Genomic DNA, 56,071 nt, shown 5'->3' with positions numbered 1-56,071 from the left:
TGCGTGCCCGACCCCGCGACGATCCGCCTGATTCCGTGGGCCACCGATCCGACCGCGCAAGTTATCCACGATTGCGTGCATTTCGACGGCACGCCTGTGGCCATATCGCCGCGCCGCGTGCTGCGGGAAGTGCTGAGCAAATTCGCATCGAAGGGCTGGCGGCCTGTCGTCGCGCCCGAACTCGAATTCTTTCTCGTCGATATGAATCGCGATCCCGATCTGCCCTTGCAACCGCCCGTGGGCAGAACCGGGCGCGCGGAAACGGGACGTCAGGCGTATTCGATCGATGCTGTCAACGAGTTCGATCCACTCTTCGAAGACATCTACGAATACTGCGAGGTGCAGGAACTCGAAGTGGATACGCTGATTCATGAAGTCGGCGCGGCGCAGATGGAAATCAATTTCCTGCACGGCGATCCGCTCAATCTCGCGGACCGCGTGTTTCTTTTCAAACGCACCGTGCGAGAAGCGGCGCTGCGCCACAAGATGTATGCGACGTTCATGGCGAAGCCGATGGAAAACGAGCCGGGTTCGGCCATGCACGTGCATCAGAGTGTCGTCGATGAAGAAACCGGACGCAATCTTTTCACGAACCGCGAAGGCGAAGCGACAGAACTTTTTCATAGCTATATCGCCGGCCTGCAGAAGTACACGCCCGCGCTCATGCCGATCTTCGCGCCGTATATCAATTCTTATCGCAGGCTATCGCGCTTCATGGCCGCGCCGATCAATGTGCAATGGGGCTATGACAACCGCACCGTCGGGTTTCGCGTGCCGCATTCGTCGCCGCAGGCACGGCGTATCGAGAACCGCATACCGGGCGTCGACTGCAATCCCTATCTCGCGATCGCCGCCACGCTCGCAGCGGGTTATCTCGGCATGACGCAACATCTCGAACCGACCGCACCGCTCGCGAGCGATGGTTATCGACAGCCTTATCAGTTGCCGCGCAATCTCGACGAAGGCCTCACGCTAATGGGCGCTTGCGAGCCGCTTGCCGAGATGTTCGGCGAGAAGTTCGTGCGCGCCTATCTCGCGCTGAAGGAGACCGAATACGAAGCGTTCTTCCGCGTGATCAGTTCGTGGGAACGCAAGCATTTGCTTCTGCACGTTTGAAAGGAGACGACGACATGAACGATCGAATCGATTCGACGGCGCATTACCGCGCGCTCGACGCCGCGCATCATATGCATCCTTTCTCCGACATGGGCGCGCTCAATCGTACGGGCAGCCGCGTGATCGTGAAAGCCGAAGGCGTGTATCTGTGGGACTCGGAAGGCAATCGCATCATCGACGGCATGGCGGGGTTATGGTGCGTGAACGTCGGATATGGACGCCGCGAACTCGCCGATGCCGCGCTGAAACAGATGCAGGAACTGCCCTACTACAACACCTTCTTCAAGACGACTCATCCGCCGGTAGTGGAATTGTCCGCGCTGCTCGCGGAGTTGGCGCCTTCTAAGTTCAACCGCTTTCTCTATTGCAACAGCGGCTCGGAAGCCAACGATACGGCGCTGCGCGCGGTGCATCGCTATTGGGCCGTGCAAGGTCAGCCGAAGAAACGTCATGTCATCGCGCGCACGAACGCCTATCACGGTTCGACCATCGCGGGCGCCACGCTCGGCGGCATGAGCTACATGCACGAGCAGATGCCTTCGAAGATGGAACACGTCGCGCATATCGATCAGCCTTACTGGTTCGGCGAAGGCGGCGCGATGAATGCCGAAGCCTTCGGCCTCGCGCGTGCGCGTCAGCTAGAAGCCAAGATCCTCGAACTCGGTGCGGATAACGTCGCCGCGTTCATCGGCGAGCCTTTTCAGGGCGCGGGCGGCGTGATCTTTCCGCCATCGGGATATTGGCCTGAAGTCGAACGCATCTGCCGCAAGCATGATGTGCTTTTGATTGCCGACGAAGTTATCGGCGGATTCGGGCGCACGGGCGAATGGTTCGCGCACGAGCACTTCGGTTTCGAGCCGGATGTCATCACGATGGCAAAAGGTCTGACGAGCGGCTACGTGCCGATGGGCGCCGTTGCACTCTCGGATCGCATCGCGGACCCAATCGTGCAGAACGGCGAGTTCAATCACGGCTTCACCTATTCGGGACATCCGGTCGCGGCCGCGGCGGCGGTGGCGAATCTGAAGTTATTGCGCGACGAAGGCATTGTCGCGCGCGTGAAGCACGATGCGGGGCCGTACTTCCAGAAGCGATTGCGAGAAGCGCTGGGCGATCATCCGATCGTCGGTGAAATTGCGGGCGTGGGACTCGTCGCGGGCATTCAGCTTGCCGAAGATCGTGCGACGAGAAAGCGCTTCGCCAATGGCGACGATATCGGCGCGATGTGTCGCGACTTCTGCTTCGCGAGCAACCTCGTGATGCGCGCGAGCCACGACCGCATGTTGCTGTCGCCGCCGCTCGTCGTCACGCATGACGAGATAGACGAGATCGTCGACCGCGCCAGCGCGGCGATCGACGCCACCGCGCGCGCGATTACGCGCGCCGCGTAGCAAAGTATTCCGCCGCCATGTGCCTGAAGGCCGTGACGGCGGGATTGTCCTGATCGGTGCGCCACGCCATGCTCATTTCGGCCTGAACGGTATTGCCGGCAATTTCCCTGAACTCGACATTGTCGTAGTGAAATCGTTGCGACGACGCCGGCAGAATCGAAACGCCCAGCCCCGCGCGCACGAGCGAAAGAATGGTCGGCGTCTGATCGATGTATTGCGTGAAGTGCGGCTTCACTTCATCGGCGATGAGCATGCCCAGGATGCGGTCGTGGAAATATTTTCCGTGCGTGGGCGAATGCATGATGAACGCCTGCTCATGCAACTGACTGAGTTCGAGTCGTTCGAAGCGGCACAGCGCGTGTCCCGCGGGCAGCGCGACGATCATCGGCTCACGGTCGACGAGAAGGAACTCGACTTTCTGCCGCGAAGGCAACGGCCGCATGAAGCCGAGATCGATCGCGTTCGCCTCGAAAGCTTCGATCTGCGCGACGGAGATCATTTCGAGCAGCACGACATCGATATCGGGCAAATCGCGCTTCGCCGCGACGAGCAATTCCGGTATCAGTTCATAGCCCGCCGCGCCCGTGAAGCCGATGCGCACGCGCCCGGTCTTGCCCTTGCTCGCGCGCCTCACGGTGCTCTCGGCTTGCTCGGAAAGATTGAGCAGGCGCGTCGCATCGGCGAGAAACACGCGCCCTTCGGGCGTCAGCCTGACCGTGCGGCCGACGCGCTCGAATAGCTTCACACCGAGATTTTCTTCGAGCAGATGAATCTGTCTGGAAAGCGGCGGCTGCGTCATGTTGAGCAGCGAAGCCGCGCGCCTGAAGTTCAGTTCCGTCGCGGCCGCGACGAAGCAACGCACTTGTCCGAGATCGAGCATTCGTAATCGACGTTGATGTGATAGCCGACCATTATATGTTCGTCCCGAGCGAGTTCATGCGCGTGCGTCAGGTCGTGAGGCTGCCTTCGGGGCGTTGCCCCGCGAGAGCCTGAGCGAGACTTGCGAGCACCATCTCGCCCATCGCCGTGCGCGATTCGACCGTTGCGCTCGCGCGATGCGCCTGCAGCACGACGCGATCCATGCCGAACAATTCGGCGGGCACATTCGGTTCGTCGACGAACACGTCGAGGCCCGCGCCCGCGATCACGCCGCGCGACAGCGCTTCGACGAGATCGCTTTCCACCACGAGCTTGCCGCGTGCGATGTTGATGAGATAGCCGTCCTTGCCCAATGCATCGAACACGGCGGCGTCCACGATGCCCTGCGCTTTATCGGCTGCGGCGGCGAGCACGAGAATGTCGCTTTCACGCGCGAGCGACAACAGGTCCGGCACGAAGCGATAGTCGATATCGTGCATCTCGCGCACGTCCGTATAAGAGATCGGGCAACCGAACGCGACCGCGCGCTGCGCAATCGCACGGCCCACCTTGCCGAGCCCGACGATACCCACGCGCTTGCCGCTGAAACGGCGCGACAACGGAATCGCGCTCGGGCTCGGATTCTTCAGCCACTTTCCGGTCTTCACGAAATCGTTCCCGGGACAGATCTCGCGCAGTGTCGTCAGGATCAGACCGATGGCGAGATCGGCGACATCCTCGGTCAACGCGCCGAATGTGCCCGTTACCGGAAGGCCGCGCGAACGAGCGAATTGCAGGTCGACCGCATCGGTGCCAACGCCGTTCACCGCGATAACCTGCAATGCGGGCAAGCGCCCGATAAGATCGTTAGAGATGCCCGTATGCCCGCCCGTGATCACGCCGCGAATCGATGCGCCGTGCTCGCGGATATACGCGTCCTTATCTTCCTGCTCGAACAGGCGATGCATCGTATAGAGCGCATTCAGCTTTTCGTTGATGGCGGGTACGAGGATAGGGTTCAGTTGCAGAATGCTCGGCTTCAATTCGCGTGCTCCGTGGTGTTCGTTTCCCATGTGGAGCGGATGATGTCGGGTTTCGCCGATAACGTCCAATCCCAAAAGGCTATCAATTGATCCACGAATGGAAGCATCGCGGGCGGCGTTCCGATCGATTCAATCCGGGAATCAAGTAATAGCAATAAAAGATTGGACGCTCTTGCTCACCCTCCCCACAATTCGAAGCATTGGAAGGCATATCGATAATAAAGCCTCGAAAATTACATCGGAGACAACAGCGCAATGAACAACGCTGACGGCATCGTCGCTTCCTCGAAAGCGGAACCTGTGGCGGAGATACGCACGAAACACCGCTGGGTCGTGATGGGATTGATGTTCTGCATCTGGGCGATCGCGTGTGCGGATCGCGCCAACTTCGGCATCGCGCTGCCGTATCTGAAGAAGGAATATCACATCACCAATACCGAGGCCGGCTTGATCGTGAGTCTGTTCTCGTTCGCCTACGGCTTCGTGCAAATTCCCGTTGGGCTGCTCTATAAGCGGCTCAGCGAAAAGACCACCGGCTTGCTGTTCTCCGTCTTCATGATCCTCACGTCGGTGTTCACGGGATTGATGGGCACGACGTCATCGGTACTTTTGCTGATGACATATCGCGTGGGTCTCGGCCTGTCCGAAGGGCCGCTCGGCATCGGCTGCACGAACGTCATCAACCGATGGTTTCCAGCAAAAGAAAAAGGCACGGCCGCGGGCTTGTGGATCGCCGCGTCGAAGCTCGGGCCGTTGATCGTGCCATCGGTGTGCCTCATCGTGATCAACCTGTGGGGATGGCGCGAGATCTTTTATGTGTTCGCGATTCCAGGCATTCTGCTCGCCGTCGTATGGATGTTCTTCGTGACGAACTCGCCGGGCGAGAACCGCTTCTGCTCGCCCGCCGAGCGCCGCTACATCGCCGATGAAACGACGGTCGGCGGCCATAGCGGCAAGTCGCTCTCCCGCGCGCGGATGACGCCGATGCCCCGGCTCGACGCAATCAATCGCACGAAGCGCGTGCCGCAACTCGAAACGATTCGCCAAGTCTTCGGCTCGTGGAATATCTTCGGCATCGCGCTGGGATATGGCTGCATGATCGGCATCAGCAACATCTTCATCTCGTGGATTCCCACTTATCTCGTCACGGTGAAGGGTTTCGCTTCGGTGAAGATGGGCTTTCTCGCATCGGCGCCTTTCATCGGCGCGGTGGCGGGCAACATGCTCGGCGGCATCATCTCGGATCGCCTGCTCGGCGGCCGCCGCAAGCCGATGATGATGCTCGGCGCGCTCGGCACGATGATCATGACGTTCCTGCTGATCGATGCACCCGACAGCGTCGCTTACCTCGGCGCCGCGCTGATGCTCGCGGGTCTGATGCTCGGCATCGGATTCGCGGGCTACTCCGCTTATCCGATGGGTCTCGCAACCAAAGCCACGTACCCGACGGCGTTCGGCATCGTCAACTCGGTCGGACAGATCGGCGGCGCATGCGCACCGCTCGCGGTCGGCTTTCTGCTCGACAGCTATAGCTGGACCGCGGTCTTTCTCTACATGGTCGGCACGGCGACACTGTGCCTGCTATTTCTTCTCAGCGTGGTCGAGCCGGTAGCCGACGAAACCCGCCCGGCCAAATAACCGCCAATGAACCGATGAATCGCGCCGCTCAATGCGGCGCTTTTTTTTCGTGAGCGGAGATCAAAGCCCGTTCTGGACCATATCGAGCAGGCGCCCGGCAAGCGGCTCGATCTGCGTGCGTTTCAATTCCTGCAACGGGCCTTCGATCAGCAATAGCGCGAAACCGTGCACCGCGCTCCATGCGAGATATTCCGCCTCGGGCCGGCGTTTCGCTTCGAGCGCGCCCGCCTCGACCATGTCGTCGAGCGCGCGGCTCAGCAACTCGAACGGATCGAGCCCGCTCGGTCCGGCGCCATACGTTCCTTCGTGTTCGCCCCACTCCGCTTGCGGCGCTGCGAACGCAGTTCGGAACAGTCCCGCTTCCGTTTGCGCAAACCTTAGATAACCCGTGCCGATGGCGCGCAATCCCGCGCGCGCCGCATCGGCGCGACGGCGTTTTTTCGGGCGCGACGCCAATTCCTCTTCCATCGCCTGGGCGACGAGCGAAAGCGCCGCGGAGCGCACCGCCGATAGCAATTCCTGGCGGCTCTCGAAGTGACGATAGGCCGCATTCGGCACGACGCCCGCGCGCCGCGTGGCTTCGCGCAAGACGATCGCATCCGGGCCGCCTTCGCGCGCGAGTTCTATGCCCGCATCGATCAGCGCGCGTCGCAAATCGCCATGTCGATAAGTGTTGCGCGGCTTGCCATTTGTCATCTCGATTCGTCGGGTTTTGAATATGTGGACACTGTCCATTATCTCTGCTACTTTTTGTGGACGGTGTACACAACATAAAAAATAATTCGGCATCGATGCTTGGCCGTTGCTTTGTCACGACGCGGCGGCATGGTGTGCGATACGGGCCGTCATATGCAAGGAGGCAGGCATGACGAAGGAAAATGATCGGAAGAATACGCGTGACGATATCGCTCGCATCCGCGAACTGATCGAAGCGTGGCGGCAAGCAGTGCTCGCGAAAGACGTCGACACGCTCGTCAGCCACTACGCGCCGGATGTCGTCGTGTTCGATGTCGTGCCGCCCGCGTCGATCAGGGGCGTCGCGCACTATCGCGAGAACTGGCAGCGCTGGTTCGACAGCATGAAAGGCCCGCTCACGTTCGAAATGCGGGAAGTGGAAGTCGCCGCGAGCGGCGATCTGGCTTATGCGCACTCCGTCAATCGTGTCGCCGTGGGCGAACAGGAAGACATCGTGCGCGCCACCGTGTGCTTCAGGAAGATCGACGGCGACTGGCGTGTCGTGCACGAGCACGCATCGGTGCCGCTCATGATGGATATGGACCCTGACGAAACGTCATAACTCAAGGAGCAGACATGCAAGTGCAACCCTATCTGTTTTTCGAAGGCCGCTGCGAAGAAGCGATCACGTTTTATCGCGAGAATCTGGGCGCGCAAGTCGTCATGATGATGCGTTACAGCGAAAACCCGGAAGCGAACAAGGCCGAAACCGCGAGCGGTTGCGGCATTCCTCCGGGATCGGAAAACAAGATCATGCATTCGGCCTTCACCATCGGCGATTCCCTGTTGATGGGCTCCGACGGCATGTGCAGCGGCAAGACCGAATTCAAGGGCGTATCGCTTTCTCTCACGGCCAATGACGAACAGCAGGCCGAAAAGCATTTCAACGCGCTCTCCAATGGCGGTCAGGTGCAGATGCCGATGACGCAAACCTTCTTCGCCAAGCGCTTCGGCATGGTGACGGACAAGTTCGGCGTTACGTGGATGGTGCTCGGCGGCGTCGAAGGCAAGCCTCAGTAAGCATGCAGCAACACGTCCGGCTGGAACGCGGCTTGCGCGCCTTTCATCGCATCAATTCGAAAGGAGCGCAACATGAGCAACTACGCCGGACGGTCTCAGGAAGAGCGCATCGCGCAACGCAAGGGCAAGAAGCAAACCGCGCAGGAACAGCCGGGCGGGGCCATGGCCGAGCCCGGCACGGAACCCGACAAAGACCACAGCAGCGGCGTGCTGACGGAAGAAGGCAAACAGGTGTGGCGCACGGGTTCGGGCATCGACGGCGGAGGAAAAACCTGACGTCCGTATCGGCCTTTTAAAACGTGAAACAATGGCGGGGTGCCAAAGCACTGGATGTATTATTTGCACCTTGACTCACAGGAGCTTTCGATGAGCGCCCCGCGCCAAAACCATCTTTCAGGTTCGGACATGCCTGCTGATACAGCCGATCGTCCGTCCCGCGAGGAAGCCGAAGCCGCTGTCCGTGTTCTCTTGCGCTGGGCCGGCGACGACCCGCGCCGCGAGGGTCTGCTCGACACGCCGGGCCGCGTCGTGCGCGCGTATGAAGAGTTTTTCGCAGGCTATACGCAGAATCCGCATGACATCCTCGCCCGCACGTTTTCCGAAGTGCAAGGTTATGACGAGATGATCGTCCTGAAGGACATTCGTTTCGAAAGCTATTGCGAGCATCACATGGTGCCGATCATCGGCCGGGCGCATGTCGCTTATCTGCCGAACAAACGCGTGGTCGGCATTTCGAAGCTCGCGCGCCTCGTCGATGCCTTCGCAAAACGCCTGCAGATTCAGGAGAAGATGACCGCGCAGATCGCCGATACGCTGAACGAAGTGCTGCAACCGCTCGGCGTAGGCGTGATTCTCGAAGCCGCGCATCAATGCATGTCCACGCGCGGCGTGCACAAGGCGGGCGTCTCGATGGTCACGTCGCGCATGCTCGGTTCGTTCCGCGACGATCCATCGACGCGTCGCGAGTTTCTTTCCATCGTCGGCAATCAGAATGCGTTCAGCGTGTCGAACACGTAAGCTCGCCAGCGAAAAAAACGCGCACGCAAAGAAAAAGGGCCTCGCGGCCCTTTCGTCTTTTCATGCGCCGAATCCGTTGCCCGGCACGTCCGGACCGCTGCCTTCGCGAATCTTTCCTTGCGACACGTTGCTGCCCGGCGGCACGCTGTGCGTGAGCCACACATTCCCGCCGATGACCGAACCTTGCCCGATGGTCACGCGGCCGAGAATCGTCGCGCCCGCGTAGATGACGACATCGTCCTCCACAATCGGATGCCGCGCGTTGCCCTTGACGAGCGCGCCATCGCTCGTCGAAGGAAAGCTCTTCGCGCCGAGCGTCACGGCCTGATAGACGCGCACATGCTGGCCGATCACCGCCGTCTCGCCGATCACGACACCCGTGCCGTGATCGATGAAGAAGCTCGGCCCGATGGTCGCGCCCGGGTGAATGTCGATGCCCGTCAGCGAATGCGCGATCTCGTTGATAAAGCGTGCGAGCAAGGGCACGCCGAGCTTGTGCAACGCATGCGCGAGGCGATGATGCGTCATCGCCCAAACGCCCGGGTAGCACAGCAGAATTTCGGTGATGTGCTGCGCGGCCGGATCGCCGGTGAACGCAGCCTGAATGTCGCTCACGAGCAGCGCGCGGATATGCGGCAACTGCGCGCCGAACTCGCGCGCGATCGCGAAGGCTTGCGCGGAGAGATCGGCCTCGTTCGTATCGCGATACTCGGGCAGGAAGCGCAGCGCGCGGCGGATCTGTTCGCGCAGCAGACGCAAGTTGGTTTCGAGCGTCTGGCCGACGTAGTAATCGACGCTTTCGTCGGTCAGATCGGGCGCGCCGTAATGCGTGGGAAAGAGCGCCGAGCGCAGACCGTTGACGATCCCGACGATAGCTTCGCGTGAAGGCAATTCACGTATGCCGAGCGGATGCCGCGTGCGATGCAGTTCTTCGCGCGACTGGCGCAAGTCCGCGACGATGCGCGCGAGGCCCCATTCCTGGGGCGTGTCGAGCGCGGTGTCGCGGGATGTTTCGAGCGGCGGTACGGCGCCAAACGGGGGCGTGTTCTGCATGTTGGCCATGAAGCAAGGGAAGCGGCCGCCGCACTGGCGCACGACGGATGAACCATCAAGGGTACCCGGTTTTGGAGAAGGCTGCCGTCCGGCGGATCGCACGCCCGCGTTGCCGATGTTTCATGGAACATCGCTCACACTGTGACGTTGCTTGCATCGATCCAGCGCACGGCCCAGTCGCGCGCGTGCGCGATGGCTTCGCCTTCGTTGCGGAATCGCAGGTCCGAAGGAAAGAATCGGTTCGCGACGAGTTCGCCATCGCTCGATCGCGAGATCACCACGTAGGGCTGGTAGCTGCCATCTCCGGCCCGGGCGGGCGCGCAGTTTAGAAGGTAGCCTCGATGTGAAAAGGCTGCATCGTGTTGCATGAGTCACCTGTGTGAAAGTGCCCTGCTCGTTCGAATCGCATTGCTCTTATTCGACGTCAAATTGACGCGCCCTCCTGATTGCTCGCGTTTCGCGTATTGCGCTTTGCCGCCGACAGGTTCCAAATAATACTTGCAGGAAATCGGCTTGGGGTCGAAAAAAAAGACTCAAATTTTAGATATCCGTTAACGCGCCCTCGGGCAAGGCTCGCGGTTCCGTCGCCAAATAGCCGGAACGAGTCTTGCGTGACGGATTGATCATGTAAGGTCCAATTGCAATGGAGCAATGCGATGAACAACGCTGAAGGAAACGATCCGCAAGACAAGCAGAAAGGTCAGGTCGCCGACAGTCCGATCAAGACGCCCGCTGCGGAAACCGCACATGTGAAGATGAGCGATGCGAACAAGGCAGCATCCGGTGGCGAAGCGCATGCGGGCGCGGGCGCAAAAACGCAGGCGACGAAAGAAGGCTTGCACGTCGGTCCCCAAGGTCTCTATGAGAAGTCGCCGCGCGGCGTCGATGTCGCCAATGACGACGGACTCGACGACACCGTCGATGCCGACGCGAAAAGCATTCACGCGCGGCGCGAAGCCGAAATGCGCGCGCGCGATCCCGACTCGGTCATCAACTCGAACGCAACCACGGTGAACTTCGTGCCCGAGCCAGGCGATGGTCTCGGCGGCTTCGACAGCCGTCCCGCTCGCAACGGCATATTGCTTGCGCTAGGACGCGGCTATCGTTTGATCGATCGCGGCATGGTCGCGCCGACGGTGCCCGAGGTCGAAGACAAAGTGCGCTTCGAAGGACGCGACGCGCATGGCCACACCCTGCGCGGACGCAAGCACTATGCGTTGAATCATCTGCGGCCATCGCGACTCTTCGAGATCGAGCGCGCATAAGTACGGCGCCTATCGTAATAAGCAAAGAGCCGCATGGAATATGCGGCTCTTTTTACTTCAACGCACTTTGCGTGTTACTTCTTTTCTTCCTTTTCGTCCTTATCGTCATCGGTTTCGATGCGCGTCACACCGCCCGTCGCGGGTGGATCGCTCGCGGGAAACGTGTCTTCGACGGCCTTGTCGAGATCTTCATCGTCTCGTTCCGAGTGGGGATTTTGTTCCTTCAGCTTGCTCATCGCTTGCTCCTCTGGTCGTTACTCATCGATCCAATGCGTAGCAACCGGCGTTCCTCAGGGCTGGCACGGCGTATGCGGTGAGACACCGCGGACGAAGCGCCGCATCGCAGCAAATGCGATCGCGGCCGACAATACAACGGAGCAGTGCCTAGAGTCGATAGAGGGAAAAAAACCAAATGACGACCCACGCATACGACGGCTACACGCCAGAGACCAACGAGGCGGCACAACGCCAGGCGGCAACGCGCCACCTGGTCACGCCCGAGCAACGCTTCACTTCCGCGATCGCGTGTTTGGGCGCGGCCTGGGCGCTGTCGTGGGCCGAGTTCGCGTTGACGCTCGCGATCGGGCTTCCCGGCGATGCATCGAGTCATCCGCTCGCTGCAATGGTTGCATCGCGCGTGCTGGTTGGCCTGCTTTACGTGTGGGTCGCGTCCCGGCTGCAATGGGCGCGCTGGTTCACGGTGGCGCTCGGTTTCGCTTCGGTCGCGCTCGTCGCGCCCACGCTCGCGCTGCAATGGCACGTCTTCCCCGCAGCCGCGTTCGTGTGCGGCGCGGCACTCGTCTGCAAGTTCGCGGCGTCGCTCTATCTACTTTCGCCGATGCCCGCGCGCCTCGCGACGCGATAGGCACCCCAGGCATTCGAAACTCGTGGTTTGCAATCCTTGAAGCGGACGCGGCTTTTTCGCGCGTCCTTCCGCTCGCACAATGCATGACCGTCCTCAACTTCGTATTTGCGAGCTCGATCATGAAAATTGCTGTCATTGGTGCGACCGGCACGGTCGGACAGGCGGTCGCCGCCGAATTGAAAGCCCGTCATGAAGTCTTCGAAATCGGCGCGACGCGCGGCGCGCATCGCGTCGATCTGCTCGATCCGGACGGCATTCAGAAGCTCTTCGCCACCATCGGCCGCGTGGATGCGATCGTCGCCACAGCCGGTCACGTGCATTTCGGCCCGCTCGTGAAGATGACGCCGGAGCAATTTCGCCTCGGTCTCAACGACAAGCTGATGGGTCAGGTCAATCTCGTGCTCACCGCGCGCGACTTTCTGAACGACGGCGGCTCGTTCACGCTGACTAGCGGCATCGTCGGCGCGGAGCCCATTCGCGAAGGCGCGAGCGCAGCGGCGGTCAACGGCGCGATCGAAGGCTTCGTGCGCGGCGCGGCGATCGAGTTGCCGCGCGGCCTGCGCATCAACGTCGTGAGTCCGACAATGCTCGAAGAGGCGCGCGAAAGCTTCGGCCCGTACTTCCGCGGCTTCGAGGCCGCGAGCGGCGCGCGCGTGGCGCTGGCCTATAGCCGCAGCGTCGAAGGCGCGGAAACCGGACGCATCTACACCGTGCACTGACACTTGCACGCGCGAAGTGTGCATGGAGCACGGCGCATCGATCGCTTATCCTCGGCGCTTCATCAAGCTCACGGAGCGGCGCGATGCAGTGGACCCGGGACGACTATCGACTGAGCACGGACATCGATGAATTCGACTTCGATGTCGTGCATCGCTATCTGAGCGAAGTGGCCTATTGGTCGCCGGGCATCGCGCGGGAAAAGGTCGAGCGCGCCGCGCGTCATTCGCTCACGTTCGGGCTCTTTCGCGGCCGCGCGCAAATCGGCTATGCGCGCATGATCACCGACACGACCACCTTCGCCTATCTCGCGGATGTGTTCGTGCTGCCCGAGCATCAGGGCGCGGGTCTCGGCAAATGGATGATGCAATGCGTGATGGCGCATCCCGACCTGCAGGGGCTGCGCCGCATGATGCTCGTCACGTCCGACGCGCATGGACTCTATGCGCCCCTCGGCTTCGCGGCGAGCCGGCATCCCGAGCGCATCATGGAGAAGATCGGAAAGGATTAGCCGCCCTTCACGCCTTGCGTGTTCACGTATAGCGCGTAGAGCCCGTGACTCGCCGCCATGAACAGGCGATTGCGATGCCGCCCGCCGAAGCAGACATTCGCGCAGCGCTCCGGCAAGTCGATATGCCCGATCGCCTCGCCTTGCGGCGTGAACACGCGCACGCCGTCGAGTTCCGCGTCGCCCATGCCCCAGCCGCACCACAGGTTGCCGTGAACGTCGATGCGAAAGCCGTCGGGCGTGCCCGGTCCGGCGTCGATGAGCGAGCGTGGCTCGCCCAGCTTGCGGCCGCCGTCGAGCACGTCGAACGCGTAGATCTTGCGCGGCGTCCCGCGCGATTCCACCACGTACAGCACCGATTCGTCCGGCGAGAACGCAAGACCATTGGGGCCGACGAAGGCATCGATCATCATCGTGATCTCGCCGCTCTGGGCGTCGACGCGATAAACGCATGGCTTGAGTTGCGCGTCGTTCTTCTCGCCTTCGTAATAGCCGTCGATGCCGAAGCTCGGGTCCGTGAACCAGATCGAGCCGTCCGACTTCACGACGACATCGTTCGGCGAATTGAACGGCCTGCCATCGTAGCGGTCGGCGATGACGGTGATCGAGCCGTCGTATTCGGTGCGCGTCACGCGCCGCGTCAGATGCTCACAGGTCACGAGCCGCCCTTCGCGATCGCGCGTGTTGCCGTTCGCGTTGTTCGACGGCTTGCGAAACACGCCGACCGCGCCGCTCTCTTCGTCCCAGCGCAGGATGCGGTTGTTCGGGATATCGCTCCAGAGCAGATAGCGGCCGTCTCCGAACCAGACCGGCCCTTCGGACCAGCGCGCGCCCTGATACAGACATTCCACCGACGCCGAAGCGATGCGCAGTGCGTTGAAACGCGGGTCCAGCACGCGCACGGCGGGATCGGGATAGCGGCGCTCGATGTTCGTCATGCTTTTTCGTCTCCAATCGAAGAGCGCACGCGTGGGCGTCCGCTCGGTTCAGTGAAATTTCCGCGGGTGCGTGCGCCGGGCGCCCCGTCCTCAATTCGGCCCAAGTTCTCCGTCCCTCAAGCGCCACAAATTCAACGGATTGTCATCCGCGAGCGCCGCCGGCAACAGCGCGGCCGGTAGATCCTGATAGCACACCGGGCGTAGAAACCGTTCGATCGCCATCGCGCCGACCGACGTCGAGCGGCTATCCGATGTCGCCGGGAACGGGCCGCCGTGCATCATCGCGTAGGACACTTCGACGCCGGTCGGGAAACCGTTCGCGAGAATCCGGCCCACCTTGCGCTCAAGCACCGGCAAAAGCCGCCGCGCGAGTTCGACGTCGTCCTTCTCCATGAGCAGCGTCGCGGTCAGTTGGCCTTCGAGACGGCGCGCGACCGAAATCATCTCGTCCTCGTCGCGACATACGACGATGACCGACGTCGGCCCGAAAATCTCCTCCGCCAGTTGCGGCTTCGCGAGAAAGTCCTCCGCGCTCACGCGATACAGCGCCGGCAACGCGCCGCTCGCCGCCTCGCCGCTCTCGCCCGTCGCGATACGTTTGGCGGTCGCGTCGCGATGTTTGACGCCGTCCGCGTAGGCCGCCGCGATGCCCGCCGTGAGCATCGTCTGCGCGCTCTTCTTTTCGAGCGCGGCCGCCGCGTTGTCGATGAAATCGTCGAGATCGGAATCTTCCAGGCCGATCACGAGCCCCGGATTCGTGCAGAACTGGCCGACGCCCAGCGTCACCGAATCGATATAGGCCGCCGCCAGCGTGTCGCCGCGCGTTTCCAGCGCGCCCGGCAAAGCGAACACCGGATTCACGCTGCTCATCTCGGCGAAGACGGGAATGGGCACCGGGCGTTTCGCCGCGATGTCGACGAGCGCGAGCCCACCGCGCCGCGAGCCGGTAAAGCCCACCGCCTGAATCGCCGGATGGGCGACGAGCGCCTCGCCGATCGCATTGCCCGCGCCGACGACGAGCGAGAACGTGCCCTCTGGCAAGCCGTTGTCGGCAACTGCCTTCTGCACCGCGCGCCCGACGAGTTCGGACGTGCCCAGATGCGCCGGATGCGATTTCACGACGACCGGACACCCCGCCGCGAACGCGGCCGCGCTGTCGCCGCCCGCCACTGAAAACGCCAGCGGAAAGTTGCTTGCGCCGAACACGGCGACGGGGCCCAGCGGAATCTTTTGCAAACGCAGATCGGAACGCGGCAGCGGTTTTCTGTCCGGCTGAGCGGAATCGAGCGTCGCGCAAAGCCAGCGGCCCTCGCGCACGAGCGACGCAAACAGCCGCAACTGCCCGACCGTGCGCGCGCGCTCGCCTTCGAGACGCGCCTTCGGCAGCGCCGATTCGGCCATTGCGCGCTCGATCAGCGTGTCGCCGAGCGCGATGATGTTGTCGGCGATCGCTTCGAGAAACTGCGCGCGAGTTTCGAAAGGCGCGTGTCGATAGTCGTCGAAAGCCGCCTCCGCCAGCTCGCACGCGCGCGCCACTTCCGCCGCGCCGCCGCCGCCGAACGCGGGTTCGAGATCGGCGTTGCGCGCGGGGTCGAACGCGCGGAGGGTGGCGTCGGTGCCCCGCACGGCCGATGCGCCTATCAGCATGTCTCCGGTGATTTTCATTTCAGCTCCTCATCTCTGTTGGCGGTGGGCGGCAGGCGCGTGGCGCGGCCGCCCGCTATGCGAGTGACCCGCGCCCCGCGCAAGCGTTCCGCGCGCGGCGTGCGAGTCTTCGTCGAGGACGGTGAAGCAAACGCGGTGCGCGGTCGATGCGAAGCCGGAAACCGGTCCGTCGGGTGAAGCAAAAACTATAGGCGCGACGAACCGCTTGTCAATGAAAGCGCGTCAGGATTTCGCGGCGGGCGTCGCGCTTTTCCTGAACGTGATGTGCGCGATGCGCCGCACCAAGAGCGTCGCCACGAGCGCGGCGACGGCCGTCAGCATCACGCCGATGTGGATCGACTGCACCAGCGCGTCGCGGGCGGCGTCGAAGAGCGCAGGCGCATCGAGGCCGGCCGCGCTCAGTTCGGCGAGGATGCGCTCGCGCAACGCTTCGTCGACGAGAATACGCGGGTCCGACAGGCGCGGCAGCCATTGCGCCGACGCCGCCGGGCCGAGCACGCTCACCGTGTGCGTCACGACGCCCGCGTAGTGATGCGCGACGATCGTCCCGACGACGCTCGTGCCCATCATCCCGCCGACCATGCGCGTGGATTGCAGCAGCGCCGTCGTGATACCAAAGCGCTCGCGCCCCGCGATCTCCTGCCCGAAGATATTCATGTTGTTCAGAATGAAGCCGAGGCCGATGCCGGTCGCGGCCATCGGCAGTTCGATCCACAGATGCGGCGTCGATTCGCGCGCGAACGCCAGCCCGACCGACGCGATCAACAGCAGCGTGAAGCCGATCGAGAGAATGTTCACCGGCTTCTTCATGTGAATCACGATGCGCGTGTTGATGAAGCTGCCGAGCGCGATGCACGCGGCGATCGGCGTCGCGAGCAGACCCGCGGCCTGCGGCGACAGGCCGAAGCCGCCTTGCAGCAGGAGCGGCGCGAAAAAGATCAGCGAGAACATCACGAAGCCCGCGAGGAACGACAGCGTGAAGAGCGTGTTCATCTGCGGGTCGCGGAAGATGTCGAGCGGGATGATCGGATGCGTCGCGCGCCGCTCGCAGATCAGCAGCGCCGCCGCGCACACGGCCACGCCGATGCCGAGCGCGATATTGGCGGTCGTGACGCCGTCCTTCGGCAGCGCTTCGATCAGCGCCTGAAAGCCGCCGAGCACCAGCGCGACGAGCGCCGCGCCGGTCCAGTCGATTTTCACGCTACCCTCGCGCGGCCGATGCAGGTTCGGCAGATGCGCCCAGATGAAGTACAACGCCGCCGCGCCGACCGGCAGATTGACGAGAAAGGTCGAGCGCCAGCCCCAGTGCTGGCTCATCCAGCCGCCGAGCGACGGCCCCGCCGCCGTGCCGATGCCGTAGGCCGCCGCGAGCACCACCTGCCAGCGCACGCGCGCGCGCGGATCGGGGAACAGATCGGGAATCGACGCGAACGCGGTGCCGACCATCATCCCGCCGCCGACGCCTTGAAGCCCGCGCGCGAGCACGAGGAACAACATGCTGGGCGCGAGGCCGCACAGCACTGACGCCACCGTGAACGTAATCACCGCCGCGATCACGAAGCGCTTGCGCCCGAAGTAATCGCCGAGCCGTCCGAACACCGGCACCGTCACGACCGAAGCCAGCAGATAAGCGCTCGCGATCCATGCATAGAACTCGAAGCCGTGCAGCTCCGCGACGATCGACGGCAGCGCGGTGCTGACCACGGTCTGATCGAGCGCGACCAGCATGTTGACGAGGCCGATGCCGAGCATCGCGTAGAGAGCGTTTCTGAACGGTAATGCAGGTGGCGATTGAGTCACGGCGGGCGGGCTGAAGAAGTGCTAAAAAAGGTCGCGCCGCCAACTTTTTAAGCGGACGCTGATGTAGAAGAACTACGAATTGTACGGCCTGCCTTTGCGCTAGATCGACTTATCGCAAAAAAGCGGCGTCGCTGCGCGAGGCGTGCGCCCTATCATGCGAAGTCATGAAAGACGGCGCGCGCCGTGCATCAATCGATCGTTTCATGGGGAAAATCGTCATGTTCAAACGCATACTCGTCGCCATCGACGGCAGCCGGACTTCCGAGCGCGCCTTCACGACCGCGATCGACCTCGCCGTCACGCATCAGGCGGTCGTGCAGCCGTATTACGTCGTCGAGGCCGGCCCGATGTATCTCGACGTGCCCGGCTACGATCCGTCCTCGCTGCATTCGAGCCTGATGGAGCAAGGCGCGTCGCTCGCACGCGAAACCGCCGATCAGATGAAGGCGCGCGGCGTCACCGGCGAAGTCGTGACGATCGAAGCCACCGCGAGCGACGACGTCGCGTCGCTCATCGTCAATGCAGCGCACGCTTTCAATGCCGATCTGCTGATCATGGGCACGCACGGCCGCAAAGGCTTTCAGCGACTCATTCTCGGCAGCGTGGCCGAGCGCTGTCTGCGTCAGGCGACACTTCCCGTGCTGCTGATTCCGTCGGCGGCGGGCGATTTGTCTGAAAAAGCAACCGAATGAGGTAAAAAAATTTGATCGATGCCCTGGCTGCGTCAATTTTTCACGCAGCCGGGGTGGTGGCCTATGGGAGAATCGTTTTGTCATTCATCAACAAAACGAAGCCAAATGACCGCCATGTCCGAAGTTTCCCGTGCGCGCCGCGATTCGGCGCACTGCTCGACCTGCGCGATGCGTCATCTCTGCATGCCCGAGGGCCTGTGCGCGAACGACGTCGCCAAGCTGGAGAACATCATCTCCGTCACGCGCAAGGTCAAGCGCGGCGACGCGCTCTTTCGCGCCGGCGACCGCTTCGATTCCCTGTTCGCCGTGCGCTCCGGGTCGATCAAGACGGTCATCACGCACGACGGCGGCCGCGAACAAGTAACGGGGTTGCTGCTCGCGGGCGATGCGCTCGGCTTCGAAGGCATCGAGGAAGGCGAGCATACGTGCGACGCGATCGCGCTGGAGGACAGCTCCGTGTGCGTCGTGCCCTATTCGCTCTTCGAGCGTATGTGCCGCGAAACCGACGCGCTGCAAAAACGGCTGCATCGCATGATGAGTCACGCGGTGAACCGCGAGGCGAATCACGTCGTGCGGCTCGGCATGTTGCGAGCGGACGAGCGCGTCGCGCGGCTGCTGCTCGATTTCTCGTCGCGGCTTTCCAAGCGCGGCTACGCGTCGTCGGAATTCACGCTGCGCATGACGCGCGACGACATGGGCAGTTATCTCGGCATGACGCTCGAAACCGTGAGCCGCACGCTGTCGCGTTTCGGCAAGGCTGGCCTCATCGAGACGCAGGGCAAGTTCATCCGCATTCGCGACTTCGACGCGCTGCGCGCCGTCTGACGGAGCACCGCCCGCGATTATTGCGTGTACGCGAATAATCGCCGCCTATTTTTCAGTTGGCACGCGGTTCGCTACGGTTTAGTCTCTTTGGTTCGGCCAACGCGCGACGGCGCGCGTTCTGGTCGAATGCGAAGCAACTGGCCACCCACGGAGATTGGGCGACATGAACCGCGAACCTTCCCTGCGTCATCCGCTGCTGGAGCGCCTCGCCGAAGCGCGCCGCGTCACCGACGAGCTTTTCGACATCGTCAAGCCCGAGCATCTTTACGACAGGCCGATCGCCGAGCGGCATCGCGTCATCTTTTATGTCGGGCATCTCGAAGCCTTCGACCGCAATCTGCTCGACCAGCGGCTCTTCGATCTGCCCAGCCGGAATCCGGCTCTCGACCGGCTTTTCGCTTTCGGCATCGATCCGGTGGACGGCGGCTTGCCTACCGATGAGCCGGCCGACTGGCCCTCGCTCGACGAAGTGCGCGCATATCGCGACGGGGTTCGCGCCGATATCGACGCGCATTTCGATCCGATCAGAATCGCCGCTGAGCCGCTTTCCTCCGACGAACCGCCCGCGAAACTCCTTGAGGTAGCCATCGAGCATCGGCTGATGCACGCGGAAACGCTCGCGTACATGCTGCATCAATTGCCGGTCGATAGAAAAATCGCGCCGCCGGATGCGTTCTCGGAACGTGCCTCCGATTGCGCGCTTTCGCATGAAACCGTGCGCGTGCCGGCCGGCAGCACAACGCTCGGACTCGCGCGCGAAAGCGGTCGGTTCGGATGGGACAACGAATTCGGCGAGGAACGCATCGACGTGCCCGCGTTCGAAATCGACCGCCATATGGTCACGAACGGCGACTATCTCCGCTTCATCGATGCCGGCGGATACTGGAATCGTGATTATTGGGACGACGCCGACTGGGCGTGGAAGGAAGAGCAGCGCATTGCGCATCCGGCGTTCTGGATTCCCGGCGACGACACGCCGGACGCGTGGCAACTACGCACGATGTTCGATGAAATCGCCCTGCCGCCCGATTGGCCCGTCTACGTGAGCCATGCCGAGGCGAAGGCGTACGCGCGCTGGGCGGGCAAGTCATTGCCGACCGAGGCGCAGTGGCAACGCGCGGCATCGGGCGCGCCGCATGTCGCGGAAGGCAATTTCGATTTTCGCCGATGGGATCCGTCGCCGGTGCAGGCGCATCCGGAGAATCGCAGCGAGTTCGGCGTGGAAGGGCAATTCGGCAATGGCTGGGAATGGACGTCGACGGAGTTCGGTCCGCTGAACGGCTTCGAGCCGTTTCCGTTTTATCTCGGCTATTCAGCGAATTTCTTCGACGGAAAGCATTTTGTGATCAAGGGCGGCTCGGCGCGAACGGCCGCGTGTATGTTGCGGCCGAGTTTCCGCAACTGGTTCCAGGGGCATTATCAGTATGTGTATGCGGGGTTTCGCTGCGTGAGGAATTGAGATTGGCCCGCTTCGGACTGGATCGGGCAATTCGAAATTTTATTGGTTAAAGGTCCGCGGGAGCGGGTCGACTCCGGCCTGCGCGGGGCCCCGCTCTCGCGAGATGGGCTGCGGCAGCGACGTGAGTTGGCGCTTCCGCGATTGCGCGCAGCCGATCAAATCTTTAAGAAATGATTGACTACCGGACAATTTTTCATAGCGCGCCACATCCTAGCGCATTGTTCTGGTCGCACTTCAGTCGCTTCAACACTTGCGTCATATTATCTACGACAGGAGAAAGACAGTTGACTCTAGACAACCCGTCCCCTCCCCTAGAAATACTCACACCATGATTTTCCCTTCTCCTTTCTGACGCATCGTAGTCATGAAATACGGTATATTCATAAGGATAAATCAAAAATTCTATACTTTCATAATCTTCGTGATACCGAATTCTCACAGAGTGATGCGGCTTCTGAGGATAAAGCAACACTCCCAGAAGGCACGCAAGGATGCGCATAAGTTCAAGCCTACCCACAGCCAGTCTGAGCCCCCCTATAATTCTTCGCGAAAATTTCATCGAAACCTTTTTTAACGACCTGTTGTAGCGGGCGCGACCGGTGTCAAATCTCTTGGCATATCGTTACTCAGGATAGAAAACTAATAACGATAGAATTGCTGACGCGCGATACAGGTATTTTCTTCCTCGTGTGTCTGACGGGCCGAGAGAATGCATGTGTCTCTGACATACTCTTGCCAATCACGGCTCTCGTCTCTGGTCGAATCGGCTACCAGCTTGGAAATGAACCGATTGCGATCGCCATGCTCGTAGTATCTAGAAATGATGTCTACCGCGCGAAAAAAACCGTCGCCGCCCATACCAGAATCGATATAGTTAAGCTCACTGGTACGCGTCCTTGTCATCTGATCAAGACACGTCCAGCGATCAATCTCTGCTTCTTGTCCCGGTAACGCACTCTCGTACGCTTCTTGACACGTACGTTCTTTGTGTCTTACCCATTCCCTCTGCGCAGCTACGAGAAGGCTCCGATCTCCTTCGGAGAGTCTAGAGGCAACCTCACGATACCGCTTATTCAACCCTTGATCCGCTAATTCGAAGTTGGATTTTGCGCAGCTTTCGAGATTCTTTGTGATGCTGCTGCTACACATGGACGCGGCCGACGCCCAACCCGACAAAAAACAGGAGACGAAAATGCACGCAATAGTCATTTTAAACATCAGGTCCTCCAGTCATTTTCAACGAATTCCTTGTCCCGGATGCAAATGCAAACGATCGGCCTCAGCCGGAAATCCCTTAACGAAACTGACCGTATCCCACCATTTCAGCTCTGAATCCGCTCCAACATCTTGCCAGATGTAGGGGCCCCGTGCCCATGTCTGATGACAGCGCATTCCACTCGCTTATACCGCGCCCAGTCACTCTCTCTAGTGGGCCAATCAGCATCCTGCGCTGACCGAAGACCGCAGCGGCACTAAACTTCACGGCTTTCCCCATCAAGCATTCATTCCGTCACAGAAAGTGAGCGCGTGAACATGTTCACGGGTGCGATGCTCGCACTGTGAGCCGGTTCGCATCCCCAATAAACGCGTACGTTTCGTGCAGCGGTCACCCTTTTAATCGCCGAGTTCCGTCAAAATCACTTCTAATTCGTCAGCGCGGTCATATACCGCATTGAGAAGAAAATCTAGGCTCGTCCTTCTCGTTGTAACGTATTCACCAGCTACATGCTCGGACAGGAAACCGTAATTCCCATCTCGCCATGTAAGCCAGTCATGTTGAACTTTATCCAAAAAACTTCTGTCCGTTTCCGAAAGTCTAACCGATAACTTTCCATATACAGCGTTCAGGCGTTTTTTTTGGAGACCGATTTCTCGCGTCACACAAGCAGCCTTCCCGTCGATATTCTCACCCTTTATTATGCATCTTTGATATTCCTGCGAGTACTCTCTCGTTTCAGCCCTAACATGGGCGCTCAGCAATAAAAGTAAAATTAACACGTATCTCATGATCTCATTTAGGCTCTCGGAATTATCTGACTGGCGATTTAGTGCTGACCTAACTCAAAAGCAACTCTTTTCAGCAATGCACCAAGTTTATTGATTGAGCCCATAAATGCGCTATTCGCGCCGGATTGGTAATAGGACATAGAGCCGTTGGAGATCGCACCGTTATTTATGGGCATTTCACTAGGCACCGCGATCGACGCCCATTCCTTGGCTGCGGCGTACTGTGCATCGTCGACCGTGCCTTTACCTGTATTCACGAAGTTTGCGAGCGCACCGCCATCTTCCTTTTTTGAAAAGAAACTCAATCGTCCACTCTATTCAGCCAACCTTTGAGAAAAACGATTTGAGTTGGATCTCTGATTGTGACGTTAGTTTGGTTCTACTGCCTGATCGAGTCTGCGTCATGATTCATGGCCCATCACACCCTAATGCATTATTCTGGTTGCACTTCAGTCGCTCTAACACTTGGCGGCAATTGCCGATCGCGCCACCGCATAGTCCTGCCCCTGAAAAGGACCGGCCGTATGAATGACGGAGTCCACGCCAAGCTCAAGAAAGCGCTGTGCGAGATCTGGAGCACGGGCGTCGATGACCAGGCCCTAGGAGGGCTCCAGGCCAAGCCGCTTAGCGCGCTCGCTTGCTCGGACAGCGTTGCGTCCGCCAGCCATCACCCGAATGCCTTCGATCTGCGTGAGAGCCTTGCAGATCCGTTCACCAAAAAATCCGTAGCCCCCGATGACGAGAATCGTATGCCGATCTTTTGATCTTTGCTTGACGGTCACGCGATCGTGCTCATCGGGGACGATCGAGCGCGAAGGGAGTGTGAGCGAGCTTGTCATATCGGGTCGTGATGCCACGAATAATCCTTGATACCTGTCGAACAGGCGCTTCTCGACAGCGCTCTTCGTCGTTGGGAAGACAAGGAACTGTACCGGAACATAGCTCACGCCGCGACCTCACTTCGAGGAAGACCTAATCCAACACACAGAGACCAAGCCCACGAGCAATCGTAAACATTCGTCGCTTTGTTTCGATAGCCGCACGCGGATAGCCGATACTTGAACCGATCCACGCACATCGCGGACGACGTCTTCATGCCCCCTATGGGCGGCAACTTGCTCAGTCGCTCTACTCCCGGCACCTTCGGGTTGAGCTGAGATCGACTCTCTGACATGCGTTCTCTTTAATGCCAGGCAGAAGAGTTGACTTTGGTCATTTCTGAGGAAATCCGAAGGCGTCCTAAGGCACTCAAAAGAACCTACAAGAACTCAAAAGACTCATGAAGCTGTTGCGCGCGCTGGTACTGTTCCCGATCCGCCTAGTCGGCTCCTTACTGCTGTTCATGCTGAAGTATGGACAGGTGATTCTCAAAGCGATCTTTGGAAGCGTGTCATGGCGCGCGCCGGCATGGTCGTGCGTGGCGCTCAAAACGGTGCGTCATAAGCCCTTCCATGCCGCAGGCGCACTCCTCATCGCAGGGAGCGCCTGGTACGGATGGCACTGGTATCAGCACAGACCCCGGCCCGTCGAGCCGAACCTTGCGACATTCAAGGTCGTAGCGCCGGAGGTGAGTTCATACGTGGATTCCGACGGTCGGCCCAAAATCTCCCCACATCCGCTTGAGTTGCGCTTTTCGCGATCCGTAGCTGCACTCGAGCGCGTTGGCAAGCCGGTCACGGGTGGCATCACCATGAGCCCTTCCCTCAAAGGAGATTGGACTTGGCCGGACGATCACACGTTGCGCTTCACGCCGGCAAACGACTGGCCTGTGGGTGCGCATATCAAGGCCGGCTTCGACGGGAAAGAACTCTTTGCGCCACAGATCACGCTGAAAGACGATAACTTCGAATTCGATGTAAAAAAGTTCACCGCGCGAGTCGGACCAGCCGAGCTCAGTCAGAATGCGCTCAGCCCTGCGTCCCGACAAGCGCTCATTCAGGTTCGCTTCAACTACCCTGTGGACCCAGTGGGTTTCGAAAAGCGCATTGCGCTCGCGCTTTTGGGGCGCGACGATAAACCCGTCAAGGCCTTGCGCTACTCTGTCATCTATGACGAAGCAAAACTCAACGCCTGGGTTCGTTCGGAACCCCTCGATATTCCGCGCGATGCGCTGACTGCGCGGCTCAATGTCGACAGCGGATTGAAGAGCTCACACGGCGGCAATCAGACCACGGACGCGCTGCAGGCGTCCGTCAATGTCCCGGGCCTTTACAGCCTTGCGATTGCAAAGATCTCGCCCACGCTTGTCGACAATGACCGCTTCGAGCCGGAGCAGGTTCTTGTCGTGGAAACGAGCGATGCTGTGCGTGCCGAAGAACTGGCGTCTCGCACCAAGGCATGGGTCTTGCCCAAGCGCAAGCCGGCCGTCGATCAGTCCAGCGACGGGCCGCCCTATGAGTGGCAAACCGAAGAGGTCAGTGAAGCCCTGATCAAGCAAGCCCAACCGCTCACGTTGGAATCCGTGCCGACGGATGAAGAGTACGCATCAACGCAAAGCTTCAAGTTTCGCGCGGATCCCGGCGCCCGAATCTATGTGCGCGTCGATTCCGGTCTCAAGTCGTCGGGCGGCTATCTGCTCGGCGCGTCAATGAAAACCACGCTCACCGTACCAGCCTATCCGAAGCTGCTGCGCTTCATGGCTAACGGCTCGTTGCTGTCGATGAGCGGCAGCAAGCGCATTTCCATCGTGTCGCACAATCTGCCCGGCATGAAGCTCGAAATCGGCCGCGTTGTGCCCGAGCAAATTCAGAATCTGGTGAGTTTCAACGAAGGCTCGTATGCGCAGCCTTCGCTCAAGTGGAACTTCGATGAGGATCACATCGTCGAGCGCTTCGAAGTGAAGCGCGGCTTTCCCGCGAACGATCCTGGCAAGGCGCACTATGAAGGCGTGGATCTGGGCCAGTTCATCAAGAGCGGCCGGCGAGGCGTCTTCCTGCTGCATCTGTCCGCCTTCGATCCCGCCACGAAGTCGAAGAAATCCGACGCCAGCGCCGATGACGACACGCCAGGCACGGATGCAAACGACGATTCGGACACCGACCGTGCGGACGACGCAGAGGCAAACGACAATTCACAAGACACGCGCCTGATCGTCGTGACCGATCTCGGCATGCTCGTGAAGCGCGCGCTCGACGGAAGTCAGGACGTGTTCGTGCAGTCCATCCGCACGGGACGTCCTGTGGCTGGTGCAACCGTGTCCGTGCTGGCGACGAACGGGCAAACCCTGTTCACTCAGACGACCACGCCGGACGGAGCGGCGCACTTCCCCACGTTCAAGGGGCTCGACCGGGAAAAGCGACCGCAACTCTATCTCGTGCAGAGCGGCGATGACATGTCGTTCCTGCCCGTGTCCGCGACCGACCGACGTCTGGACTTCTCTCGCTTCGATGTCGGCGGCGAGCAGAACGCGACCAATCAAGGCCAACTGTCCGCTTATCTGTTCTCCGATCGCGGTCTGTATCGTCCCGGCGAACCCGTTCACGTCGGCATGATCGTGCGCGCGGCCAATTGGGCGCGCAGCCCGGAAAATGTGCCATTGCAAGCCGAAATCGTCGACCCGCGCGGGATCACGATGAAGCGTCAGACCGTTACAGTCGATGCTTCCGGACTGACCGAATTGAGCTTCACGCCGGCCGACACCGCGCCTACGGGCGCGTGGACCGTCAATCTCTATATCGTGAAGAATCACAAACCGGCCGAGGAACCGGTTGGCAGCGTAAGCGTGCAAGTCAAGGAATTCATGCCCGATAGCATGAAGGTCGATGCGCGGTTTTCGCAGCAGGCAACCGACGGTTGGATAAAGCCCGACGGCGTGAAGGGCATCGTCGATGCGCAGAATCTGTCCGGAACGCCCGCTGCGGGCCGACGCGTGAGCGCCTCGCTGATCCTGCGCCCGACCTGGCCTTCGTTCCGTGACTGGAAGGGATATCGCTTCTTCGATCCACGTCGCGCGCAGGAGGGCTACTCGATCTCGCTCGAAGACCGCAAGACCGACGACAAGGGCCATGCCGAGTTCGACCTCGATCTCAAGAAGTACGCCGATGCGACCTATCAACTCTATTTCGAGGCGAAGACATTCGACCGAGAGGGTGCGCGCAGCGTCACGGCTGGGACGCGCACCATGGTCTCGGGCAACGACTGGCTCGTGGGCTACAAATCCGTCGACGATCTCGACTACGTGAAGCGTGGAAGCCCGCGCACGGTGCGCCTTATCGGTATCGACCCGAATGCCAAAGCGATTGCGCTCGGCGACTTGCGTGCGCAAACCGTGGAGCTACGCTATGTTTCCGTCCTCACCAAACAGGATTCCGGCGCATACAAATATGAATCGCGCATGAAAGAAGTGCCGGTCGACGAGAAGAAACTGGCGCTGCCTTCCACGGGCCTCGACTATGCACTGCGCACCGACCAGCCGGGCAATTACGCGCTGCTGATACGCCGCGCGGACGGCACGGAAGTGAACCGCATCGGGTACTCGGTCGCGGGCGAAGCCAACGTCACTCGTTCGCTCGACCGCAACGCGGAATTGCAAGTGAGTCTGAGCAAGCATGACTACAAGCCTGGCGAGCGCGTGGAGATCGCCATTCGCGCGCCTTATGCGGGCAGCGGACTCATTACCATCGAGCGCGACAAGGTGTATGCGCACGCATGGTTCCATGCGGACACGACGAGCTCCGTGCAGACCATCAAAGTGCCCGCGGACTTCGAGGGCAACGGCTATATCAATGTGCAGTACATCCGCGATCCATCGTCCGACGAGATTTTCATGAGTCCGTTGAGCTACGGCGTTGCGCCATTTTCCGTGAACCTCGACGCGCGGAGAAATACACTTACCGTCGATGCCCCTGCGCTCGTGAAGCCCGGCGAAACAGTCAACTTCAACGTGACCACGGCGCGGCCCGCGAAGGTCGTCGTGTTTGCCGTCGACGAGGGCATTTTGCAGGTCGCGCGCTACAAGCTCGCCGACCCGCTGCAATTCTTTTTCCGCAAACGCATGCTGGAAGTGGACACCTCGCAGATTCTCGATCTGATCCTGCCGGACTTCGAAAAGGTGATGGCAATGGCCGCGCCCGGCGGCGACGCCGACGACGCTGTCGGACGCCATCTGAATCCTTTCAGGCGTAAGCATGAGGAGCCTGTGGCGTATTGGTCGGGCATCGTCGATGTGAAGGGCAGCGCGCGTCTGTCCTATACCGTGCCGGACTCGTTCAACGGCAAGCTGCGCGTGATGGCGGTGGCGGTTTCGGCGGATCGCATCGGCACCTTTGAAGGTTCCACCACGGTGCGCGGCGATTTCCTGCTCTCACCGAACGTTCCCACGACGCTCGCTCCGGGCGACGAAGCGGAGCTTAGTGTAGGCGTCGCAAACAATCTCACCGGCGCGAGCGACAAGCCGGTGCCCGTGACCGTCGCGCTCTCGGCCGGTCCGCAATTTCAGGTGCTCGGGACGACGACAAGAAGTCTGTCCCTTGCGCCGTTGCACGAAGGTGTCGTGGTCTTCCGTATCAAGGCGACTCAAACGCTCGGCGCGGGTGCGCTGAATTTCGAAGCGCGCTACGGTGACAGATCGGCACGGCAGCATGTGGAAGTGTCAGTGCGTCCTGCCGCGCCGTATCGCACGCAAGTGGACTTCGGGCGGCTAGATGCGGGCGGCCATGCGAGCGTGCGCGATCTGCGTCAGATGTACGACGCCTATGCCACGCGCGAAGCGAACGTGTCGAACGCGCCGGCGGTTTTCACGGCCGGGCTCGCCGCCTACCTGGAAAACGTCGATCAAGATTGCACCGAGCCTATGACGAGTTCGATGGTGCCGCGTCTGTTCAACGTCACTGGTGTGCCGCCAGTTACTTCGCTGGAGCCGGCCCTCGGACGGGCACCGATAGCAGACATGACCGCGCAATTCTTCGACCATTTGCGCACGCGTCAGAATGCGCAAGGCGGATTCGGTCTGTGCACGGCGACTCCGGATTCCGAGCCATTCGTGTCGGCCTATGTCATGCAAGTGCTGCTCGATGCACGCGAGCGCGGCATCGTGGTGCCATCAGACATGATCGATGCCGGAAACCGCTATCTGCATCAACTCGCGTCGGACGAGCGGCTCAATTCGCTCGACCTGTTGCGGCAGCGCGCTTATGCCGTGTATTTGCTCACGCGTCAGGGCAATGTGACAACCAACGAACTGGCCGCGGTGCAAAAGCGTCTGCAAGACGGGTATCCGAAGGCGTGGAAACACGATCTTGCCGCAGCGTGGCTCGCCGCGTCTTACCAACTGTTGAAGGAAAACAAGGAAGCCGCGCAGTTGATCGCGGGACCGCAAGCGTTACTCGAACGTAAATCGTCGCGTAACGATTCATTCAACTACGGCTACTTCATCGATCCCCTTACGCGCGACGCAAGTGTGCTCTACCTCCTCGCGAAGCACTTTCCAGAGCGTGTGAGCAAGTTGCCGCCGCAAGCGATCGAGAATCTTTCGACATCGCTGGAACAGGGCTACTACAACACGTTGTCGTCCGCGTTCAGCATCCTAGCGCTGAATGCATACGCACGCGCGGGTGCGAACGGCGTCGACAAACTCGCGATCAACGAGTGGCGAGCAGGCGTCTTGCCCAAGGACATATCGTCGATTCAGGGCGATGTCCTACGCTCGGCGAAATGGGGCAACGCGGCAACGCGCGTCGACATCGTCAATGGCAGCGCGCTGCCCGCATGGTGGAGCGCGCTGCAATCCGGTTATGACCGTGCCGCGCCGGTCAAGGCGATCAGCAACGGCATCGAGATCATTCGCGAATACACGGACAAGAACGGCAAACCACTAAACAAGATCATCGTTGGCGACGAGATCGACGTGCATCTCAAAGTGCGCGCAACCAGCGACCGCAATACCGGCGATATCGCTATCGTCGATTTGCTGCCGGGCGGCTTCGAGCCAGTGCAGACGTTCCCTTCCTCTGACGTGGATGCAGCTAGCGATAACGCAGACGAGCAAGGCGACAACGGCGCGGGTACTGCAACGGCGTCGCGTTCGTCCATTGCGCAACCGGGTTCTACCTTTGCATCGGATGATGCACAGGTGCGCGAAGATCGCGTGGTGATCCACGGCCAGGCAACGAGTCATGTGCAGGAGTTCATCTATCGCATAAGAGCGACCAACGCAGGTCGTTTCAATGTGCCGCCCGCATTCGGCGAATCGCGATATGACCGCCGGATCAATGCGCAATCGGCGGGCGGCGCGATGCTCGAAGTGGAACGCTCACAGTGAGCGTTCTTCGATAGCGGCCATGCCTGCAATCCGCGTCCGGCACGACTGGCACTACTGGTTCGCGGGCGCGCTCGTCGCGTTCGCTGTGGTCGCCGGCATCCGCCTTTGGCCGCATGCGGCGTTTGCGGACTGGAAGCCGTCATCCACCGCGGTGTACGACGATCACGGCAGACTTTTGCGACTCACGCTCGCCAAGGACGATCGTTATCGGCTGTGGGTGCCGCTCGATCGCGTTTCGCCACAACTCGTCGAGGCAGTACTGCTGCACGAAGACCGATGGTATCGCTGGCATCCGGGCTTCAATCCATACGGCATCGCGCGTGGCGCGTGGGTCACGTACGTGCGAGGAGGCAGTCCGCAGGGCGGCTCCACGATCACAATGCAACTCGCGCGCTCGCTATGGCAGATCAACACGCGCACGCCGGCAGGCAAACTTCGACAGATTGTGCGCGCGGTGCAACTGGAGCTGTTCTATTCGAAGCGGCAGATCCTCGAAGCCTATCTGAACGATGTTCCGTATGGCCGCAATGTCGAAGGCGCGGGGGCGGCGAGCCTCATTTATTTCGCCAAGTCGGCGGACCACCTGAGCTTGCCCGAGGCGCTCGCGCTCGCGGTCATTCCGCAAGACCCCGCGCAACGCATACGCGCAAGGCAAACGCAGATCAACACCGCCTTGACGACCGCGCGCAATCGCCTGTATGCACGCTGGCTCATACGACATCCGGAGGACGCGGCGCAACGAGCGCTTTTCGGCCTGCCGTTAGCGCTGCGAACACTTGCGAACATGCCATTCGATGCTCCGCATGCGGTCAATCAGGCTCTCGCGGCACGAAACGCTTGGAGCGGCGAGGACAATGAAGACGCCGCGAGACTCGACACGACGATCAATGTCGACATGCAGCGGACCGTCGAACGTCAAATCAGTCGCTACGTCAATCGCTTCGGTTCGCGCGGTGTTCGAAACGCCGCCGCAATACTCGTCGATACGCGTGACATGAGCATAAAGGCCTTGGTCGGCTCGGCGAATTTTTCTGACCGGTCAATCGATGGTCAGGTGAACGGCACGCTTGCGCGACGCTCGCCGGGCTCCACGCTCAAGCCGTTCATCTACGCGCTGGGCTTCGATCAGGGAATCCTGCATCCGCAAACCGTGCTGCGCGACGTGCCGACCGCCTTCGGTCCCTACGCGCCGGAGAATTTCGATGGTCACTTCCTCGGTCCCATTACCGCAACCGATGCACTGAACCGCAGCCGCAATGTGCCCGCGGTATGGATTGCCGCGCAATTGAAGAACCCGGATCTATATCAGTTTCTGCAATCCGCGGACGTCCGGCGCATGGCGAGCCCGCAGCACTATGGCCTGTCGCTCGTGTTGGGAGGCGGCGAAGTGACCATGCAGAATCTGGCGAGCCTTTATGCGATGCTGGCAAACGACGGTCTTTACGAACCGTTGCGCTTGCGCGCGACACAGCCTCGCACGGCGCCGCGACGCCTGCTGAGCGCGCAAGCCAGCTTCATGACGATGGACATGCTACGCCAGCATTCACGTCCCGATGACGCGAGCGGCGCGGCATCATCGCGCGTGCCCGTGTATTGGAAAACGGGCACGTCATGGTCGTTCCGCGACGCGTGGACGGCAGGCGTGTTTGGGCAGTACGCGCTCGTCGCGTGGGTGGGCAATTTCGATAATTCCAGCAACGCGTCGTTCGTCGGTATCGATGCGGCCGCTCCGCTCTTCTTTCAGATCATCGATGCCATGCAGGCGGAACATCCCGTCACCCAAGGCGAACGGCATGCGCCTCGCGGCTTGAAACGCGTGCAGATTTGCCTGGCGAGCGGCGACTTGCCGAACGAATGGTGTCCGCAAAAAGGCTGGACATGGTTCATCCCGGGGAAATCGCCGATTCGCGTGAGCACGGTTCATCGGCCCGTCGTGATCGACGACGCGACAGGCAAGCCCGCGTGTGCGCCTTACGCGGACAAGCGCACGCACGTCGAAGTATTCGAGTTCTGGCCATCGGACCTACAAACGGTATTTGCGCGTGCGGGCATCCCGCGTCGGGCCGTGCCGCAAAACAACGCGTGCCACGCCAGCGGACAGATTGACGGTGAGAGCCGCGCATTCTTTCGCCACTGCGTAGCAGCACGTATGCAATACGCTCCGACCGAACCGAGTCTTCGCGGATTGCATTCACCGCAACGGCAGACGCGAGTGCTCACACGTTGTACTGGTTTGTGGACGGTGCGTTCGTCGGCGGCGTCGCGCCACGCGCGACGCTGTTTTGGGAGCCGCCGGCAACCGGAGACTATGTGGTTCGCGTCGTCGACGATCAGGGTCGCAATGATACGCGTGCGTTGAAAGTGACTCATGCGCAGTGATGCGGCGCGTCGTGAATAAAAAGCAATCCAGCGTTCGACTCAAGCGAGCCGTGCATTTTTTTCGCATTGTTTCCGTCGCATCAGTATCACTCTCGACGCATACGCAATTAACTCACTCTCTGTCGGGTTTCACGAAACGGACCGTAGATTCGTGGTACCGTACACTCCGTTCTTCAGCAACGAAGAACAAGTTCTCGGGGCGGGGTGCGATTCCCCACCGGCGGTAATCGTCCTTTGCGGGACGTAGCCCGCGAGCGCTCTGTTGCTGCTGTCGGTCAGGCGGCACTCTCAGAGGTCAGCAGACCCGGTTTGATTCCGGGGCCGACGGTACAGTCCGGATGAAAGAGAACAGGACTGGCTTTTCCTTTATCCGCGCTTCGTCGCGTGTGAAGTCGCTTGGCCGTCCTTCGCCCTGTTCACACAAACAGGCTCAAGTGCATGAACATGTCATCTTCCATCGAATCAAAAGCAGTCTCCGCAACAGACTCCGGTCGTCCTCGTGTTGCCTTCGTGCAGGCGTGCTGGCATCGCGAAATCGTCGACCAGTGCAGGACGTCCTTTTTGTCGTCCATGCAAAAGTACGGCTACGCCAACGACCATATCGACGTTTTCGAAGTCGCTGGTGCATTCGAAATTCCGCTCCATGCCAAACGGCTCGCGCAGAGCGGCCGTTATGCCGCCATCGTTGCCGCCGGGCTCGTCGTTGACGGCGGCATTTATCGGCACGAGTTCGTCGCTCAGGCAGTCATTAACGGGTTGATGCAGGTCCAACTCGAAACAGGGACGCCGGTGTTCTCGGCAGTCCTTACGCCGCACCATTTCCACAATGGCGACGAGCACGTGGGCTTCTTCAAGGAGCATTTCCTCGTCAAAGGCGCCGAGGCAGCGCATGCATGTGCGGACACCGTCCAGAAGCTGAGCGCATTGCCCATCCAGCGGTAACGCCGATCGACGACCGCATGCACAGCGTGCTTGCGGTCGTCGCGTTGGGGAGCCGCCGCTTACGACATAAACATGCCGCCGTCCACGTTTACAGTCTGACCCGTGATGTAAGCAGCGTCGTCGGACGCCAGAAACGTGACCAGCCCGGCTACGTCGCGACCGTTGCCCGCTCGCTTCATGGGGATAGCCGCAACCCATTCGGCCATGAGTTCGCCCGGCTTATAGTCGCCAAGCAGCTTGCCCCAGGCTTCATCGTTGTACGACCACATGTCGGTGGTGATGATGCCCGGGCAGAAAGCATTGACCGTGATACCGGTCGGCGCGAGTTCTTTTGCAAGACTTTGCGTGATGCCCAGCACGCCAAACTTGCTTGCGGCGTAGTGCGGCGTGTAGACGAAGCCTTGGCGCGCCTGTCCCGCAGCGGTGTTGATCAGGCGTCCCGGTTTCCCCGCGCGAAGCATGCGTGTCGCCGCTTCTTGACAGCATAAGAACACGCCCTTGGTGTTCACAGCCATTACCCTATCCCATTCGCTTTCGGTCAGATCGGGCAGCTTCGCGATGGTGACCACTCCCGCATTCTGGACCGAGACATCCACTTCGCCCAGCTTGCTTGCGACTTCATCGTAAAGTGCGACGACCTGGCTCTTGTCGGTCACATCGGTTTCGACGGAGATCGCGTCGAAGCCGGATTCGCGCAAACGCGCCGCCGCGTCGTGTACGCTTTTTTCGTTTGCGGATACACAGACCTTCGCGCCTTCCTGTGCGAATCGCTCGGCAATGCTCAGTCCGATACCGCGGCTACCGCCGGTGACAACCACTACCTTGTTCTCAAAGCGCTTCATTTCGTTAGCCATGCTTTCCCCTCTTCCAATATCAAAGACGCCCAATCCATTCCACCCATCGCGCGTGATTCTCAGCGGCGGCCTGCACACCGTTTCCCGGCTCGACGCGCCGTCCGACGACGCGCTTCGCTTGATAAGCTTCCAATGAGTCAATCAGACCTGCTTTGTCCGCTGCGAGCGCCGCAGCTCCCGCGGCAGAGATCTCGCTCAAAACGAGCGTGCTGACCGGACGGTTCAGCGTGTCTGACAGGTATTGCAACAGGAACGGCCGCTGCACGAGGCCGCCATCCAGGTACAGCTCGCGCAGAGGAACTTCAGCCGCTTGTTCCATCACCGTGATGACGTCTTTGATCTGATAGACGATCGATTCGTAAGCCGCGCGCGCGACGTGCTGCCATGAGGTCGAAAAATTGAGTCCGACGATCTGCGCGCCACCCGGATACTTCCAGTGCGGGCAGCCAATGCCGGAAAACGCCGGAATTACGAACACGCCACCGTTGTCGTATTCGGTGAACGCTTGCTCTGCCTGGGCGAAATCGCTGAAAAGGTTCAGCTTTTCCTTGAGGAATGCGGGTGTCGATCCTGCGCTAATGATGATGCCTTCCAGCGCGTAGTCCACTCGTTCGTCCGTTGCGAAGCACAGTGTCGACACGAGTCCATGCTCCGGCTCACGCGCCTTCGCTCCCACATTCATCATGATCGACGAGCCGGTGCCCATCGTGGCCTTCGCGACGCCCGGACTCAGACATCCTTCGCCTACGGCCGCGGCGTGCGAATCGCCAATCATCGAGAGTATCGGGATCGGCTTGTCCAGCAGGCCGTCGAAATCTGTCGCGCCGAAGTCGGACGAGGAAGGCCGCAACTGTGGAAAGCGCAAGCCTTGTAACCCGAATGCTTCGATCAGCTCAGCATCCCATTCAAGCGCGCTCAGATTGAGCAACATCGTCCGCGATGCGTTTGTGTAGTCGGTGCAATATGCGGCGCCTTTCGTCAAGCGATACAGTAACCAACTGTCGACGGTTCCGAAGTACGCCTCGCCAGCCGCGATCGCTTCGCACACGCGTTCGTCGTTCTCGTTGAGCCAGATCAGTTTTGTGCCAGAGAAGTACGGGTCGATCAGCAACCCTGTCTTCTTTGCAATCAGCGGCGCGAAACCGTCGTTCTTAAGACGCTCGCAGATGCTAAGCGACCGCTGGCATTGCCATGACACCGCAGGTACGATCGGCGCGCCTTGCGAGTCCCACACCACGACAGTTTCGCGCTGATTCGAGATGCCAACGCCCGCAATGTCGCCGCGATCGCCGTTGAAATTACCGAGACACTCGCCAACCGCTTTCAGCACGGAGTCGTAGAGCGCATTCGCATCTTGTTCGACGAAGCCTGTACGTGGCGTCGTACAGGCAACTGGCGAGAAGCCACGCGCGCGCACTTGTCCCTCTGCATCGAACACGAGTGCTTTGGTGCCGCTGGTGCCTTGATCGATAGCCAGAACGTATTTCATCTTTCGGACCTCAGGCGGTAAGCGCCACCATGCGCGACTGCAGACGTTGCTGCAACTGATCGATCACGACCGCGAAGATGATCACGAGACCCTTGATCACCATTTGCCAGAAGTCGCTGATGCCGCACATCACCATGCCGTCACCCAGGATGCTGATGACACACGCGCCCACGACCGACCCGAACACCGTGCCGCGTCCACCCATCAACGCGGTACCGCCGAGGACGACCGCCGCGATCGCGTTGAGTTCGTAGGTCTGACCCGTCAACGGATGCGCGGTCTGCAACTGTGCAGTGATGACGAGACCAACGAGGGCCGCGCAGAAGCCGGAAAACATGTACACGAGAAGCTTGACGCGATTCGTGCGAATGCCGGAGAAGCGCGCGGCTTGCTCATTGCCGCCGATCGCGTAGATGCGCCGGCCAAGCGGAGTCTTGCGGGCGACAAAGATAGTGATCGCGGCGAGTACAAGCAGAATCCAGACTGGCATCGACAAACCGAGAATGGTTCCGTTGCCGATGAATTCGAAGCCGGTGTTGCCGAGCGCGGGATTACCTTCGAGATCCGCAAAGGTGCTGCCGTTGTTCACGAGCAGTGCCGCACCGCGCACTACGTAGAGCATGCCGAGCGTCGCAATGAATGGCGCCACGTTGAGCGCCGTGATGAGATAGCCGTTCACCGCGCCGATCAAAGCACCCAGCAAGCACGCGATGATAGCCACTCCCCAGGGATTGAAGAACACAACGTGATGACCTATCTTCACGCCCTCAAGCAACAGATAACCTGCCGCCATGCCGCTGATGCCGACAATGGAGCCGACTGACAAATCGATACCGCCGGTCAGAATGACAAGCGTCATACCGACGGACAAGATCGCCACGACCGTGACGTGCTTCGCCATGATCAGCATATTGCCGGTCGAGAGAAAGTTTTCCGTCGCCAGTGAGAAGACGACAAGAATGGCGAATAGCGCGATGAAAATTCGCAGCTTGAGCAGGTTCACCGCGACCCGCGATGCGACGTAGGCGGTGTGCCTGTTGTGCTTTGCATGCACGGGCGTTACCGGCGGATTGGTGCTGTTGGGAGTGTTCATGGTTTCAATCTCCGGTTCTTCAGACCACGGCGGTCGCGGGCGTCGATGCGCGTACGATGCGCTCGCTGTCGTAGTGGGCGCGCTCCATGTCGGCTGTCAGCTTGCCGCTTGCCATGACAAACACGCGATTGGACACGGCCATTGCTTCGTCGAGTTCGGAAGTCGCGTAGATCACCGCGATGCCCGATTGCGCGAGTAGGCTGATCGTCTTGTAGACATCTTCTTTTGCGCCAACGTCGATGCCGCGCGTGGGCTCATCCATCAGCAACACTTTGGGCTTGGTCAGAAGCGCCTTGCCGATCACGACCTTTTGCATGTTGCCGCCCGAAAGCGACGTGATGGGCGCATCGACCGAAGTTGCCTTGATGGCAAGTTTCTTCACGATATCGTTGGCCGCTTCCACCTGCTTGTCGCGGATGAGGGCACCCACGAAGCGACGCGTGAACCGCTCCAGGCTCGACAAGGTCATGTTTTCGAGAATCGACATGAGTTGCACCATGCCTTGCTTTTGACGATCCTCGGGGACAAGGGCAATACCTGCTTCGATTCGCTTGGGAATCGACATGTCCTCGATTGCCTTGCCGGCTAATTCGATTTCGCCTAGTGCCAATGGCTGCGCGCCAAGCAGCGATTCCAGCAGTTCGGTTCGTCCCGCGCCCATCAGTCCATAAATGCCAACGACTTCACCTGCCTTGACAGAGAACGAAACATGATCGACCGCGTAGATGCCGTTCGAGCGTTTGAGAGCGAGGTCTTTCACCTTGAGGACTTCTTCGCCAATCGCATGTTGCTCGAACGCGAAGCGCTTTTTCGACGAACCCACCATCGCCTCGATGATCCATGGAATATCGATGTTGGCAATGTCGTCTTCAGCCACTAGCCGCCCGTTACGCAGCACAGTGATGCAATCGCCGATCGCCATGATCTCTTCAAGACGATGAGAGATGTAGATCACGGTGACACCGTCTTCTTTCAGCTGTCGGATGATCTTGAAGAGAATCTCCACCTCGGTCTTCGACAACGCCGAGGTAGGCTCATCCATGATGAGCACCTTGATGTGCTTCGATAGAGCCTTCGCAATTTCGACAAGCTGCTGCTGGCCGACATAGAGATCGCCGAGGCGGGTACGCGGATCGATCGCGATATTGAGGCGATCAAGCAGCACCTTCGCCTGATGATTCTCCATCTTGGAGCGAATCACGCCCGAGCTTGTCAGTTCGTTGCCGGCGAAAATGTTCTCGGCAACGGTCATGTCGGGAAAGAGGTTCAACTCCTGAAAGATGATGCCGACGCCGTGCTTCTCCGCGCTGCGTACGTCCGTGATCTGCGCCAGTTGCTCATCGATCCAGATTTCGCCGGAAGTAGGCGTTTCTGCTCCGGCGAGCAACTTCATGAGCGTGGATTTGCCTGCGCCGTTTTCGCCGATCAGCACATTAACCTTGCCGCGCCGCACCTTGTAATCGACATCGGCCAGTGCTGCCGTCCCAGGATATCGCTTGGACAGCCCACGAGTTTCGATGACGTTCACCGGGTTCTTCGTTCGAGGTTCGCTCATTTCCAGGCCACCGGTATCGCTCGAATCTCGCCCGTCGGCTCACTCCAGCTGCTGTAGACAGCAGCCACGTCGACCGCATCGCCCACCTTGAGCTTGAGTGATTGCTGCACGCGGGACACAACGAGCTTGTTGAGTTCCTGACCGAAAGCGGCGAAGCGCGTCTGATCGTCGAAGTCGCTGTACTTCACACCGGGGAAGCCGTCACGCACACCCGTTCCGACAATAACAGGGCCCGTTTCCAGCGCTACTTGAACCGGTTGTCCTCCCGGGACGGGCGCAACCTCGACGTAAGCTTTGCCGACGCGCGAAGTGGAATCGACGCGTGTCACCTTTCCTTGGACCCGGAGCCAGAAATTGCACGGGAACGCGCTGCTCTGGCGGAAACCGTACTGCTTGCATGCGTTGTCGAAGTTCTCGTTTAACGCACCGATCACTTGAGACGCCGGCTTTGCATTCTTATCGGCATACGGGATTAGCTGTTCGTTCAGGATCTTCGCGGCATCGGGTCCTTTGTGCTGACCCTGGCTGCGAATGTCGGCCAATTCAGTGTCGGTGACAACATGGCAGCCGGCCAAGCTTGCGATTGTTATACCCAGCGCCAGCGCTGGTAGCACGCGCCGGCTTGCAGAAATCTGACGAACCATGACAACCTCGCTTTACAAGCTTTTGCACGGGTGCGCCTTCAGCGCGCGCCCGTGGACACGCGATGCGCGTTACTTCGTGTAGTAAAAGTCCTTGACGTGCGACGCGTTATCTTTCGTGATTAGAATGCCGCGGGTCAACTGGCGCTCCGGCTCGCCCGTCTTGCCCGTGGTGATGTACTTGTTGAGAAGATCGACGCCGTGAATCGCGATGCCCTGTGCTTGCAGCATAGCGGTAGCCTTCAGCTTGCCGGCGAGAACCGAGTCGCGTTCGTCGTTGCTGCCGTCGATGCCCATCACCACGACATTCTTTTTGCCCGCTGAGTCGAGCGAGGCGATTGCGCCGAGCGCTACCGGGCCGTTGCCGCAGATCACGCCCTTGATGTTCGGATGCTCTTGCAGGATCGAATCCATCGCCTGCTTGCCGGGCAACAGCGCACCCTTTGCATCCTGACGCGCGACCATCTTGAGGTCCGGATACTGGTCGAGCACCTGATGGAACGCTTGCGAGCGCGTTACGCAGTTTTTGTCGGCGAGGTTGCAGGTCAGTTCCACGTATTCGCCTTTCTCGCCAATCGTTTCGACGAAGCGCTGCGCTATTTCCGTTCCCGCTTGCAGATTGTTATGACTCAACTGTGCGATCGCAATGCCGTCTTTGGGAATCTCGCGATTGATGAGAACCACGGGCACCTTCTTGTCGACAGCGGCTTTGACGGTTGCGACGCTGCTGTTGGAATCCGCGTTGTCGAGAATGATCCCCTTCACGCCCTTGCCGATGACCAGATTGACGAGCTCGTTCTGTTTGTTCACGTCCTCTCCGTGGGACAGGACGATGGTGTCATAGCCGAGCTTTTTAGCCTCGCTCTCCGCACCCTTGGCTTCCGCGGCGTAGTACGGGTTGTCAAGCGCGTTGACCAGAATGGCGATGGTGCCCTTACCAGCCGCGTTAGCGCTGCCCGGCAAAGCCGCCGCGAACGATACGGCCACCGCTGCTGCGACTGCAAGTTTCTTCCACATGTTTTTGTCTCCGGTTAATTGTGTTTCTTGAACGGCAACGACTCGGCGTCAGGCGATCGTGTAGCCCCCATCGATCATGATGTCGGCGCCCGTGATCATGTCTGCGCCGTTGGACAGCAGGAACAGGATTGCCGCGGCGATTTCATCGGTATAAGCGAAACGCCCGACGGGAATCAGTTTCTTCATGTTTTCGCCCTTTTCGCCTTCCCAGGCCGCGGCGCCCATCGGCGTCAAAACGACCGTCGGCGAAACGGTATTCACGGTGATGCCCCGCGGCGACCATTCCTTCGCGAGCACTTTCGTCATTCCGATGAGACCGGCTTTCGCCGATGTATAGGCGCAGTGTTGATCGATGGCGACGGTTGCGGCCTGCGATGCGATGTTGACGATCTTGCCGCCGTGCCCGCTCTCAAGCACGATCCGCGCGAAATGTTTGGAACACAGGAAAGGGCCGGTCAGATTGACGCCGATTTGCCGCTGCCACTCGTCGTAGCCGATGTCTTCGGCGGGCGTGAGAGTAATGCAACCAGCCGCGTTGACGAGGAGATGCAAGTCGCCGAAGTGCGCATGAGCCGCCTTAATCGCTTCCTCGACTTCACCTTCGTCAGCAACATCGCATGCGAAGGCTTGCGCGTTGTCCGCGCCAAGTTCCGCGATTGCCGCTTCAACGCGCGGCTCTTCGAAGCTCGGATAAAGGATTGCCACGCGAGCGCCTTTTTTGATCAGCGCGGCATTCGTTGCCATGGCAATGCCACCGAGCCCGCCGGTTACGATGGCGACTTTCCCGTCCAGGCGGAAATCAAAGTCGACGCCGTGGCGCAGCGACATGTCGTATTGAGTGCCCATCTGTCTTGTGTCTCCAGTGTGTCGGTTGCTCTTACTTCGCGTAACAGGCGCGCAAGGCGTTGGCGATGCCGGCTGCATCGATGCCGTAATGGCGGCGGATGCCCTTGCGGGTGCCGTATTTCGCGAACTCGCCTTCCGCGATGCCGAGCATCGTCAGCGGTCGAGCGATCTGTCGACGCGCCATTTGCACCGCGACCATCGCGCCGATACCGCCATGCAGCGAATGTTCTTCGACGGTGACAATTGCGTCGTGCTTCTCGATGATTGATGCAAGCGCGTCCTGATCGAGCGGACGCAGCGACGACAAATTCACGAGCGTGGAATTCGCGCCGCTTTCTTTCTGCACGGTCTCGCATGCCTCAAGCGCTTCGCCGACCACGGAGCCAAGCGCGAACACCGCGACTCTCGAACCTTCGATCAGCACATCCGGGCGGCCCGGCTGGAAACGGTACGAAGCGTCATGAACGACGGGGAATTTCGCGTTGTCGAGCCGAATGTAGACGGGGCCATCGAACGACGCGGCGTACTCCACCATTTGTGCGGCCTCCACTTCGTCGCAGGGCGCCAGAATCTGCACCGTGCCGAAGCCGCTCATGACCGAGATGTCGTCGATCGCGTGGTGCGTCGAAGCAAGCGGCCCATACGTGACACCCGCGTTGAGGCCGATCATCTTCACGTTCGTCGCGCTATAGCAGACGTCGTTCTTCACCTGTTCGTTAGCTCGACTAATCAGAAAGGGGGCGGCATTCGCCGTGAAGACGATATGCCCGCCGAGGGCGAGGCCTGCCGCCATGCCGACCATGTTCTGCTCGGCGATACCCACGTTGATGACGCGGTCGGGGTAGGCCTTGAGGAATGGCCCGATCTTCGAGGTCGATGTCGAGTCGGCCACCATCACCAGGATGTCGCGGCCTGCCGCGGTCAGTTGTCCGAGCGCGTTTACCACGCCGTCTCGCAAATCAGCGGACTCACGCATGATCCAGTTCCTTCAAGGCCTGCTTCAATTGATCTTCGTCGGGAAACTTGTGATGCCAGGCAGGTACGTTTTCCATGAAAGAAACACCGCGGCCCTTGATCGTATGGGCAATGATCGCCTTCGGCTTTCTATTCGCGTAGTCAATGCTTTCGATTAGTTTCCAAATTGCATCGACTTGGTTTCCATCGACATCATGCACTTCAAATCCGAAAGCATGGAACTTTTCATCGAGCGGGTCCATGTCCATGATGTTGTGCGTGAAGTCCGCCAGCTGGAGGCGGTTCCGATCGACGATCAGAACCAGATTTGACAGCTCGAAGTGAGCGGCGGCCATTGCTGCTTCCCAATTCGATCCCTCTTCCAGCTCGCCGTCGCCGGTAAGCACGAACACGCGGCCGGTTGACCCTTCGCTCTGTGCAGCGTGACGCTGCTTGGCCATTGCGAGGCCCGCCGCGATGGGCACGCCATGTCCGAGGCCGCCGGTGTTCACCGTGACCCAGGTCGGAAGCTTTTGCCGTACCGGGTGGCCCGGCAGGCGCGAATCATCCTTCAGATAGGTGAGCAGTTCTTCGTCTCTGAGCCAACCGAGTTCCGCGAAACAGGAATAGAGACCGCCTACGCCATGGCCTTTGCTCAAGATGAACTCGTCGTGCCACTTGACGCTTGAATCGGCCTGGACTTCGTAGCGAAGGACGTGGAAATAGAGCGCGGCCAGTATGTCCGCTTCAGACATGTCGCCGCCCGTATGACCGCTCTTGGCATTCGCATTCATTACACAGATCTTCTTGCGGATTTCCTGCGCATGTCGATGCAGGACGTCTCCCGATTGCCGGAAGGGGTTTTCCATCTCTTGCTCCTGAACTTCCTGTTGGCTTGATATCGAGTTTCTGTTACTTTCTACAGAAAGTCAAAGTGTTCCGGGAGAAAGAGGGAAAACACCTATTCGGCCCCCTCGCGGTCATATTCAGGCAAAATACGCATATTCGCGAACTTGGCGATAGCGCCTGAAAGAGAAAGCAAATGGATCAACGGACGAGAACGGAAAAGATCCTCGAAAGGGTGCAAGCCGCCAAGCTGATCAAGCTATCGGCGCTCTCGAGCGAGTTCGGCGTGTCGATGCCGACGATCAGAAAGGACATCGACGAATTGCAGCGGCACGGCCGCGTGGAGCGCGTTCACGGTAACGTGCGCCTGAAGGTAGCTTCTGGAGAACCTGCAAGGCGTCCGCACGATGTCAAAGTGCTACCGACTAGCCCAGAGAAAGCGCTGATTGGTCTCCGTGCAGCGAGCCTCATCGAGAACGGGGACTCGGTCATTCTCGATTGCGGCGCGACGACGACCGAACTCGCGAAGAATCTGCTTGATCGGCAAAACCTGCGCGTCGTCACGAACGCGCTGAATATTGCGATCCTTTTGGGCGCAGAACCCACCAATCGCGTGATGTTGACGGGCGGCGTCTTCAGGCCCGAAACGATGGCCGTCTCGGGTGAAAGAGCATCGACTTTCTTCGAAGGAATGTTCGCGGACAAGCTTTTCCTGGCCGCGGGCGGGGTATCAATCGAGTCGGGCATCTCTTACCCGGACTTCATCGACCTGCACGTCAAGCGGGCGATGATCGATGCCGCGAAGACGGTTTATCTACTGGCCGATTCGAAAAAATTCGGGAAGCGGGAGTTCGCTACTTTCGGTGCGATGGAAAGCATCCACTACCTGGTTACAGACGAGGGCCTCGGCAATGATTTCGCCGAATGGGTCGTCGGCAGCGGAATCCAGATCCTCTACGCCTGACGCTGTTGCCGGTGTTGCTTCGTTAAACGGTCCGAACGAGCGAACGAGGCCACCTCTCCCGCCTTAAGCACCAATCCCTTCCAGTTCGATATTTCTTCGGTGACCGCCAGAGTCTGGGCAGCGATGCACGCCCTTCGAGCAGGTACCGAAACCGCAAAACCGTCGTCTCGTCTGGAAGACGGGTCGTGCCTCCATCGAGGCTGCCCACAACTCCCGGCGGATGCATTCCCGCTTGGATATCTTCCTAGCAGATTCGAGGCGTTACTCGCTCAACAGACGGCTTAGTTTGCGGCGCAGAAGCTGCCCAGTTTCAGGGGTTCTCTCCATTCAACTGCACGACGCTTTCCGATCATTCGATCGAGCGAGACATACATATGTGATTGCGGCAAACGACAGCACGTCCGGCTGAACCTTTTCCGACCATCGAGACCAGACACATACACACGCATCTCGCCGCTAGCGTTTGACTTGAACTACGGCACCACGCTGTCGTCTTTCTCGCCTCCCGCAAACTCCCGTCCCTCACCGCTTGCAAGGCTCGCTCGAAGCGAACTCACGCGTCTTCCGAACGATTATCGAACTCGCGTTGCTATTACTTTTCAGAGACGACGACCGTGTTTGCTATGCGGTCATGAAGAGCTTGCCTGCGCGGATTGAACATGACCCAGACAAAACCCGCTCCGCAAATAGCGAATGTGAGCGCGTAGCCCATCGTGCGCAAGACGGCTTGTCTGCGGGTCATCGGCTCGTGACTGTCGGCATCCACAATCCGCAATCGCACGACACGCTTTCCTGGCGACGTGCCCCACACGGCCCACAAAACGCCAGTTATGAGTATTGGAATGCATTGGGCCACCATCAGCCACAGAACGAGCGTCGCAGCGAGCGCATCCGGCGACAGCGGGATTTCCTCGGCGGAAGGCCCCAGCGGGACAAAAAGAAGGATGACCGTCCACCAGATCGAATCGATGAACAAAGCGCGAGCGCGCTCGGAAAACGTAGCGAGGCGCATCGTGAGGACAAGACCATTTTGCGGAGGTTCGTACACCCGTCGCGCTTTACTCAGTGCGAGCGCGCACTTCGCGATTTCGCGCTTTTACGTTCTTACCGCGCGGTGACATCTTTAGCTTGGACGTCGATCGTCGCCGGGGTCGAAGTTGCACTGGAGACCGACGTCGAGGCCTCACCCACGCCGACGCCTTCCTTGAAAGACTTGATGGCGCCGCCCAGGTCGGAACCGACGCTACGCAGTTTCTTGGTGCCGAAAATAAGCGCCACGATTGCCAAAACGATGAGCCAATGCCCGATGCTGAGACTTCCCATATGACAGACCTCTAACGGAAAAAACGTTGAAACCAAGTGAGATACGCAATATTTACCCGATGCCATTACTCACATCCGGCGCGTATTCTGTCATAAAAATCAATGGTTTATATGACCCCGTTTCTAGCCTCGACGCCACAATTGACGAGCGCCTCAGAAATTATTACTTCGAAAATGCGTCGTCTGTCCCTGCCGGAACCCCACGGTCCGCGAGAAGCGTTGAAAGGCCGACAAAGAAATCGAGTAGGGGCCTAGATGCGGGCGATTCGTCCGTCATTGCGCGCATATTCCGACGTGTACGGCATCCGCGTCCGTGCTCGTAGTCGCCACCGACGAGGCGATCCATGACTTCGGTCCAGCAAGCCATCTTGAGGGCGGCACCGGTCAGGCCTTATTACATCGTCGGTCGAATCGATCAACCGAGCGCCCGGCTTACATCGATTCGTGCGGGGCAGCCGCGCGTGCGCCAACCTGATGCGGCCTCAGAAACAGGGCCGACGGCTTAATCCATCAGCCTCACAATCTGCTCCTCCAGGCAGTGAAGACCGGTCGTCGCAGGCTGCGCCTGTACGACGCCGAACATCTCGCTGCGGCTGGGCGACGGATCGACGAGGAAGTTTCTCGGATACGCGTTTTGCCGGTCCCAAGGGAGCATTGCCTCGGGCGGAACAACCTCGAAGGCACTCCCGATGGCGAGAAACAGATCGCACGCGCGCATCTCCGAGCGAATTCGATGGAGATTGATATAGGCAGGCGCCGCCTCTCCGAAGAATACGACGCCCGGTTTGACGCCTTCGTGGTTTCCGCAGATCGGGCACGCAACTGCCGGGTCGAAATACAGCCCTTCTTTCCCAAACGCGAGATCACACGCGGTACACAACAACGAGTTCAGATCGCCGTGAAGATGGATGACGGACGTAGCCCCGGCTTTCTCAAGCAGGTCATCGACGTTCTGGGTCAGCAGTTGAACCCGCTCGGCTCCCCACCTGTTCTGCCACTTCGCGAGAAGCTTGTGCGCGGCGTTCGGCTCGACGCCGTGCTTCTCGCGGATGCGATCGTTGTAGAACCGAAAGACAGCCTGACGGTTCTTACGCCATGTTTGGATATTGCAAACCTCGTCGACACTGTTGCGCGTCCAGATGCCGTCTCCTGTACGGAACGTAGAGAGACCGCTTTCGGCCGACAATCCCGCGCCGGAGAATACATAAAGCCTGGGCGTGTGGTTATCCATTTCTCGAATCATTTGCCTTCGCCGATTCTGTTAGTGGTCGAATCGGCTGCGAATGCGCATCTGCCGCGTCCGATTCAGCCGTGCGCCGCCGTATCGAAAAATTCGAGCCAGCGGCTCACGCGGCCGTCCTCGACTGTGAAGATATGAACCCATTCCGTCTCGAACGTTCTGCCCGTCGCCTTGACGACAGCAGCGACGAATCCGATGACGACGATACGGTCGCCGGCATCGATGAATTCGCGCGGTTCGAATCGTGTGATCTCCTCGGCATTGAGCAGGTCCGCGAAAAAGCGCTGAACATCCTCCCGCGTTCGACAGGTGGTCGCATAAGGCAGGGTTGATGGTCCAACGACTCGCCAATCGACGACGTCCTGGATGAGGTTCAGCACGCCAGGAACGTCGCCCCGTCCGAAAGCGGCATACGCTTCCTTGATCACGTCCATCGCATCAGGCATCTTAACCTCCGGGCCGCGGTCTCATGATCGAAGCGCGGCAACCAACACTTGATTTGCCGGCGCTTTTCCCCTCGGAATCATAGGAGTTGCCAAACCGCGAATCACGCTGCAGTGCGACGCATGGAACGATCGTCGAAGGCGACAAAGACCCGGTCGATACGAGAGTCCCGTGGCTGCCTGCAGGCATCACGCTCTTGCACCTCATTTGCTTCTGGACTCGTCATTCAACGCATGCAGCTTCCAGACTTTCCCGATCAGCCACTGGAACAACGAGTGACCTTGTTCCTGTTCGACAGGCATCGGAGTCGCGAGTTTGCCGAGCTTATCCTGCCGATACGCCAGAAGCTGACACATCTGCTTCGCGACCTCCGGATGGTCTTTGAGAAAGGACGTCATGTCGTCCTTGGCCAGTTGAAACAGAACCGATGGCGTGAGGGTCGAGATGGACACGTGCATCGAAAGCCCTGCGAGCAATCCCGCCTCCCCAAATGCTTCGCCCGGCCCAATGCGTGCGATCTCGCGCGTGCTTGCCGATTCGACGACCGAGACCGAAAGCACGCCAGAATGCACGATGGACAGGCTATCGGGCACGGTGTCGGGCGCCAGAATCTGATGATCCGGCTGATACTCATGTCGGGACAGGCGCTTCGCCAGCCGTGTCACGTCTTCGCTGGACAGGCTGTCGAACAAGCTCACGCGCCTCAATAACGCTTCCTTCTCGTCACGGGAAGTTAGAGCCGGCGCCGCCACGCCGAGCGCACGCAGCGCGACGCCGGCCGACGCGAGATGGCGATAGCACAGGTCGAAGAGTTCATTGGAAACGGCAAGCTTCTTGTTCATATCATCCACGAACGCGACCACTTCATACTGGACCGAGTTCGTGGTCGTGCGCTTCATGCGCGCGTAAGGGGCGGGCGTCGCAAGGATCACGTTGCAACCGGTGAGCGCACGCCCCAATGCGTCCAGCACCGTGTTCGGTCGCGCCTCGGATTCGATTTCGAGGACGAGCGATAGCCCGTGAACGTCTCCCGGCCTGCTGTTGTTGGTGATTTTCGCCTTCGCCGCGACAGCGTTCGGCACGATGAGCGTGTTTCCCTGCCCCGTCTGCAAGTGCGTCGCTCGCCAGTTCATCTCGACGACCTTGCCCTCGACGTCGTCGATCATCACCCAGTCGCCTATCGCATAAGGCTCAGTCGTGTTTATGACGATGCCCGCGAAGACGTCGCTGAGGGTGCTCTGAATAGCGAGGCCCAACACGATGGCAAGTGCGCCCGACGTCGCAACGAGTCCGCGCACGGGCAATTCGAGCACGAAGCCGAGGGCCGCCACCGCGGCCGCGAGAAAGACCACGGCACCGAATACGTCCGAGAAAAGCCGCTGCTTTCTCCAGGCACGCGGAAGCAGCAGCGTGTCAAGCGAGAGGGTGAGCAGGCGCGCACCCATCAACCACCAGATGATTTCGAGAACCTGCCCCGCCCAGTGCAATTCGACGACATCGGCGTACGGAGCCTGCGTGAACGGACTCAGCCCCGAGGAAAAAAGTACCCAGCTCAGCGCGAAAAAGAGCGCGAGCCGTATGAAGAGCCGAGCGAGGTCATTCTCGGGCAGTCTCCCACGCCACACGACTATGTCCACAGCGACAATACCGAAACCCACGATCAGGGGGTATTTCACGAGTGCTCCTCTCAAGGAACGACTTCGAGAGAATACACATTTGGCGGCAACGGCGCGCTCGCCACGGCGTATGCGCCAGTAACGACGGACGCCAGTCGTGTAGAAACGAAAATCGCGGGTCAAACAAACATGCACCGCGCGCCCCCGTTTCTCACGCTGAATTAACTGGTCTGCGAGGAAGGTGGCGACATCCCGGCGAGACTGCTCGGCGCGGGCACCGCCAGCTTCTCCGAATAAACGAAAGCGGCCAAGCTCTGCGGCGTCATTCGCGAGAACGACGCCGCAGATCACCGCCGTGTCGACAACGAGGCTGCTAGGCAGGTTTGATATTCGAGGCCTGTTTCCCCTTCGCTCCCATCTTGACGTCGAAGGTTACTCGCTGATTTTCCTGCAGCGATTTAAATCCCTCGGCTTTGATTTCGGAAAAGTGCGCGAAGAGGTCTTCCCCACCGTCATCCGGACTGATAAAGCCGAATCCCTTCGCATCATTGAACCACTTCACGGTGCCAGTTGCCATTTGTTACCTCGTCTCTGATTAGCGTCAAATCGCGCTTGCGGTGATAGCCCCGCACGTCACGAAGCGGTCGTTCTTGTGCGCTTCATCCGTGCGCGCCGCACTTCATCGTATGCAAGGAACGTGCAAACTCCAATCCGTTCGGGCAATTTGAAACTCGAAAGGCCAAATCTTCGACGCCGGGTTCCGGCTAACGGCTTTGCAGGGTTATTGGCTGCCCGCAGGCCCGATTACGGTCAGCGTGTTTTTGACCGCCGTCACGCCATTCGTGTGCGATGCCGCCTGTGTTGCCAGGTCCACCTCGGATTGCTCTGGAACGGAGCCTTGCAACATCACCAGCCCGTCCTTCACGCGTACGGTGATGCGCGTCGTGTTGAGGCCTTTCGTCCGAGTCAGCGAGCGGACCACGTCCTTACGCAGCGCGCGGTCGGCGACTTTGCCCTGTGCGCTCGATGCGGCAGCGCCCGCACTCGCAGAACTGCCGTCCTGGGCCCACACGTTCAAGGTCGCGGTGGCGACCAGCAACCCCGCAAAAATCGAGCCGATCCGTATTGCTTTCATCATTCCTTTTTCCCTGGTTGATTTGAATTTGCTTATGCATCCGCGAACCATTTCCGAGGCGGTTATCGCCGTCTTCATCACATATTCGGATAATTCGGCCCGCCGCCGCCTTCCGGCGTGACCCACACGATGTTCTGCGTCGGGTCCTTGATGTCGCAGGTTTTGCAATGCACGCAGTTTTGCGCGTTGATCTGCAGACGCTCTTGGCCGTCGTCGGACTTCACGAACTCGTACACGGCGGCCGGGCAGTAGCGGCTTTCCGGACCGGCATACGTGCGCAGATTGACATTCACCGGCACGCTCGGGTCCTTCAGCGTCAAATGCGCCGGCTGATTCTCTTCGTGGTTCGTGTTCGAGATGAACACGGACGAGAGACGATCGAACGTGAGCTTGCCATCGGGTTTCGGATAAACGATCGGCTTGCATTGCGACGCGGGCTTCAGCATCTCGTGATCCCAATGCTGATGATGCAGCGTCCACGGCACGTTGCCGCCCATCACCTTTTGTTCGAGGCCGACCATGAAGGTGCCGAGGTACAGGCCCTTGCTCATCCACTGCTTGAAGTTGCGCGCGCGATGCAGTTCGGTCTTGAGCCACGACGTATCGAAGGCTTCTGGATACGCCGTCAGTTCATCGTTCTGGCGACCCGATTGAACCGCTTCGAACGCGGCTTCGGCGGCCATCTTGCCCGACTTGATCGCCGCGTGACTGCCCTTGATGCGCGATGCGTTGAGAAAGCCTGCGTCATCGCCCGCGAGCGCGCCGCCGGGGAACGCGAGCTTCGGCAGCGACATCAGCCCGCCGGCCGTGATCGCGCGCGCGCCATAAGAAATGCGCTTGCCGCCTTCGAGGAACGCGCGGATCGACGGATGGGTCTTGTAGCGTTGAAACTCCTCGAACGGCGACAGATACGGATTCGAAAATCCGAGCCCGACGACGAAGCCCACCACCACTTGATTGTTATCCATGTGGTAAAGGAACGAGCCGCCGTAGGTATCCGATTCAAGCGGCCAGCCGGCGGTGTGAATCACGAGACCGGGTTTGTGCTTGGCCGGATCGATTTCCCACAATTCCTTGATGCCGATGCCGTACACCTGCGGATCGGCATTCTGGTTGAGCTTGAATCTGTCGATCAATTGACGCCCGAGATGCCCGCGCGCGCCTTCGCAGAAGAGCGTGTATTTCGCGTGCAATTCCATGCCGAGCTGGAAGTTTTCGGTCGGCGCGCCATCCTTGCCCACGCCCATGTTGCCGGTGACGACGCCGCGCACCGACCCGTCATCTGCGTACAACACTTCAGCAGCCGGAAAGCCCGGAAAAATCTCGACGCCGAGCGCCTCGGCCTGTTGCCCGAGCCAGCGCGTGACATTCGCCAGACTAATGACGTAATTGCCGTGATTTTTGAAGTTATCGGGAAGGAGCCAATTCGGGACCTGTTTTGCGCTGTCTTGCGAGAGGAACAGGAACCGGTCCTCGGTCACTTCGACGTCGAGCGGCGCGCCTTTTTCCTTCCAGTCGGGAATGAGTTCAGAGAGACCGCGCGGGTCCATGACCGCGCCCGACAGAATATGCGCGCCGATCTCGGAGCCTTTCTCCAGGACGCACACGCCGATCTCGACGCCTTTCTCCTCTGCCAATTGCTTCAACCGGATGGCCGCCGACAAACCGGCTGGTCCGCCGCCGACGATGACGACGTCGTATTCCATCGATTCGCGGGGACCGTATTGCTCGATGAGGCTCGCCGGGGTCATCAATGCTCCTATGTGCCGTTAGAATGCCCTTTCGGGATCGCGTATTTTCAGGGAAGGCGGAGCGGGCTGCAACCGAAGCTCGCCAATTTAGCACGATCGTACTATTATTCACGACACCCGCGCTATTGGTGTTGATGCTTACTGCCCTCATTCGCGCACGCACGCGCGTGCTTGCCAGGGGCTGAGCCAACCATAAAAAGGAAGCACAATGGGCCGTTCGATCAACCTGGAAGGCAAGGTCGCGCTGATCACAGGCGCGTCCAGTGGTCTGGGCAAGCGCTTCGCGCAAGTGCTGTCGCAGGCGGGCGCCAAAGTGGTGCTCGCAAGCCGGCGCACGGAGCGCCTGAAGGAACTGCGCGCCGAAATCGAGTCGTCGGGCGGCGCCGCGCACGTGGTTACGCTCGACGTGACCGATTACCAGAGCATCAAATCGGCGATCGCGCACGCGGAGACGGAAGCCGGTACCATCGACATCCTCGTTAATAACTCGGGCGTGTCGACCACGCAAAAACTGACGGACGTCACGCCCTCGGACTACGAATTCGTGTTCGGCACGAACGTGCGCGGCGCGTTTTTCGTAGCGCAAGAGGTCGCCAAGCGCATGATCATGCGCGGCAACAGCGCGGCCAAGCCAGGTTATCGCATCATTAACGTGGCGTCGGTGGCCGGCTTGCGCGTATTTCCGCAGATCGGTCTCTATTCGATGAGCAAGGCCGCCGTCGTGCAGATGACCCGTGCCATGGCGCTCGAATGGGGCCGCCACGGCATCAACGTCAACGCGATCTGCCCGGGTTATATCGACACCGAAATCAATCATCATCACTGGAAGACCGAGCAGGGGCAGAAGCTCATTTCGCTGCTGCCGCGCCGTCGCGTGGGCTCGCCCGAAGATCTCGACGGCCTGCTGCTGCTGCTGGCCGCCGACGAATCGCAGTTCATGAACGGCTCGGTCATTTCAGCGGACGACGGCTTCTCGCTTTGAACAGCGCCTTTCTTCTGACTGCAACCCATGACCACGCATACCGATTTTCACACCGTCTTCGAACTGTCCATGCCGATCCGCTGGGGCGACATGGACGCCTTCGGCCATGTCAATAACACCGTCTATTTCCGCTACATGGAGCAGGTGCGCATCTCGTGGTTCGAAGAGATCGGCCTCGTGGGCGGCAACGGCGAAGGGCAGGGGCCGGTGATCGTGAATGCGTCGATGGAGTTTCTGAAGCAGCTTCAGTATCCGGGCGACGTGATCGGCCGCATGTCCATCGGCAAGCCCGGCCGCAGCAGTCTCGATACGCGCTTCGAACTTTATCGCGCCGATGCGCCCGGCGTGCCGTACGCGCGCGGCGCGGCAAAGATCGTGTGGATCGATTACGCGGCGGGCAAATCGGTGCCGCTTCCGGAGCAGCTGCGGCAGATCGTCGAGACGGCCGCGCCCGTCACGCTATAAACGGGCATGTCAGGTGCCGAGCAGCCGCTGCAGCAGCTCGGTGGCATTGCCCGTGTCGTACTTTCTCATGAGCCGCGCGCGGTAGATATCGACCGTTCGCGGGCTGATTTCGAGCACGCGGCCGATCTGTTTGCTCGTCTTGCCCGTCACGAGTTGCGCGGCGATTTCCCGCTCGCGAGGCGTGAGTTCGATCGCGACCCGCCGCGTCGCGCTCAGATCCTCGAATGTCCAGACGCCCGCCGCATGCGGCGCGCCGCGGTCGAGCGCGCGGCCGGTCACGTGGCACCAGAACAGTTCCCCGTTCTTGCGCTTCATGATCCGGTCGTCGCTATACGTGCCTTCCTTGCTGATGTGCGCGGCGATGCGCTCGCCGATGCGCGCGAACTCGTCCGGCGACGGATACAGCACCTCGAACGACTTGCCGATGAGCGCCTCGCGCGCGGAGCCGAAGATCGCGCAAAGCTGCTCGTTGCAGTCTTCGATGGTGCGTTCGCGCGAAAGCACGAGGCCGACGGGCGCGAGATGAAACGCGGTTTGATAGTCCAGTGCACGCATGTGAAATCGGGGCGCGCGGCGCCTCTCGTTTCGCGGCGAAAAGCGCCGGGAACCAAACGCGCGCGGGCAATGACTTATGTATTTTTGCGTATTGTGCCGGATCGCCGGCCCAAAGTACTCTTGTGCCACGTCAAAAGGCCGCGCGACGCGTTCATAACAGCGCATCGGCGGCGTAAAAAAGCCGATTTTCAGTTGGTTTCAAACATGGAAGGGACACACAGATGAACAAGGTCTATCCCAGCGCGAAGGCCGCGCTTGAGGACGTCGTCAAGGACGGGCAGACGTTCGCCGTCGGCGGCTTCGGGCTGTGCGGCATTCCCGAAGCGCTCATCGCCGCGCTGCGCGACACGGGCGTGAAGGACATCACCTGCATCAGCAACAACGCGGGCGTTGACGGTTTCGGCCTCGGGCTGCTGCTGGAAACGCGCCAGATCAAGAAGATGATTTCGTCGTACGTCGGCGAAAACAAGGAATTCGAGCGGCAATATCTCGCCGGCGAACTCGAACTCGAATTCACGCCGCAGGGCACGCTCGCCGAGAAGCTGCGCGCGGGTGGCGCGGGCATCCCGGCGTTCTTCACGAACACGGGTTTCGGCACGGTGATCGCGGAGGGCAAGGAAACGCGCCAGTTCGGCGAGAACCATTACGTGCTCGAACATTCGCTCACCGCCGATGTCGCGCTCGTGAAAGCCTGGAAGGCCGACAAGTCCGGCAACCTGATCTATCGCCGCACGGCGCGCAACTTCAACCCGAACTGCGCGATGGCCGGCAAGATCACCGTGGTCGAAGTGGAAGAGATCGTCGAGACGGGCGAACTCGATCCGGACATGATTCACACGCCCGGCATCTTCGTGCAACGCCTCGTCCTGAATGCGCATCCGGAAAAGCGCATCGAACAACGTATCGTCCGCGCGAAAGGAGCGTAATCATGGCTTGGACTCGTGACCAGATGGCCGCGCGCGCGGCGCAGGAACTGCAGGACGGCTTCTATGTGAACCTGGGCATCGGCTTGCCGACGCTCGTCGCCAACCACGTGCCGGACGGCATGGAAGTGTGGCTGCAATCGGAAAACGGCTTGCTCGGCATCGGCCCGTCGCCATATGAAGACGAAGTCGACGCCGATCTCATCAACGCCGGCAAGCAGACCGTGACGACGCTGCCGGGCTCGTCGATCTTTTCGTCGGCGGATTCGTTCGCGATGATCCGCGGCGGCCACATCAACCTAGCGATCCTCGGGGCGATGCAGATCAGCAAGAAGGGCGATCTGGCCAACTGGATGATCCCCGGCAAGATGATCAAGGGCATGGGCGGCGCGATGGACTTGGTCGCCGGCGTGAAGCGCGTCGTCGTGCTGATGGAACACGTCGCGAAGGGCGACCAGCACAAGATCCTCGAAGAGTGCTCGCTGCCGCTGACGGGCGTGGGCGTCGTGGACCGCATCATCACGGACCTCGGCGTGATCGACGTCACCGACAATGGGCTCAAGGTTGTCGAACTGGCCGATGGCGTCACGGCCGAGGAAATCCAGAAGAAGACGGGCGCGCCGCTCGATGTCACGAGCGTGAAGTAATTTCGACGTGACATGAGCGCCGCTTCTCGGCGCGAGCGCGAAGCACGGGCGGGCGAAGCTTTCGAAGCTTCGCCCGCTTTGTTTTTGCGCGATCGGCCGCATTTGCGTGAGCGCGGGGGTCGGCCGTTCGGCCAACGTCCGCTCGATCGGCCGCGATGGGCTTTACAATCGTTTCGACACTTGCCACGAGGAAATTCTTCATGACCGCATCCATCGTCGTCGAAGCTGTGCATTCCGATCTGAGCGAGCCGCGTCAGCGCTTCGTGCAATGCGCGAGCCCGGCGGGTTTGCATCGCATCGCCTACACGGAGTGGGGCGATCCGGCGAATCCGCGCGTGCTGCTCTGCGTGCACGGGCTGACGCGCTCGGGCCGCGACTTCGACAAGCTCGCGCAAGCGTTCGCGCGCGACTATCGCGTGGTGTGCCCGGACGTCGTCGGACGCGGGCTGTCCGACTGGCTCGCCGATCCGCGCTACTACGGCGTGCCGCAATATGTCGCCGACATGGTCACGCTAATCGCGCGGCTGAACGTGGAGACGGTGGACTGGTTCGGCACGTCAATGGGCGGGCTCATCGGCATGGCGCTCGGCGGGCTGCCGAATACGCCGATCAGAAAGATGCTGCTCAACGATGTCGGGCCGCACATCGAGCCGATCGCGCTGCAGCGCATCGGCGACTATCTCGGCAGGCCGGCGCGCTTCGCATCGCTCGACGAAGGCGTGCGGCACGCGGCGGCGCTCGCGTCCTCGTTCGGGCCGCTGACCGACGAGGAGTGGGCGAGCATCAACACGCCGCTGCTGCGTGAGCGCGAAGGCGCGTGGGGCTTTCGCTACGATCCGGGCATCGCGACGCCGTTTACCTCGGCCACCGACGAGCAGAACGCGGCCGGCGAAGCGTTCCTTTGGCGCTCGCTTGCGTCGATCGAAACGCCGGTGCTCGTCGTGCGCGGGGAGACCTCGGATTTGCTGTCGCGCGAGACGGTCGCGCAAATGGTCGAGAAGGGGCAAGCCGTCACCAGCGCCGAGGTTCCGGGCGCGGGGCACGCGCCGGCTTTTCTTGTCGCGGATCAAATCGCCATCGCCAGGGGGTTCTTTCTCGGCGAGGGCCCCGGCGGGGCATAATATTGGGCTGAGCGTCCGTCGCTTGTGCCTGTTTTCTCACTATTCATCGATCAGGAACACACAATGGCAGTCATTCGTCATCACGTCGGCCCGCGCCTCTCCGAAATCGCGATCCACAACGGCACCGTGTATCTCGCCGGTCAGATCGCAGAGGACACGGACCAGGACATCACTGGTCAGACGCGCGAAGTGCTCGGCCACATCGACCGCTTGCTCGAAGAGGCGAACAGCGACAAATCGCAACTGCTCTCCGTGCAGATCTATATCTCCGACATGATTCATTTCCCCGGCATGAACGCCGTGTGGGACTCGTGGGTCGCCGAGGGCAACACGCCGCCGCGCGCGACGGTCGAATCGAAGCTTGCGAATCCGGCGTGTCTCGTAGAGATCGTCGTGATCGCCGCGCAACGCAGTTGATT

Annotated in this window: 55 protein-coding genes, 2 pseudogenes and 1 riboswitch (1 of these 58 cut by a window edge); of the genes and pseudogenes, 26 read left to right on the top strand and 31 right to left on the bottom strand. The window is 60.2% G+C overall.

Translation table 11 applies throughout. The features are described from left to right. Together AWB82_RS04035 and AWB82_RS04030 are read left to right on the top strand one after the other, a co-directional pair. Positions 1-1,116, top strand: partial view of a glutamine synthetase family protein gene (locus tag AWB82_RS04035; RefSeq protein ID WP_086965864.1) — the 3' portion only. It extends 219 nt beyond the left edge of the window; 1,116 of the gene's 1,335 nt are visible here — the last part of the coding sequence; its start codon lies beyond the left edge, outside the window; the stop codon is at positions 1,114-1,116. 14 nt (positions 1,117-1,130) lie between these two features. After that, on the top strand, positions 1,131-2,507 hold the full coding sequence (locus AWB82_RS04030) for an aspartate aminotransferase family protein (protein ID WP_086965863.1): 1,377 nt from the start codon (positions 1,131-1,133) through the stop codon (positions 2,505-2,507). Here the strand turns inward: AWB82_RS04030 and AWB82_RS04025 are convergent. Together AWB82_RS04025 and AWB82_RS04020 are read right to left on the bottom strand one after the other, a co-directional pair. After that, positions 2,491-3,387 (bottom strand): LysR substrate-binding domain-containing protein, encoded by an 897-nt coding sequence (locus AWB82_RS04025; RefSeq protein ID WP_086965862.1) that lies wholly within the window; start codon positions 3,385-3,387, stop codon positions 2,491-2,493. The two genes, AWB82_RS04030 and AWB82_RS04025, sit on opposite strands and share 17 nt — an antisense overlap. 67 nt (positions 3,388-3,454) lie before the next feature. Then, the gene (locus AWB82_RS04020) at positions 3,455-4,408 is read right to left on the bottom strand and encodes a 2-hydroxyacid dehydrogenase (RefSeq protein ID WP_086965985.1); all 954 of its coding nucleotides are present in this window, start codon (positions 4,406-4,408) and stop codon (positions 3,455-3,457) included. Positions 4,409-4,663: 255 nt separating this feature from the next. Here AWB82_RS04020 and AWB82_RS04015 point away from each other — a divergent pair, with 255 nt between their 5' ends. Next, the gene (locus tag AWB82_RS04015) at positions 4,664-6,046 is read left to right on the top strand and encodes an MFS transporter (RefSeq protein ID WP_086965861.1); all 1,383 of its coding nucleotides are present in this window, start codon (positions 4,664-4,666) and stop codon (positions 6,044-6,046) included. 60 nt (positions 6,047-6,106) lie between these two features. Here the strand turns inward: AWB82_RS04015 and AWB82_RS04010 are convergent, their stop codons facing one another. Then, on the bottom strand, positions 6,107-6,742 hold the full coding sequence (locus AWB82_RS04010; RefSeq protein ID WP_086965860.1) for a TetR/AcrR family transcriptional regulator: 636 nt from the start codon (positions 6,740-6,742) through the stop codon (positions 6,107-6,109). 169 nt (positions 6,743-6,911) lie between these two features. Here AWB82_RS04010 and AWB82_RS04005 point away from each other — a divergent pair, with 169 nt between their 5' ends. From AWB82_RS04005 to folE, 4 genes are all read left to right on the top strand, one after another. After that, entirely contained in the window at positions 6,912-7,343 is a 432-nt protein-coding gene (locus tag AWB82_RS04005; protein ID WP_086965859.1) for a YybH family protein, read from the top strand. Positions 7,344-7,357: 14 nt separating this feature from the next. Next, positions 7,358-7,801: a VOC family protein gene (locus tag AWB82_RS04000; RefSeq protein ID WP_086965858.1), complete on the top strand. Its 444-nt coding sequence runs from the start codon at positions 7,358-7,360 to the stop codon at positions 7,799-7,801. A 72-nt stretch (positions 7,802-7,873) separates the two neighbouring features. Next, entirely contained in the window at positions 7,874-8,077 is a 204-nt protein-coding gene (locus AWB82_RS03995; protein WP_086965857.1) for a hypothetical protein, read from the top strand. 90 nt (positions 8,078-8,167) lie between these two features. Further along, positions 8,168-8,818, top strand: a complete 651-nt coding sequence (gene folE, locus AWB82_RS03990; RefSeq protein WP_086965856.1) for a GTP cyclohydrolase I FolE — start codon at positions 8,168-8,170, stop codon at positions 8,816-8,818. Between the two features lie 60 nt (positions 8,819-8,878). Here folE and epsC read toward each other — a convergent pair whose 3' ends face one another. Together epsC and AWB82_RS03980 are read right to left on the bottom strand one after the other, a co-directional pair. After that, positions 8,879-9,871: a serine O-acetyltransferase EpsC gene (gene epsC, locus AWB82_RS03985; protein ID WP_235023167.1), complete on the bottom strand. Its 993-nt coding sequence runs from the start codon at positions 9,869-9,871 to the stop codon at positions 8,879-8,881. A gap of 134 nt (positions 9,872-10,005) precedes the next feature. Further along, positions 10,006-10,239, bottom strand: a complete 234-nt coding sequence (locus AWB82_RS03980) for a hypothetical protein (RefSeq protein ID WP_061160931.1) — start codon at positions 10,237-10,239, stop codon at positions 10,006-10,008. A gap of 288 nt (positions 10,240-10,527) precedes the next feature. Here AWB82_RS03980 and AWB82_RS03975 point away from each other — a divergent pair, with 288 nt between their 5' ends. Beyond that, positions 10,528-11,136 carry a DUF3005 domain-containing protein gene (locus tag AWB82_RS03975; protein WP_086965855.1) on the top strand — a complete coding sequence of 203 codons (609 nt, stop codon included), beginning with the start codon at positions 10,528-10,530 and terminating at the stop codon, positions 11,134-11,136. A 74-nt stretch (positions 11,137-11,210) separates the two neighbouring features. Here the strand turns inward: AWB82_RS03975 and AWB82_RS37890 are convergent, their stop codons facing one another. After that, entirely contained in the window at positions 11,211-11,372 is a 162-nt protein-coding gene (locus AWB82_RS37890) for a hypothetical protein (RefSeq protein WP_200818036.1), read from the bottom strand. 176 nt (positions 11,373-11,548) lie between these two features. Between AWB82_RS37890 and AWB82_RS03970 the strand changes: the two genes are divergently transcribed. From AWB82_RS03970 to AWB82_RS03960, 3 genes are all read left to right on the top strand, one after another. Next, on the top strand, positions 11,549-12,001 hold the full coding sequence (locus tag AWB82_RS03970; protein ID WP_086965854.1) for a hypothetical protein: 453 nt from the start codon (positions 11,549-11,551) through the stop codon (positions 11,999-12,001). A 116-nt stretch (positions 12,002-12,117) separates the two neighbouring features. Next, positions 12,118-12,720, top strand: a complete 603-nt coding sequence (locus tag AWB82_RS03965) for a short chain dehydrogenase (protein WP_200818041.1) — start codon at positions 12,118-12,120, stop codon at positions 12,718-12,720. A gap of 83 nt (positions 12,721-12,803) precedes the next feature. Beyond that, positions 12,804-13,229: a GNAT family N-acetyltransferase gene (locus AWB82_RS03960; protein ID WP_086965853.1), complete on the top strand. Its 426-nt coding sequence runs from the start codon at positions 12,804-12,806 to the stop codon at positions 13,227-13,229. Here AWB82_RS03960 and AWB82_RS03955 read toward each other — a convergent pair. From AWB82_RS03955 to AWB82_RS03945, 3 genes are all read right to left on the bottom strand, one after another. After that, the gene (locus tag AWB82_RS03955) at positions 13,226-14,164 is read right to left on the bottom strand and encodes an SMP-30/gluconolactonase/LRE family protein (RefSeq protein ID WP_086965852.1); all 939 of its coding nucleotides are present in this window, start codon (positions 14,162-14,164) and stop codon (positions 13,226-13,228) included. The two genes, AWB82_RS03960 and AWB82_RS03955, sit on opposite strands and share 4 nt — an antisense overlap. A gap of 90 nt (positions 14,165-14,254) precedes the next feature. After that, positions 14,255-15,829: an aldehyde dehydrogenase (NADP(+)) gene (locus AWB82_RS03950; protein WP_086965851.1), complete on the bottom strand. Its 1,575-nt coding sequence runs from the start codon at positions 15,827-15,829 to the stop codon at positions 14,255-14,257. Positions 15,830-16,051: 222 nt separating this feature from the next. Next, complete coding sequence (locus AWB82_RS03945; protein WP_086965850.1) at positions 16,052-17,581, bottom strand: MFS transporter; 1,530 nt, start codon at positions 17,579-17,581, stop codon at positions 16,052-16,054. 266 nt (positions 17,582-17,847) lie between these two features. On the opposite strand from AWB82_RS03945, the gene AWB82_RS03940 reads away from it, so the two are divergent. The 3 genes from AWB82_RS03940 to AWB82_RS03930 all read left to right on the top strand — a co-directional run bounded on the left by AWB82_RS03940 (position 17,848) and on the right by AWB82_RS03930 (position 20,605). Further along, positions 17,848-18,321: a universal stress protein gene (locus AWB82_RS03940; RefSeq protein ID WP_086965982.1), complete on the top strand. Its 474-nt coding sequence runs from the start codon at positions 17,848-17,850 to the stop codon at positions 18,319-18,321. A gap of 105 nt (positions 18,322-18,426) precedes the next feature. Next, positions 18,427-19,146, top strand: a complete 720-nt coding sequence (locus tag AWB82_RS03935) for a helix-turn-helix domain-containing protein (protein ID WP_086965849.1) — start codon at positions 18,427-18,429, stop codon at positions 19,144-19,146. Between the two features lie 163 nt (positions 19,147-19,309). Next, positions 19,310-20,605 carry an SUMF1/EgtB/PvdO family nonheme iron enzyme gene (locus AWB82_RS03930; RefSeq protein ID WP_086965848.1) on the top strand — a complete coding sequence of 432 codons (1,296 nt, stop codon included), beginning with the start codon at positions 19,310-19,312 and terminating at the stop codon, positions 20,603-20,605. A gap of 639 nt (positions 20,606-21,244) precedes the next feature. Here AWB82_RS03930 and AWB82_RS39110 read toward each other — a convergent pair. The 3 genes from AWB82_RS39110 to AWB82_RS36930 all read right to left on the bottom strand — a co-directional run bounded on the left by AWB82_RS39110 (position 21,245) and on the right by AWB82_RS36930 (position 22,917). Further along, a complete protein-coding gene (locus tag AWB82_RS39110; RefSeq protein WP_407642975.1) occupies positions 21,245-21,754 on the bottom strand; it encodes a lysozyme inhibitor LprI family protein in 510 nt (169 codons plus the stop codon). Positions 21,755-22,219: 465 nt separating this feature from the next. Continuing rightward, entirely contained in the window at positions 22,220-22,612 is a 393-nt protein-coding gene (locus tag AWB82_RS39105) for a lysozyme inhibitor LprI family protein (RefSeq protein ID WP_086965846.1), read from the bottom strand. Positions 22,613-22,650: 38 nt separating this feature from the next. Continuing rightward, positions 22,651-22,917, bottom strand: coding sequence for a hypothetical protein (locus AWB82_RS36930; RefSeq protein ID WP_143756675.1), 267 nt, complete (start codon positions 22,915-22,917; stop codon positions 22,651-22,653). 219 nt (positions 22,918-23,136) lie between these two features. Between AWB82_RS36930 and AWB82_RS03915 the strand changes: the two genes are divergently transcribed. The 5 genes and pseudogenes from AWB82_RS03915 to AWB82_RS03900 all read left to right on the top strand — a co-directional run bounded on the left by AWB82_RS03915 (position 23,137) and on the right by AWB82_RS03900 (position 33,191). After that, positions 23,137-23,376, top strand: a complete 240-nt coding sequence (locus AWB82_RS03915; protein ID WP_086965845.1) for a hypothetical protein — start codon at positions 23,137-23,139, stop codon at positions 23,374-23,376. Positions 23,377-24,302: 926 nt separating this feature from the next. Further along, entirely contained in the window at positions 24,303-29,870 is a 5,568-nt protein-coding gene (locus AWB82_RS03910) for an alpha-2-macroglobulin family protein (protein WP_235023166.1), read from the top strand. After that, positions 29,776-31,905: pseudogene (gene pbpC, locus AWB82_RS03905) on the top strand (penicillin-binding protein 1C); the annotation flags it as partial. The gene AWB82_RS03910 and the pseudogene pbpC, both read left to right, overlap by 95 nt. An 86-nt stretch (positions 31,906-31,991) precedes the next feature. Continuing rightward, entirely contained in the window at positions 31,992-32,249 is a 258-nt protein-coding gene (locus tag AWB82_RS38195) for a hypothetical protein (protein WP_327344093.1), read from the top strand. Between the two features lie 186 nt (positions 32,250-32,435). Next, positions 32,436-32,603: riboswitch (FMN riboswitch) on the top strand. Positions 32,604-32,687: 84 nt separating this feature from the next. Then, complete coding sequence (locus AWB82_RS03900; protein ID WP_086965843.1) at positions 32,688-33,191, top strand: 6,7-dimethyl-8-ribityllumazine synthase; 504 nt, start codon at positions 32,688-32,690, stop codon at positions 33,189-33,191. A gap of 59 nt (positions 33,192-33,250) precedes the next feature. Here AWB82_RS03900 and AWB82_RS03895 read toward each other — a convergent pair whose 3' ends face one another. From AWB82_RS03895 to AWB82_RS03855, 9 genes are all read right to left on the bottom strand, one after another. Then, positions 33,251-34,045, bottom strand: a complete 795-nt coding sequence (locus AWB82_RS03895) for an SDR family oxidoreductase (RefSeq protein ID WP_200818035.1) — start codon at positions 34,043-34,045, stop codon at positions 33,251-33,253. Positions 34,046-34,064: 19 nt separating this feature from the next. After that, the gene (locus AWB82_RS03890; RefSeq protein WP_086965841.1) at positions 34,065-35,534 is read right to left on the bottom strand and encodes an FGGY family carbohydrate kinase; all 1,470 of its coding nucleotides are present in this window, start codon (positions 35,532-35,534) and stop codon (positions 34,065-34,067) included. Positions 35,535-35,544: 10 nt separating this feature from the next. Continuing rightward, positions 35,545-36,627 (bottom strand): ABC transporter permease, encoded by a 1,083-nt coding sequence (locus AWB82_RS03885; RefSeq protein ID WP_086965840.1) that lies wholly within the window; start codon positions 36,625-36,627, stop codon positions 35,545-35,547. Between the two features lie 19 nt (positions 36,628-36,646). Then, entirely contained in the window at positions 36,647-38,182 is a 1,536-nt protein-coding gene (locus AWB82_RS03880) for a sugar ABC transporter ATP-binding protein (protein ID WP_086965839.1), read from the bottom strand. Then, a complete protein-coding gene (locus AWB82_RS03875) occupies positions 38,179-38,826 on the bottom strand; it encodes a DUF2291 family protein (RefSeq protein ID WP_086965838.1) in 648 nt (215 codons plus the stop codon). Before AWB82_RS03875 ends, AWB82_RS03880 begins: the two co-directional genes overlap by 4 nt. A gap of 69 nt (positions 38,827-38,895) precedes the next feature. Next, positions 38,896-39,840: a D-ribose ABC transporter substrate-binding protein gene (locus AWB82_RS03870; RefSeq protein ID WP_086965837.1), complete on the bottom strand. Its 945-nt coding sequence runs from the start codon at positions 39,838-39,840 to the stop codon at positions 38,896-38,898. A gap of 48 nt (positions 39,841-39,888) precedes the next feature. Continuing rightward, positions 39,889-40,668 carry a GolD/DthD family dehydrogenase gene (locus AWB82_RS03865; protein WP_235023165.1) on the bottom strand — a complete coding sequence of 260 codons (780 nt, stop codon included), beginning with the start codon at positions 40,666-40,668 and terminating at the stop codon, positions 39,889-39,891. A gap of 49 nt (positions 40,669-40,717) precedes the next feature. After that, positions 40,718-41,662: a transketolase family protein gene (locus AWB82_RS03860; protein ID WP_086965835.1), complete on the bottom strand. Its 945-nt coding sequence runs from the start codon at positions 41,660-41,662 to the stop codon at positions 40,718-40,720. Then, entirely contained in the window at positions 41,655-42,509 is an 855-nt protein-coding gene (locus tag AWB82_RS03855) for a transketolase (RefSeq protein ID WP_086965834.1), read from the bottom strand. Before AWB82_RS03855 ends, AWB82_RS03860 begins: the two co-directional genes overlap by 8 nt. Positions 42,510-42,682: 173 nt before the next feature. Between AWB82_RS03855 and AWB82_RS03850 the strand changes: the two genes are divergently transcribed. Next, positions 42,683-43,450 (top strand): DeoR/GlpR family DNA-binding transcription regulator, encoded by a 768-nt coding sequence (locus AWB82_RS03850; RefSeq protein WP_086965833.1) that lies wholly within the window; start codon positions 42,683-42,685, stop codon positions 43,448-43,450. A gap of 56 nt (positions 43,451-43,506) precedes the next feature. On the opposite strand, the pseudogene AWB82_RS38190 reads toward AWB82_RS03850, so the two are convergent. The 9 genes and pseudogenes from AWB82_RS38190 to AWB82_RS03810 all read right to left on the bottom strand — a co-directional run. Beyond that, a pseudogene (locus AWB82_RS38190) lies at positions 43,507-43,649 on the bottom strand (IS5/IS1182 family transposase); the annotation flags it as partial. 393 nt (positions 43,650-44,042) lie between these two features. Further along, a complete protein-coding gene (locus AWB82_RS03845; RefSeq protein ID WP_235023164.1) occupies positions 44,043-44,498 on the bottom strand; it encodes an RDD family protein in 456 nt (151 codons plus the stop codon). A gap of 56 nt (positions 44,499-44,554) precedes the next feature. Then, complete coding sequence (gene tatA, locus AWB82_RS03840) at positions 44,555-44,773, bottom strand: Sec-independent protein translocase subunit TatA (protein ID WP_086965981.1); 219 nt, start codon at positions 44,771-44,773, stop codon at positions 44,555-44,557. Positions 44,774-45,275: 502 nt separating this feature from the next. Further along, positions 45,276-46,004, bottom strand: coding sequence for an SIR2 family NAD-dependent protein deacylase (locus tag AWB82_RS03835; protein ID WP_235023163.1), 729 nt, complete (start codon positions 46,002-46,004; stop codon positions 45,276-45,278). 74 nt (positions 46,005-46,078) lie between these two features. After that, positions 46,079-46,447, bottom strand: a complete 369-nt coding sequence (locus tag AWB82_RS03830; RefSeq protein WP_235023177.1) for a nuclear transport factor 2 family protein — start codon at positions 46,445-46,447, stop codon at positions 46,079-46,081. Between the two features lie 213 nt (positions 46,448-46,660). After that, the gene (locus tag AWB82_RS03825) at positions 46,661-48,121 is read right to left on the bottom strand and encodes a mechanosensitive ion channel domain-containing protein (protein ID WP_407642974.1); all 1,461 of its coding nucleotides are present in this window, start codon (positions 48,119-48,121) and stop codon (positions 46,661-46,663) included. A gap of 325 nt (positions 48,122-48,446) precedes the next feature. Then, positions 48,447-48,650 (bottom strand): cold-shock protein, encoded by a 204-nt coding sequence (locus tag AWB82_RS03820; protein ID WP_086965828.1) that lies wholly within the window; start codon positions 48,648-48,650, stop codon positions 48,447-48,449. A gap of 204 nt (positions 48,651-48,854) precedes the next feature. Beyond that, positions 48,855-49,286, bottom strand: a complete 432-nt coding sequence (locus AWB82_RS03815) for a BON domain-containing protein (protein WP_327344037.1) — start codon at positions 49,284-49,286, stop codon at positions 48,855-48,857. Then, positions 49,286-50,959 (bottom strand): electron transfer flavoprotein-ubiquinone oxidoreductase, encoded by a 1,674-nt coding sequence (locus AWB82_RS03810; RefSeq protein WP_086965827.1) that lies wholly within the window; start codon positions 50,957-50,959, stop codon positions 49,286-49,288. Before AWB82_RS03810 ends, AWB82_RS03815 begins: the two co-directional genes overlap by 1 nt. Before the next feature lie 208 nt (positions 50,960-51,167). Between AWB82_RS03810 and AWB82_RS03805 the strand changes: the two genes are divergently transcribed. Both AWB82_RS03805 and AWB82_RS03800 read left to right on the top strand, forming a co-directional pair. Continuing rightward, a complete protein-coding gene (locus AWB82_RS03805; RefSeq protein ID WP_086965826.1) occupies positions 51,168-51,941 on the top strand; it encodes an SDR family oxidoreductase in 774 nt (257 codons plus the stop codon). Positions 51,942-51,968: 27 nt separating this feature from the next. Then, entirely contained in the window at positions 51,969-52,406 is a 438-nt protein-coding gene (locus AWB82_RS03800; protein ID WP_086965825.1) for an acyl-CoA thioesterase, read from the top strand. 9 nt (positions 52,407-52,415) lie between these two features. Here the strand turns inward: AWB82_RS03800 and AWB82_RS03795 are convergent, their stop codons facing one another. Beyond that, positions 52,416-52,961 carry a LuxR C-terminal-related transcriptional regulator gene (locus AWB82_RS03795; RefSeq protein ID WP_086965824.1) on the bottom strand — a complete coding sequence of 182 codons (546 nt, stop codon included), beginning with the start codon at positions 52,959-52,961 and terminating at the stop codon, positions 52,416-52,418. Between the two features lie 221 nt (positions 52,962-53,182). On the opposite strand from AWB82_RS03795, the gene AWB82_RS03790 reads away from it, so the two are divergent. From AWB82_RS03790 to AWB82_RS03775, 4 genes are all read left to right on the top strand, one after another. Beyond that, positions 53,183-53,887 carry a CoA transferase subunit A gene (locus AWB82_RS03790; RefSeq protein ID WP_086965823.1) on the top strand — a complete coding sequence of 235 codons (705 nt, stop codon included), beginning with the start codon at positions 53,183-53,185 and terminating at the stop codon, positions 53,885-53,887. 2 nt (positions 53,888-53,889) lie between these two features. Next, positions 53,890-54,531, top strand: a complete 642-nt coding sequence (locus AWB82_RS03785) for a CoA transferase subunit B (RefSeq protein ID WP_086965822.1) — start codon at positions 53,890-53,892, stop codon at positions 54,529-54,531. Positions 54,532-54,731: 200 nt separating this feature from the next. Then, positions 54,732-55,652: an alpha/beta fold hydrolase gene (locus tag AWB82_RS03780; protein WP_086965821.1), complete on the top strand. Its 921-nt coding sequence runs from the start codon at positions 54,732-54,734 to the stop codon at positions 55,650-55,652. Between the two features lie 63 nt (positions 55,653-55,715). After that, a complete protein-coding gene (locus tag AWB82_RS03775; RefSeq protein WP_086965820.1) occupies positions 55,716-56,069 on the top strand; it encodes a RidA family protein in 354 nt (117 codons plus the stop codon). The last annotated feature ends 2 nt before the right edge of the window (positions 56,070-56,071 follow it).

This window comes from Caballeronia glebae (genome assembly GCF_001545035.1).
Lineage (GTDB): Bacteria > Pseudomonadota > Gammaproteobacteria > Burkholderiales > Burkholderiaceae > Caballeronia > Caballeronia glebae.
This window is presented reverse-complemented; position numbering and strand designations above follow the sequence as displayed.

What these genes read in the sequence shown, in the direction of transcription:
- AWB82_RS04030 (WP_086965863.1), top strand. Translation starts at nt 1,131, where the DNA reads ATGAACGATCGAATCGATTCGACGGCGCATTACCGCGCGCTCGACGCC.
- AWB82_RS04025 (WP_086965862.1), bottom strand. Translation starts at nt 3,387, where the DNA reads ATGCTCGATCTCGGACAAGTGCGTTGCTTCGTCGCGGCCGCGACGGAA.
- AWB82_RS04015 (WP_086965861.1), top strand. Translation starts at nt 4,664, where the DNA reads ATGAACAACGCTGACGGCATCGTCGCTTCCTCGAAAGCGGAACCTGTG.
- AWB82_RS04010 (WP_086965860.1), bottom strand. Translation starts at nt 6,742, where the DNA reads ATGACAAATGGCAAGCCGCGCAACACTTATCGACATGGCGATTTGCGA.
- AWB82_RS04005 (WP_086965859.1), top strand. Translation starts at nt 6,912, where the DNA reads ATGACGAAGGAAAATGATCGGAAGAATACGCGTGACGATATCGCTCGC.
- AWB82_RS04000 (WP_086965858.1), top strand. Translation starts at nt 7,358, where the DNA reads ATGCAAGTGCAACCCTATCTGTTTTTCGAAGGCCGCTGCGAAGAAGCG.
- AWB82_RS03995 (WP_086965857.1), top strand. Translation starts at nt 7,874, where the DNA reads ATGAGCAACTACGCCGGACGGTCTCAGGAAGAGCGCATCGCGCAACGC.
- folE (WP_086965856.1), top strand. Translation starts at nt 8,168, where the DNA reads ATGAGCGCCCCGCGCCAAAACCATCTTTCAGGTTCGGACATGCCTGCT.
- epsC (WP_235023167.1), bottom strand. Translation starts at nt 9,871, where the DNA reads ATGCAGAACACGCCCCCGTTTGGCGCCGTACCGCCGCTCGAAACATCC.
- AWB82_RS03980 (WP_061160931.1), bottom strand. Translation starts at nt 10,239, where the DNA reads ATGCAACACGATGCAGCCTTTTCACATCGAGGCTACCTTCTAAACTGC.
- AWB82_RS03975 (WP_086965855.1), top strand. Translation starts at nt 10,528, where the DNA reads ATGAACAACGCTGAAGGAAACGATCCGCAAGACAAGCAGAAAGGTCAG.
- AWB82_RS37890 (WP_200818036.1), bottom strand. Translation starts at nt 11,372, where the DNA reads ATGAGCAAGCTGAAGGAACAAAATCCCCACTCGGAACGAGACGATGAA.
- AWB82_RS03970 (WP_086965854.1), top strand. Translation starts at nt 11,549, where the DNA reads ATGACGACCCACGCATACGACGGCTACACGCCAGAGACCAACGAGGCG.
- AWB82_RS03960 (WP_086965853.1), top strand. Translation starts at nt 12,804, where the DNA reads ATGCAGTGGACCCGGGACGACTATCGACTGAGCACGGACATCGATGAA.
- AWB82_RS03955 (WP_086965852.1), bottom strand. Translation starts at nt 14,164, where the DNA reads ATGACGAACATCGAGCGCCGCTATCCCGATCCCGCCGTGCGCGTGCTG.
- AWB82_RS03950 (WP_086965851.1), bottom strand. Translation starts at nt 15,829, where the DNA reads ATGAAAATCACCGGAGACATGCTGATAGGCGCATCGGCCGTGCGGGGC.
- AWB82_RS03945 (WP_086965850.1), bottom strand. Translation starts at nt 17,581, where the DNA reads ATGCTCGGCATCGGCCTCGTCAACATGCTGGTCGCGCTCGATCAGACC.
- AWB82_RS03940 (WP_086965982.1), top strand. Translation starts at nt 17,848, where the DNA reads ATGTTCAAACGCATACTCGTCGCCATCGACGGCAGCCGGACTTCCGAG.
- AWB82_RS03935 (WP_086965849.1), top strand. Translation starts at nt 18,427, where the DNA reads ATGACCGCCATGTCCGAAGTTTCCCGTGCGCGCCGCGATTCGGCGCAC.
- AWB82_RS03930 (WP_086965848.1), top strand. Translation starts at nt 19,310, where the DNA reads ATGAACCGCGAACCTTCCCTGCGTCATCCGCTGCTGGAGCGCCTCGCC.
- AWB82_RS39110 (WP_407642975.1), bottom strand. Translation starts at nt 21,754, where the DNA reads ATGTGTAGCAGCAGCATCACAAAGAATCTCGAAAGCTGCGCAAAATCC.
- AWB82_RS39105 (WP_086965846.1), bottom strand. Translation starts at nt 22,612, where the DNA reads ATGAGATACGTGTTAATTTTACTTTTATTGCTGAGCGCCCATGTTAGG.
- AWB82_RS03915 (WP_086965845.1), top strand. Translation starts at nt 23,137, where the DNA reads ATGAATGACGGAGTCCACGCCAAGCTCAAGAAAGCGCTGTGCGAGATC.
- AWB82_RS03910 (WP_235023166.1), top strand. Translation starts at nt 24,303, where the DNA reads ATGAGCCCTTCCCTCAAAGGAGATTGGACTTGGCCGGACGATCACACG.
- AWB82_RS03900 (WP_086965843.1), top strand. Translation starts at nt 32,688, where the DNA reads ATGAACATGTCATCTTCCATCGAATCAAAAGCAGTCTCCGCAACAGAC.
- AWB82_RS03895 (WP_200818035.1), bottom strand. Translation starts at nt 34,045, where the DNA reads ATGGCTAACGAAATGAAGCGCTTTGAGAACAAGGTAGTGGTTGTCACC.
- AWB82_RS03890 (WP_086965841.1), bottom strand. Translation starts at nt 35,534, where the DNA reads ATGAAATACGTTCTGGCTATCGATCAAGGCACCAGCGGCACCAAAGCA.
- AWB82_RS03885 (WP_086965840.1), bottom strand. Translation starts at nt 36,627, where the DNA reads ATGAACACTCCCAACAGCACCAATCCGCCGGTAACGCCCGTGCATGCA.
- AWB82_RS03880 (WP_086965839.1), bottom strand. Translation starts at nt 38,182, where the DNA reads ATGAGCGAACCTCGAACGAAGAACCCGGTGAACGTCATCGAAACTCGT.
- AWB82_RS03875 (WP_086965838.1), bottom strand. Translation starts at nt 38,826, where the DNA reads ATGGTTCGTCAGATTTCTGCAAGCCGGCGCGTGCTACCAGCGCTGGCG.
- AWB82_RS03870 (WP_086965837.1), bottom strand. Translation starts at nt 39,840, where the DNA reads ATGTGGAAGAAACTTGCAGTCGCAGCAGCGGTGGCCGTATCGTTCGCG.
- AWB82_RS03865 (WP_235023165.1), bottom strand. Translation starts at nt 40,668, where the DNA reads ATGTCGCTGCGCCACGGCGTCGACTTTGATTTCCGCCTGGACGGGAAA.
- AWB82_RS03860 (WP_086965835.1), bottom strand. Translation starts at nt 41,662, where the DNA reads ATGCGTGAGTCCGCTGATTTGCGAGACGGCGTGGTAAACGCGCTCGGA.
- AWB82_RS03855 (WP_086965834.1), bottom strand. Translation starts at nt 42,509, where the DNA reads ATGGAAAACCCCTTCCGGCAATCGGGAGACGTCCTGCATCGACATGCG.
- AWB82_RS03850 (WP_086965833.1), top strand. Translation starts at nt 42,683, where the DNA reads ATGGATCAACGGACGAGAACGGAAAAGATCCTCGAAAGGGTGCAAGCC.
- tatA (WP_086965981.1), bottom strand. Translation starts at nt 44,773, where the DNA reads ATGGGAAGTCTCAGCATCGGGCATTGGCTCATCGTTTTGGCAATCGTG.
- AWB82_RS03835 (WP_235023163.1), bottom strand. Translation starts at nt 46,004, where the DNA reads ATGGATAACCACACGCCCAGGCTTTATGTATTCTCCGGCGCGGGATTG.
- AWB82_RS03830 (WP_235023177.1), bottom strand. Translation starts at nt 46,447, where the DNA reads ATGGACGTGATCAAGGAAGCGTATGCCGCTTTCGGACGGGGCGACGTT.
- AWB82_RS03820 (WP_086965828.1), bottom strand. Translation starts at nt 48,650, where the DNA reads ATGGCAACTGGCACCGTGAAGTGGTTCAATGATGCGAAGGGATTCGGC.
- AWB82_RS03815 (WP_327344037.1), bottom strand. Translation starts at nt 49,286, where the DNA reads ATGAAGACGGCGATAACCGCCTCGGAAATGGTTCGCGGATGCATAAGC.
- AWB82_RS03810 (WP_086965827.1), bottom strand. Translation starts at nt 50,959, where the DNA reads ATGACCCCGGCGAGCCTCATCGAGCAATACGGTCCCCGCGAATCGATG.
- AWB82_RS03805 (WP_086965826.1), top strand. Translation starts at nt 51,168, where the DNA reads ATGGGCCGTTCGATCAACCTGGAAGGCAAGGTCGCGCTGATCACAGGC.
- AWB82_RS03800 (WP_086965825.1), top strand. Translation starts at nt 51,969, where the DNA reads ATGACCACGCATACCGATTTTCACACCGTCTTCGAACTGTCCATGCCG.
- AWB82_RS03795 (WP_086965824.1), bottom strand. Translation starts at nt 52,961, where the DNA reads ATGCGTGCACTGGACTATCAAACCGCGTTTCATCTCGCGCCCGTCGGC.
- AWB82_RS03790 (WP_086965823.1), top strand. Translation starts at nt 53,183, where the DNA reads ATGAACAAGGTCTATCCCAGCGCGAAGGCCGCGCTTGAGGACGTCGTC.
- AWB82_RS03785 (WP_086965822.1), top strand. Translation starts at nt 53,890, where the DNA reads ATGGCTTGGACTCGTGACCAGATGGCCGCGCGCGCGGCGCAGGAACTG.
- AWB82_RS03780 (WP_086965821.1), top strand. Translation starts at nt 54,732, where the DNA reads ATGACCGCATCCATCGTCGTCGAAGCTGTGCATTCCGATCTGAGCGAG.
- AWB82_RS03775 (WP_086965820.1), top strand. Translation starts at nt 55,716, where the DNA reads ATGGCAGTCATTCGTCATCACGTCGGCCCGCGCCTCTCCGAAATCGCG.